Annotated in this window: 53 protein-coding genes, 1 tRNA gene and 2 pseudogenes (2 of these 56 running past the window's edge); 47 read left to right on the plus strand and 9 right to left on the minus strand. The window is 63.6% G+C overall.

The features are described 5' to 3' along the window. From O8I58_RS14820 to O8I58_RS14855, 8 genes are all read left to right on the plus strand, one after another. Window positions 1-2747, plus strand: partial view of a TonB-dependent receptor domain-containing protein gene (locus O8I58_RS14820; protein ID WP_298317656.1) — the 3' portion only. 58 nt of this gene lie to the left of the window's left edge; the window shows 2747 of its 2805 coding nt (coding positions 59-2805); the start codon falls outside the window, past its left edge; it ends in the stop codon at window positions 2745-2747. A 64-nt stretch (window positions 2748-2811) separates the two neighbouring features. Next, window positions 2812-4413, plus strand: coding sequence for a serine hydrolase domain-containing protein (locus O8I58_RS14825; RefSeq protein WP_298317658.1), 1602 nt, complete (start codon window positions 2812-2814; stop codon window positions 4411-4413). 41 nt (window positions 4414-4454) lie between these two features. Beyond that, the gene (locus O8I58_RS14830; RefSeq protein ID WP_298317660.1) at window positions 4455-5243 is read left to right on the plus strand and encodes an N-acetylmuramoyl-L-alanine amidase; all 789 of its coding nucleotides are present in this window, start codon (window positions 4455-4457) and stop codon (window positions 5241-5243) included. Between the two features lie 113 nt (window positions 5244-5356). Then, on the plus strand, window positions 5357-5998 hold the full coding sequence (locus O8I58_RS14835) for a M15 family metallopeptidase (protein WP_298323039.1): 642 nt from the start codon (window positions 5357-5359) through the stop codon (window positions 5996-5998). Between the two features lie 82 nt (window positions 5999-6080). After that, entirely contained in the window at window positions 6081-7328 is a 1248-nt protein-coding gene (locus O8I58_RS14840; RefSeq protein ID WP_298317663.1) for a DUF819 family protein, read from the plus strand. A gap of 58 nt (window positions 7329-7386) precedes the next feature. Beyond that, entirely contained in the window at window positions 7387-8340 is a 954-nt protein-coding gene (locus O8I58_RS14845) for a sodium:calcium antiporter (protein ID WP_298317666.1), read from the plus strand. 40 nt (window positions 8341-8380) lie between these two features. Beyond that, a complete protein-coding gene (gene nhaA / locus O8I58_RS14850) occupies window positions 8381-9604 on the plus strand; it encodes a Na+/H+ antiporter NhaA (RefSeq protein WP_298317669.1) in 1224 nt (407 codons plus the stop codon). Next, a complete protein-coding gene (locus O8I58_RS14855) occupies window positions 9597-10460 on the plus strand; it encodes an NAD-dependent epimerase/dehydratase family protein (RefSeq protein WP_298317672.1) in 864 nt (287 codons plus the stop codon). The genes nhaA and O8I58_RS14855 overlap by 8 nt, the downstream gene beginning before the upstream one ends. A 16-nt stretch (window positions 10461-10476) precedes the next feature. On the opposite strand, the gene O8I58_RS14860 is transcribed toward O8I58_RS14855, so the two are convergent. Continuing rightward, complete coding sequence (locus O8I58_RS14860) at window positions 10477-10956, minus strand: Mpo1 family 2-hydroxy fatty acid dioxygenase (RefSeq protein WP_298317675.1); 480 nt, start codon at window positions 10954-10956, stop codon at window positions 10477-10479. 125 nt (window positions 10957-11081) lie between these two features. Continuing rightward, window positions 11082-12008, minus strand: a complete 927-nt coding sequence (locus O8I58_RS14865; protein ID WP_298317677.1) for a phosphoribosylaminoimidazolesuccinocarboxamide synthase — start codon at window positions 12006-12008, stop codon at window positions 11082-11084. A 175-nt stretch (window positions 12009-12183) separates the two neighbouring features. Here O8I58_RS14865 and O8I58_RS14870 point away from each other — a divergent pair, with 175 nt between their 5' ends. The 6 genes from O8I58_RS14870 to O8I58_RS14895 all read left to right on the plus strand — a co-directional run bounded on the left by O8I58_RS14870 (window position 12184) and on the right by O8I58_RS14895 (window position 18114). Then, window positions 12184-12525 carry a J domain-containing protein gene (locus O8I58_RS14870; protein ID WP_298317680.1) on the plus strand — a complete coding sequence of 114 codons (342 nt, stop codon included), beginning with the start codon at window positions 12184-12186 and terminating at the stop codon, window positions 12523-12525. 30 nt (window positions 12526-12555) lie between these two features. Further along, window positions 12556-13227, plus strand: a complete 672-nt coding sequence (gene rpe / locus O8I58_RS14875) for a ribulose-phosphate 3-epimerase (protein ID WP_298317683.1) — start codon at window positions 12556-12558, stop codon at window positions 13225-13227. Beyond that, window positions 13224-13703: a GNAT family N-acetyltransferase gene (locus O8I58_RS14880; protein WP_298317685.1), complete on the plus strand. Its 480-nt coding sequence runs from the start codon at window positions 13224-13226 to the stop codon at window positions 13701-13703. Before rpe ends, O8I58_RS14880 begins: the two co-directional genes overlap by 4 nt. Before the next feature lie 57 nt (window positions 13704-13760). Next, the gene (locus O8I58_RS14885) at window positions 13761-14918 is read left to right on the plus strand and encodes a lactonase family protein (RefSeq protein ID WP_298317688.1); all 1158 of its coding nucleotides are present in this window, start codon (window positions 13761-13763) and stop codon (window positions 14916-14918) included. A gap of 473 nt (window positions 14919-15391) precedes the next feature. Then, the gene (locus tag O8I58_RS14890; protein ID WP_298317691.1) at window positions 15392-16579 is read left to right on the plus strand and encodes an iron-containing alcohol dehydrogenase; all 1188 of its coding nucleotides are present in this window, start codon (window positions 15392-15394) and stop codon (window positions 16577-16579) included. Next, the gene (locus tag O8I58_RS14895) at window positions 16576-18114 is read left to right on the plus strand and encodes a CoA-acylating methylmalonate-semialdehyde dehydrogenase (RefSeq protein WP_298317694.1); all 1539 of its coding nucleotides are present in this window, start codon (window positions 16576-16578) and stop codon (window positions 18112-18114) included. The genes O8I58_RS14890 and O8I58_RS14895 overlap by 4 nt, the downstream gene beginning before the upstream one ends. 192 nt (window positions 18115-18306) lie before the next feature. Here the strand turns inward: O8I58_RS14895 and O8I58_RS14900 are convergent, their stop codons facing one another. Continuing rightward, entirely contained in the window at window positions 18307-19101 is a 795-nt protein-coding gene (locus O8I58_RS14900) for an IclR family transcriptional regulator (RefSeq protein ID WP_298317696.1), read from the minus strand. 240 nt (window positions 19102-19341) lie between these two features. Here O8I58_RS14900 and trpE point away from each other — a divergent pair. The 9 genes and pseudogenes from trpE to O8I58_RS14945 all read left to right on the plus strand — a co-directional run bounded on the left by trpE (window position 19342) and on the right by O8I58_RS14945 (window position 26778). After that, window positions 19342-20818, plus strand: a pseudogene (trpE, locus tag O8I58_RS14905) (anthranilate synthase component I). 14 nt (window positions 20819-20832) lie between these two features. Beyond that, a complete protein-coding gene (locus O8I58_RS14910) occupies window positions 20833-21870 on the plus strand; it encodes a threonine aldolase family protein (RefSeq protein WP_298317699.1) in 1038 nt (345 codons plus the stop codon). 67 nt (window positions 21871-21937) lie between these two features. Then, entirely contained in the window at window positions 21938-22690 is a 753-nt protein-coding gene (locus O8I58_RS14915; RefSeq protein ID WP_298317700.1) for an SIMPL domain-containing protein, read from the plus strand. 10 nt (window positions 22691-22700) lie between these two features. Beyond that, complete coding sequence (locus O8I58_RS14920; RefSeq protein ID WP_298317704.1) at window positions 22701-23279, plus strand: anthranilate synthase component II; 579 nt, start codon at window positions 22701-22703, stop codon at window positions 23277-23279. Between the two features lie 2 nt (window positions 23280-23281). Further along, on the plus strand, window positions 23282-23776 hold the full coding sequence (locus tag O8I58_RS14925; protein ID WP_298317705.1) for a DUF1543 domain-containing protein: 495 nt from the start codon (window positions 23282-23284) through the stop codon (window positions 23774-23776). Window positions 23777-23807: 31 nt separating this feature from the next. Beyond that, window positions 23808-24836 carry an anthranilate phosphoribosyltransferase gene (trpD, locus tag O8I58_RS14930; RefSeq protein WP_298317707.1) on the plus strand — a complete coding sequence of 343 codons (1029 nt, stop codon included), beginning with the start codon at window positions 23808-23810 and terminating at the stop codon, window positions 24834-24836. Then, a complete protein-coding gene (locus tag O8I58_RS14935; RefSeq protein ID WP_298317710.1) occupies window positions 24833-25183 on the plus strand; it encodes an antibiotic biosynthesis monooxygenase family protein in 351 nt (116 codons plus the stop codon). The genes trpD and O8I58_RS14935 overlap by 4 nt, the downstream gene beginning before the upstream one ends. A gap of 81 nt (window positions 25184-25264) precedes the next feature. Beyond that, entirely contained in the window at window positions 25265-26059 is a 795-nt protein-coding gene (gene trpC / locus O8I58_RS14940) for an indole-3-glycerol phosphate synthase TrpC (protein WP_298317711.1), read from the plus strand. Beyond that, window positions 26056-26778, plus strand: coding sequence for a haloacid dehalogenase-like hydrolase (locus O8I58_RS14945; RefSeq protein WP_298317713.1), 723 nt, complete (start codon window positions 26056-26058; stop codon window positions 26776-26778). Before trpC ends, O8I58_RS14945 begins: the two co-directional genes overlap by 4 nt. A 16-nt stretch (window positions 26779-26794) precedes the next feature. Here O8I58_RS14945 and O8I58_RS14950 read toward each other — a convergent pair whose 3' ends face one another. Both O8I58_RS14950 and crp read right to left on the minus strand, forming a co-directional pair. Then, a complete protein-coding gene (locus tag O8I58_RS14950; protein ID WP_298317715.1) occupies window positions 26795-27556 on the minus strand; it encodes a sulfite exporter TauE/SafE family protein in 762 nt (253 codons plus the stop codon). 113 nt (window positions 27557-27669) lie between these two features. Next, a complete protein-coding gene (gene crp, locus O8I58_RS14955) occupies window positions 27670-28326 on the minus strand; it encodes a cAMP-activated global transcriptional regulator CRP (RefSeq protein ID WP_298317717.1) in 657 nt (218 codons plus the stop codon). A gap of 171 nt (window positions 28327-28497) precedes the next feature. On the opposite strand from crp, the gene speD reads away from it, so the two are divergent. Continuing rightward, complete coding sequence (speD, locus tag O8I58_RS14960) at window positions 28498-29289, plus strand: adenosylmethionine decarboxylase (protein WP_298317720.1); 792 nt, start codon at window positions 28498-28500, stop codon at window positions 29287-29289. 177 nt (window positions 29290-29466) lie between these two features. Then, window positions 29467-29781, plus strand: coding sequence for a quaternary ammonium compound efflux SMR transporter SugE (gene sugE / locus O8I58_RS14965; RefSeq protein ID WP_298317723.1), 315 nt, complete (start codon window positions 29467-29469; stop codon window positions 29779-29781). Window positions 29782-29949: 168 nt separating this feature from the next. Here the strand turns inward: sugE and coq7 are convergent, their stop codons facing one another. After that, window positions 29950-30594, minus strand: coding sequence for a 2-polyprenyl-3-methyl-6-methoxy-1,4-benzoquinone monooxygenase (coq7, locus tag O8I58_RS14970; protein WP_298317726.1), 645 nt, complete (start codon window positions 30592-30594; stop codon window positions 29950-29952). Window positions 30595-30837: 243 nt separating this feature from the next. Between coq7 and rplM the strand changes: the two genes are divergently transcribed. The 6 genes from rplM to maiA all read left to right on the plus strand — a co-directional run bounded on the left by rplM (window position 30838) and on the right by maiA (window position 34623). Next, window positions 30838-31266 (plus strand): 50S ribosomal protein L13, encoded by a 429-nt coding sequence (gene rplM, locus O8I58_RS14975; RefSeq protein ID WP_298317729.1) that lies wholly within the window; start codon window positions 30838-30840, stop codon window positions 31264-31266. Window positions 31267-31268: 2 nt separating this feature from the next. Continuing rightward, a complete protein-coding gene (rpsI, locus tag O8I58_RS14980) occupies window positions 31269-31661 on the plus strand; it encodes a 30S ribosomal protein S9 (protein ID WP_093133728.1) in 393 nt (130 codons plus the stop codon). 53 nt (window positions 31662-31714) lie between these two features. Continuing rightward, window positions 31715-31789, plus strand: a tRNA-Gln gene (locus O8I58_RS14985). Window positions 31790-32126: 337 nt separating this feature from the next. Continuing rightward, window positions 32127-32810 (plus strand): 2OG-Fe dioxygenase family protein, encoded by a 684-nt coding sequence (locus O8I58_RS14990; RefSeq protein ID WP_298317736.1) that lies wholly within the window; start codon window positions 32127-32129, stop codon window positions 32808-32810. A gap of 69 nt (window positions 32811-32879) precedes the next feature. After that, the gene (locus O8I58_RS14995) at window positions 32880-33869 is read left to right on the plus strand and encodes a fumarylacetoacetate hydrolase family protein (RefSeq protein ID WP_298317739.1); all 990 of its coding nucleotides are present in this window, start codon (window positions 32880-32882) and stop codon (window positions 33867-33869) included. A 76-nt stretch (window positions 33870-33945) separates the two neighbouring features. Continuing rightward, window positions 33946-34623, plus strand: coding sequence for a maleylacetoacetate isomerase (gene maiA, locus O8I58_RS15000; protein ID WP_298317742.1), 678 nt, complete (start codon window positions 33946-33948; stop codon window positions 34621-34623). 129 nt (window positions 34624-34752) lie between these two features. Here the strand turns inward: maiA and O8I58_RS15005 are convergent, their stop codons facing one another. Then, window positions 34753-35886 (minus strand): PilT/PilU family type 4a pilus ATPase, encoded by a 1134-nt coding sequence (locus O8I58_RS15005; protein WP_298317743.1) that lies wholly within the window; start codon window positions 35884-35886, stop codon window positions 34753-34755. 98 nt (window positions 35887-35984) lie between these two features. On the opposite strand from O8I58_RS15005, the gene O8I58_RS15010 reads away from it, so the two are divergent. From O8I58_RS15010 to O8I58_RS15085, 16 genes are all read left to right on the plus strand, one after another. Continuing rightward, on the plus strand, window positions 35985-36374 hold the full coding sequence (locus O8I58_RS15010) for a DUF4398 domain-containing protein (protein WP_298317746.1): 390 nt from the start codon (window positions 35985-35987) through the stop codon (window positions 36372-36374). Then, window positions 36371-37033 (plus strand): hypothetical protein, encoded by a 663-nt coding sequence (locus O8I58_RS15015; RefSeq protein WP_298317749.1) that lies wholly within the window; start codon window positions 36371-36373, stop codon window positions 37031-37033. Before O8I58_RS15010 ends, O8I58_RS15015 begins: the two co-directional genes overlap by 4 nt. Then, the gene (locus O8I58_RS15020; protein WP_298317752.1) at window positions 36993-37253 is read left to right on the plus strand and encodes an OmpA family protein; all 261 of its coding nucleotides are present in this window, start codon (window positions 36993-36995) and stop codon (window positions 37251-37253) included. The genes O8I58_RS15015 and O8I58_RS15020 overlap by 41 nt, the downstream gene beginning before the upstream one ends. 334 nt (window positions 37254-37587) lie before the next feature. Next, window positions 37588-37806 (plus strand): HP1242/YdcH family protein, encoded by a 219-nt coding sequence (locus tag O8I58_RS15025; protein ID WP_298317754.1) that lies wholly within the window; start codon window positions 37588-37590, stop codon window positions 37804-37806. A gap of 196 nt (window positions 37807-38002) precedes the next feature. Continuing rightward, window positions 38003-39379, plus strand: coding sequence for a pyridoxal-phosphate dependent enzyme (locus O8I58_RS15030; protein WP_298317757.1), 1377 nt, complete (start codon window positions 38003-38005; stop codon window positions 39377-39379). A gap of 89 nt (window positions 39380-39468) precedes the next feature. Then, on the plus strand, window positions 39469-40656 hold the full coding sequence (locus O8I58_RS15035) for a cystathionine gamma-synthase (protein WP_298317760.1): 1188 nt from the start codon (window positions 39469-39471) through the stop codon (window positions 40654-40656). Window positions 40657-40782: 126 nt separating this feature from the next. Then, complete coding sequence (locus O8I58_RS15040; protein ID WP_298317763.1) at window positions 40783-41028, plus strand: hypothetical protein; 246 nt, start codon at window positions 40783-40785, stop codon at window positions 41026-41028. Window positions 41029-41031: 3 nt separating this feature from the next. After that, window positions 41032-44175, plus strand: coding sequence for a glycosyltransferase (locus O8I58_RS15045; RefSeq protein WP_298317765.1), 3144 nt, complete (start codon window positions 41032-41034; stop codon window positions 44173-44175). A gap of 79 nt (window positions 44176-44254) precedes the next feature. Then, complete coding sequence (locus O8I58_RS15050; RefSeq protein WP_298317769.1) at window positions 44255-45049, plus strand: ABC transporter permease; 795 nt, start codon at window positions 44255-44257, stop codon at window positions 45047-45049. Then, the gene (locus tag O8I58_RS15055) at window positions 45046-46305 is read left to right on the plus strand and encodes an ABC transporter ATP-binding protein (RefSeq protein ID WP_298317772.1); all 1260 of its coding nucleotides are present in this window, start codon (window positions 45046-45048) and stop codon (window positions 46303-46305) included. Before O8I58_RS15050 ends, O8I58_RS15055 begins: the two co-directional genes overlap by 4 nt. Beyond that, window positions 46302-47441 carry an FkbM family methyltransferase gene (locus tag O8I58_RS15060; RefSeq protein ID WP_298317775.1) on the plus strand — a complete coding sequence of 380 codons (1140 nt, stop codon included), beginning with the start codon at window positions 46302-46304 and terminating at the stop codon, window positions 47439-47441. Before O8I58_RS15055 ends, O8I58_RS15060 begins: the two co-directional genes overlap by 4 nt. After that, a complete protein-coding gene (locus O8I58_RS15065; RefSeq protein ID WP_298317777.1) occupies window positions 47398-48018 on the plus strand; it encodes a hypothetical protein in 621 nt (206 codons plus the stop codon). The genes O8I58_RS15060 and O8I58_RS15065 overlap by 44 nt, the downstream gene beginning before the upstream one ends. Window position 48019: 1 nt before the next feature. Next, window positions 48020-51475, plus strand: a complete 3456-nt coding sequence (locus O8I58_RS15070; RefSeq protein ID WP_298317779.1) for a glycosyltransferase family 4 protein — start codon at window positions 48020-48022, stop codon at window positions 51473-51475. A gap of 90 nt (window positions 51476-51565) precedes the next feature. Beyond that, window positions 51566-52603, plus strand: coding sequence for a GDP-mannose 4,6-dehydratase (gene gmd / locus O8I58_RS15075; RefSeq protein ID WP_298317781.1), 1038 nt, complete (start codon window positions 51566-51568; stop codon window positions 52601-52603). Beyond that, entirely contained in the window at window positions 52603-53499 is an 897-nt protein-coding gene (locus tag O8I58_RS15080) for a GDP-mannose 4,6-dehydratase (protein WP_298317784.1), read from the plus strand. Before gmd ends, O8I58_RS15080 begins: the two co-directional genes overlap by 1 nt. A 111-nt stretch (window positions 53500-53610) precedes the next feature. After that, entirely contained in the window at window positions 53611-54120 is a 510-nt protein-coding gene (locus tag O8I58_RS15085; protein ID WP_298317787.1) for a hypothetical protein, read from the plus strand. A 359-nt stretch (window positions 54121-54479) separates the two neighbouring features. On the opposite strand, the pseudogene O8I58_RS15090 reads toward O8I58_RS15085, so the two are convergent. Together O8I58_RS15090 and O8I58_RS15095 are read right to left on the minus strand one after the other, a co-directional pair. Then, a pseudogene (locus O8I58_RS15090) lies at window positions 54480-55540 on the minus strand (IS3 family transposase); the annotation flags it as partial. 84 nt (window positions 55541-55624) lie between these two features. Next, window positions 55625-57482 carry the 3' portion of a hypothetical protein gene (locus O8I58_RS15095; protein ID WP_298317789.1) on the minus strand. 443 nt of this gene lie beyond the right edge of the window, so 1858 of the gene's 2301 nt are visible here — the last part of the coding sequence; the start codon falls outside the window, past its right edge — the gene reads right to left on this strand; its stop codon occupies window positions 55625-55627.

Raw genomic sequence — 57482 nt, forward strand, 5'->3', positions numbered from 1 at the left:
CCCTGTGCGCACCTGGCCTGGCGCTGGCGCAGTCGACTTCAACCGACGACCAGGACAACGCGACCTCCACTGCCACGGCCAAGGCCCGCCAGCTGGACAAGGTCACGGTGACCGGCTCGCGTATCGCGCGTTCGCAAAGCGAAGGCCCCGCGCCGGTGACCGTGATCAGCGCCGCGGACATGGAACGCCAGGGCTTCACCACGGTGCAGGACGCCTTGACCACGCTCACCCAGAACACCGGCGACACCCAGAACGAAAGCGACCAGACCGGTTCCACCGCCGATGGTCAGTTCCTCAACCTGCGCGGCATGGGCCCGGGCTATACGCTGGTGCTGCTCAACGGCAAGCGCATGGCCGATTACCCGCAGGCGTACGGCGGTACTTCGCAGGCGGTGAGCCTGGGCAGCATCCCGGCCGCGGCGGTGGAGCGCATCGAGATCCTGTCCGGTGGCGCTTCGGCGATCTATGGCTCCGATGCGGTTGCCGGCGTGGTCAACGTCATCACCAAGACCAACTTCAGCGGCGACACCATCCACGTGCGCGGCGGCACGACCACCCAGGGTGGTGGCGACACCGGCCTGCTGGAATGGTCCGGCGGCAAGACCGGCGACCGCTGGAGCCTGACCTACGCCTTCGAGCAGCTCAACCGCGAAGCGGTCATGGCCAGCCAGCGCAGCATCCAGGATTCGTACTACGACAACCCCAAGTACAAGGACAACCAGGCCAACGCCACCGGCCAGTCCGGCGTGTACCTGTACAGCGCCACCTCCGGCTACCTGTGGCCCAGTGAGAGCGGCGCGCTGTCCAGCTCGACCGCGGCGCTGGAATCGGCGTGCTCGCAGGTCAACTCGGATTTCACGACGTTCAACTCCAGCGGCAGCGGCGCGGCGGCCAACCGCTGCGGTTCGTACAACTATCCGGCCTGGGCTTCGATCCAGAACGGCTACGACAAGCATTCGGCCTACCTGTACGGCACCTTCGACTTCACCCCCAACACGCAGGGTTATGCGCAGGTGCTGGTCAACCAGTCCAAGGACACCAGCTACAACAAGAACCAGTACTACTGGAGTTCGTCGACCTATGTGGACGACCCGAGCCTGGGCCTGGTATCGGCCTCGCGCATCGTGACCCCGGACGAGATCGGTGGCCTGGTGCCGACCACCTACGAAGAGAATTCGTACAACTTCGCCTTCGGCGTGCGCGGCAGGATTTTTGACCGCTTCGACTGGGACGCCAGCGCGAACTATTCGCGCGACGACATCACGGTCAAGCGCCGGCGCTTCGTGACCGACGCGGCACGCGATTATTTCCTGGGCGAGCTGCAGGGCTACGATGCGGCCGGCTACGAGATCCGCAGCGTCAACGTCGACCGGCTGTTCAGCCCGATCAGCGCGGCGGACTACGAGTCCATCACCACCATCATGACCAACCACGGCACGTCCGAAAACGCGCAGGGCCAGTTCTCGCTGACCGGCACGCTGTTCGACCTGCCGGCCGGCCCGGTGGGGCTGGCCTTCGTCGCCGAAGCCGCGCGCCAGTCCTATTCCCTGGATCCGGACGTGCGCAGCCGGCCGGACTACACCGGCACCGATTCGATCTACAACTACACCGCCACCACGGCCGGCGGCGCGCGCAACAAGTACGCCATGGGCCTGGAGCTGAGCATCCCGGTGTTCAGCACGCTGACCGCGCACCTGGCTGGCCGCTACGACGACTACGTGGACAGCAGCGACGTGGGCGGCGCCTTCACCTGGCAGAGCGGGCTGGAATACCGGCCGTTCAAGCGCCTGTTGCTGCGTGCCACCCACGCCACCACCTTCCGCGCGCCGGACCTGACCTATCTGTACTCGGGCCAGTCGAGCAACTACGCCTACGTGGTGGATGCCTACAAGTGCCGCAGCGCCGGGATCGACCCCAAGTCGGCCGCCTGCACCGGAAATGACAGCTATTACTACCAGGTCTACAACACCTACGAAGGCAACCAGAGCCTGACCGAGGAAACCGGAAAATCCGACTCGCTCGGCGCGGTCTGGGACATCACCCCGGACATGTCGCTGAGCGTGGATTACTACCGCATCAAGCTGTACGGCGAAGTGCAGCAGATCGACAGCACCTACCTGATGGACCAGGAAGCGGCCTGTCGCCTGGGCAGCAATGCCAACGGCGTGGCGGTGGATGGAAATTCGGCGTCGTGCACCTTCTACAAGAGCCTGGTGACGCGTGATGCCGATGGCAACATCACCGCATTCACGTCCTATCCGATCAACCAGTCCATGAGTCGCACCGAAGGCCTGGATACCTCGTGGCGCTACCGCATCCGCACCGACAACTGGGGTGTGCTCAACCTCAAGGCCGGCTACACCAAGGTCATGAAGATGGAGAGCCAGCTGTATCCCGGCGATGAGGTGGTTGACGAACTGGCCACCGATTCGGGTTACTACAACTTCCGCAGCCGGGTGAACTGGCAGGCCGACTGGAGCGGCGGTGACTGGAACGCCACGCTCTACGGCTACCGCTGGGGCTCGCTGCCCAATTACGCGGAGACCGCGCGCATCGCCCCGTACATCGTGTGGAACGCCAGCCTGTCCAAGAAGATCACTCCGCAGGCGACCATCGGCCTGAGCGTGACCAACCTGTTCGACAAGATGCCGCCCACGGATGTCAGCTACACCGCGTATCCGTTCTACAACCATTCCTATAGCGCGATCGGCCGACAGGTGTATGCCGATTTCACCTACAACTTCTAAGCGGCACGGCACCGGGCGGCGGATCGCCCGGTGCCACTGACGCGCCAACCCACGGTTGTCCCGCATGCCTGCATCACATCGCCGCAGATGGTCTGCCTCCGCCGCACGGGCCTGGCCGCTGCTATGCCTGACCCTGCTGGCGGCAACCGCTGCGGCGACGCCGGAATCGCAGCCGCAGCAGGTGTTCGACACGCTGTTCGACCAGACCATGGCCCGCTACCAGCTGCCAGGCCTGGCGGTGGGCGTGGTCCACGATGGCAAGGTCGTGTACCTGCGCACCGCCGGTGAACTGGAAGCCGGCAGCGGCAAACCGGTCACGCCGGATTCGCTGTTCAAGATCGCTTCCAACAGCAAGGCCATGACCACCGGCGTGCTGGCGCGGCTGGTGGACCAGGGCAAGCTGCGGTGGGACGACCCGGTCACCAGGTATCTCCCCGATTTCCGCATGTACGACCCGTGGGTCACCCAGCACATCCAGGTGCGCGACCTGCTGATCCACAACAGCGGGCTGGGGCTGGGCGCGGGCGACCTGATGCTGTGGCCGGAGCCGAACGACTTCACCCGCGCCGACATCATCGCCGGGCTGGCGCATTTGAAGCCCACCCACAGCTTCCGCTCGCATTACGCCTACGACAACCTGATGTACGTGGTCGCCGGAGAAGTGGCGGCCAGGGCCGGCGGCAAGCCTTACGACCAGCTGGTGCGCGAGCAGGTGTTCGGGCCACTGGGCATGGACCGCTGCCAGGTCGGTGCATTCGATCGCGATGCGGTCGGCAACGTCGCCCAGCCGCACATGCGGCAGGACGGACGCAACGTGGTGGTGCGCCAGGACCCGGCGCAGGTGCCCGACAATCCCTCGATGTCTGCGGGTGGCATCCGCTGCAGCGTGCGCGACATGACCCGCTGGATCAGCATGTGGCTGGACACCGACAACCCGCATCCGTGGGTCTCGGCGCAGCAGCGCGCCGCGCTGTGGACGCTGCATACGCCGATGCCGATTTCCAGCCAGATGCGCGCGTGGGACGGCACGCATCTCTACGGCTATGGCTATGCCTGGCGGCTGTCAGATGTCGACGGCCAGTGGCGCGTGGCCCACACCGGCACCCTGATGGGCATGTATTCGTCGGTGACGTTGTTGCCTGACCTGAATACCGGCTTCGTGGTGCTGATCAACGGTGAAGGCGAGGCCGCACGCACCACGCTTACCGAGGCGCTGACCAAGCTCTACACCGCGCCGGGCAAGTCGCTGGACGTGGATCACTACGCCACGCTGCTGGAGGATGCCAGGGCGCATTCGAAAGCCAGCGCGCCCGATCCGGTGCCGGACACCTCGGCACGCAAGGCGGTCACGGCTGCCGCGTTCAAGCGCTGGCAGGGCATCTACACCGATGCGTGGTTCGGCCAGGTCAGCCTGTGTCCGGCAGGGCCGGGCGTCGTGTTCCGTGCAGCCAAGTCGCCGCGCATGCACGGCGTGGTGATGCAGGTCGGCCAGCACCTGCTGGTGGACTGGGACGATGCCAGCGTCGATGCCGAACCCTGGCTCACTTTCGCCAGCAAGGGCGACGACGTCAGCCTGACCCTGGCGGCGATCGATCCCGATGCTGATTTCAGCTACGACTACCGCGACCTGCAGTTCCACCGCACCGCGGCCTGCCCGGCCCCGTGATGCGACGCGTGCGTTTTTCCTTTCCAGACCAAGGCCATGCCATGACCTCCAACCCCTCCTTTCGCCGCCATCGCGGCCTGGCCCTGCTGGGTAGCGCGCTACTGGCGCTGATGCTGAGCTCCTGTGCCAGCCTGCCGGCCAAGAATCCATTGGCGCAGTGGGTCAAATCGCCCAACCAGAACAACCGCGGGCCGGTCCTGGTGGTGATCCACTACACCGACCAGGACTCGGTGCAGCAGAGCCTGGACACGCTGCGCAGCGCCAACAGCAAGGGCAAGGTCAGCGCGCATTACCTGATCGGCGCCGATGGCAAGCGCTACCAGCTGGTCAGCGACGACCGGCGCGCCTGGCATGCCGGTGCCGGCCACTGGGGCGCCATCAGCGACGTGAATTCGGCCTCGATCGGGATCGAGCTGGACAACAACGGTCATGCGCCGTTTGCCCAGGCGCAGATCGACAGCCTGATCCTGCTGCTGGACGACCTGTGCAAGCGCCACCACATCCCGCGCACCGCGATCATCGGCCATGAAGACCTGGCGCCGGGGCGCAAGATCGACCCGGGTCCGCTGTTCCCTTGGAAACAGTTGGCCGATGCCGGTTTCGGGCGTTGGCCGCGTGCCGATGCGCCACCGGCGCCGGCGGATTTCGACCCGTGGCTGGCACTGTCCGAGCTGGGCTACCCGCTGACCAACCGTGGCGACACGGTGCAATCCTTCCGCCACCACTTCCGTGGCATGGAGGGCAAGGTGCTGGATGCCGAGGACCTGCGCATCCTCCATGACCTGACCCTGCCGCCAGCGGACACCGGCGCGCAGGAAGACGGCATGTGATGCAGGCCAGCGGCCCGTCGATGCGCGTGACAGCGACTGGCCGGCGCCGTGGCCTGGCAAGCGCTGCGCTGGTGCTGTTGTCGGCGGCCAGCGGCGCCGTCGCATCGGAGCCGATGCGGGTTTCGCCGGCCACCACCGCCGCGCAGGCGGACCTGGTGGACATCGCCACGCTCGCCCCGGACGTGCAGCTGGAGATCCGCTATGCCGGTGAGCACAATTTCACTGGCGCTCCGGTTGAAGGCTATGGCGCGGCCAAGTGCCTGTTGCTGGCGCCGGTAGCCCGCGCGCTGGCGCAGGTGCAGGCCGACCTGCGCACGCGCGGATTGGGCCTGAAGCTGTTCGACTGCTACCGGCCGGTGCGCGCAGTGCAGGCCTTCGTGCGCTGGGCCGGGGATCTGTCCGACCAGCGCATGAAGGCCGAGTTCTATCCGGCGCTGGACAAGGCGCGGATCATTCCCGACGGCTATGTGGCTGAAGTGTCCGGCCACAGCCGTGGCGCCACGGTTGACCTGACCCTGGTGCGCTGCACGCATGATCACTGCGAAGCGCTGGACATGGGCACGCCGTTCGATTTCTTCGATCCGCGTGCGCATACCGATGCCGCGGACATCACCGCCGCGCAGCGCGATCACCGCAGGCTGCTGCTGGAAGCGATGCGCCGGCGTGGCTTCGCCAACTATCCCAAGGAGTGGTGGCACTACACCTTCCAGCCCGAGCCGACGCCGCACACGCTGTACGACGTGCCGGTGCGCTGACGGCTGACCATCGGGTCATCTCCTTCCCACCGTCGCGCCGAAGTGCTTGCGCACGCATCCGCGGCCCGTACCATCGAGCGCCATGCCTGAGTCCTCCCACGCCCTGATCCAGAACGACATCGTCCTGTTTGGATTGATCGCCGCCACACTCGCCTTCGTGTTCTGGACCGCCTCGCGTCCCAGTGGCGGATGGCAGAAGTTCTACGCCGTCGTGCCGCCGCTGCTGCTGTGCTACTTCATCCCCGGCATCTTCAATTCGATCGGCTTGATCGATGGCGCCAACAGCCAGCTCTACAACCCGGTCGCCAGTCGCGTGCTGCTGCCCGCGGCGCTGGTGCTGCTGACCCTGACCATCGACCTCAAGGCGGTGCTCGGCCTGGGCTGGAAGCTGCTGGCCATGTATTTCGGCTCGTCGCTGAGCATCATGCTGGGCGCCTTCTTCGCGTTCTGGCTGATGGGCCAGCTGCATCCGGCCACCGTTGCCGGCGACACCTGGGGCGGCATGGCCGCGCTGGCGGGCAGCTGGATCGGCGGCGGCGCCAACATGGTCGCGATGAAGGAGATCTTCCAGGTCAACGAAACCACCTTCGGCCAGTTCGTGGTGCTGGACGTGGGCGTGGGCTATGTGTGGATGGCGGTGCTGATCTTCCTGGCCGGTCGCGCCAAGCAGATCGACGCGCGCTCCGGCGCCGACACGCGCGCGCTGGAAGACCTGCAGCAGCGCCTGGCCGATTACAGCGCGCAGCACGCGCGCATCCCGACCCTGGCCGATTACATGCTGATCATCGGCGTGGCGTTCGGCGTGGTCGGCCTGGCCCATGCGGTGTCGCCGCCGCTGGCGGCGTGGTTCGCGCCGTATCCGTGGGCGCATTCGGCCAGCCTGGATTCGCCGTACGTGTGGGTGGTGCTGCTGTCCACGGTGATCGGCCTGGGGTTGAGCTTCACCGGCGCGCGCAAGCTCGACGGTGCCGGTGCCTCGAAGATCGGCACGCTGTTGCTGTACGTGCTGATCGCCTGCATCGGCATGCAGATGGACATCGCCGCGCTGCTGGACCGGCCGTGGCTGTTCGCGCTGGGGATCATCTGGATCCTGGTCCACATCGTGCTGCTGTGGGGGTTGGGCAAGCTGCTGAAAGTGCCGTTCTTCTATTTCGCCATCGGTTCGCAGAGCAACATCGGCGGGCCGGCCTCGGCACCGGTGGTGGCGGCGGTGTTCCATCCGGCGCTGGCGCCGGTGGGCGCGTTGCTGGGCACCCTGGGCTATGCGACCGGCACGGTGCTGGCCTACCTGGTCGGGATCGGCCTGCGCGCGATGGCCGGCGCGGGTTGAAGCCGGCAGGCAGGCGTTTGCGCCTAGAATCGCGACATAGCCGACGTGGGGACGTGTGATGGTCGAAGCCTGGGGTCTGTTCGTGCTGGGCCTGGTGCTGCTGGCGCTGGGCGGCGACACGCTGGTCAAGGGCGTGTCGGGCCTGGCCCAGAAGGCCGGGCTGTCGCCGTTCACTGCCGGCCTGCTGCTGATGGCGTTCGGCACCTCGCTGCCGGAGTTGTTCATCAATGCCGCGGCGCTGATCAAGGGCGAGCCGGCGCTGGCCCTGGGCAATGCGGTCGGCAGCAATCTGGTGAACCTGGGCCTGACCCTGCCGCTGGCCGCGCTGTGCGCGCCGCTGCTGGTGCGCATGCGGCTGCTGTCGCCGCTGTTGCTCGTGCTGGTCGTGGCCACTGCGCTGGTGATGGTGTTCGGGCTGGATGGCCGGATCAACCGGCTTGAAGGCACGATCCTGCTGGTGGGCTTCGTCGTGGTGTTGGTGCGCATGGTGGTGCTGGGGCGCAGTGAGGCGCCGGCAGTCCGTACCAGCGTGGAAACCTTTGCTTCCACCCGCACCGTGCTGTGGCTCAACCTGGTCCGGCTGGTGATCGGCGTGGTGCTGCTGGGCTACGGCGCGCGCGATGTGGTCCAGGCGATGCAGGGCATCGCCCCGTCGCTGGGCCTGACCCCGCTGATGGCCGGCCTGCTGCCGCTGGCCATCGGCAGTGCCCTGCCGGAAATCGCCGCGGCCATCGTCGCCGCCCGGCGCGGCCAGGGCGACATGGTCCTGGGCCATGTGATCGGCTCCAGCGTGTGCAACCTGCTGCTGGTGATTGGTGGCATGGCGGTGATCGCGCCGCTGGCGCTGCCGGCCTCGTTCGTGCGGCTGGAACTGCCGGCCGCCATCGCCCTGGCCGTGGTGCTGGTGCCGATGTTGCGCGGCGACGCGCGCGTCAGCCGCGGCGAGGCGGCGGTGCTGTTGCTGGCCTTCGTCGGCTGGGTCGCACTGGAGCTGGCCTCGCTGTCATCGTGAGGGCGTCGGGCAGCAAAGGCGTGCCTGTCATACTCGTTGCATGAATTCTGTACTCACGCCCATCGCCAGACCGCTGTCGCGCGCCGTGCAGCTGCTGGGTGAATTCTTCCGCCTGCAGGCGGCTTCCGGCATCGTGTTGATGATCGCCGCGGCGCTGGCGATGGTGGTGGCCAATTCGCCCTGGCATGACGCCTACGAACATTTCCGCCATCTGCCGATCGGCTTCAACGTCGGCGGGTTCTCGCTGCAGATGGGTGCCGAACATTGGATCAACGATGCGTTGATGGCGGTGTTCTTCCTGTTGGTGGCGCTGGAGATCAAGCGCGAAGTCGCCTGCGGGCAGCTGTCCAGCGTGTCGCAGATGTTGCTGCCGGTGCTGTGTGCCATGGGTGGCGTGGCGGTGCCGGCGCTGCTGTTCTTCGGCGTCAACCAGGGCGATGCCACCGCGTTGCGCGGCTGGGCCGTCCCGACCGCCACCGACATCGCCTTCGCCCTGGGCATCCTGGCGCTGCTGGGTTCGCGCGTGCCGCTGGGCATGAAGCTGCTGCTGTCCACGATCGCGGTGGTGGACGACCTGGTGGCCATCGTCATCATCGCCATCTTCTACACCCACGATCTGCAGGCCGGGATGTTGGCCTGGGCCGCGGCCGGCATCGGCCTGATGCTGCTGCTCAACTGGCGCGGGGTGACGGCCTTGGCGCCGTACCTGCTGATCGGCGCGGTGGTCTGGTACTGCGTGTTGAAGTCCGGCGTGCATGCCACGCTGGCCGGCGTGGTCACCGGCCTGCTGATCCCGCTGCGCGGCAAGGACGCTGACGCGCCGTCGCCGCTGGAAACGCTGGAGCATGCCCTGCATCCGTGGGTGGCCTATGCGGTGCTGCCGCTGTTCGCCTTTGCCAACGCGGGCCTGGCACTGGCCGGCCTGAAAGTCGGCGACGTGCTGGCGCCGGTGCCGCTGGGCGTGGTGCTCGGACTGGTCCTGGGCAAGCCGGTCGGCATCGTGGCGGTCGCCGTACTCGCGCGCGCGACCGGCATCGCGCGTTATCCCGACGGCATGGACTTCAAGGCGCTGCTGGGCCTGGGCATGCTGTGTGGGGTGGGCTTCACCATGAGCCTGTTCATCGCCAACCTGGCCTTCGGCAACACGCCGGGGCATTTCGGCGAATCCACGATCCTGGGAATCCTGTGCGGCTCGGTGATCTCGGCGCTGATCGGCTGGGCGTGGCTGCGCCTGACCCTGCGTGACGTCGCTGCCGATGCCTGATGCCTTGTTGTTCGGTGGGACCGGACAGATCGGCCGGCCGTTGATCGCCGGCCTGCTGCATGCGGGCTGGCGCATGTGGGCCGTGTCGCGCCAACCGCAGGTCGTGCAGGCCGGGGTGTGCTGGCTGCGCGGGGACCTGGATCACCTGGAGGGTGCGCCGGCGGCCGTGGATGCGATCTTCAGCGCCGGGCCGCTGGATGGGTTCGCGCGCTGGTATGCGCGGGGCGTGGTGCGGGCGCCGCGCGTGGTCGCCTTCGGTTCGACCAGCCTGGCGACCAAGCAGGATTCGATCGACGCAGACGAACGCGACCTGGCCGCGCGGCTTGCTGCGGCCGAGCAGGGCGTGTTCGCACAGGCGGCAGCGACCGGCGCGCAGGCCACGCTGCTGCGGCCAACCCTGGTCTACGGCGCCGGCCGCGATGCCTCGCTGACCCAGATCGCCGCGCTGGCGCGGCGTTTCGGCTGGTTTCCACTGCCCAATGGCGTCAACGGCCTGCGCCAGCCGGTGCACGTGCAGGACCTGGCCGAAGCGGCCCTGGCGGTGCTTGATCGCCCGGCAACCTTCGGCCAGGCCTACGCCTTGCCCGGCGGCGAAACGCTGGCCTATCGCGTAATGGTCGCGCGGACGCTGGCGGCGATGTCACCGCCGGCGCGGCTGTTGGAACTGCCGGCGCCGGTCTTCAGGAGCGTGGTCGGCCTCGCGCAGCGGTTCGGCGTCGCCCGTTCGCTCAACGCCGCCACCCTGGCACGGATGCGGCAGGACCTGGTGTTCGACAGCTCGCCGGCCAGGGCCGACTTCGGCTACGCACCGCGCGCCTTTGCGCCGACCGCTGCGATGCTGGGGACGACGCGTTGAACAGCGGGTGCGGCAATCAGTAGCGCCAGCCCATCCTGCGATAGAACTTGGCCAGCACCCAGATCGGGCCGATCAGCAGGTAGACGATGTCGGTGAGGAAGCTGGGTTTGCGGCCTTCGATCTTGTGGCCGACGAACTGCGCGATCCACGCCGCCACGAACACCGCCACCGCGCCCCACAACAGTACCTCGGTGCCGGCGCGCAGGGTCACCAGCCGGCACACGCAGCCCATGGTGAAGAACACCACGAACATGCCATAGCCGATCCGGCGCGAGAGCCGGTTGTAGAAGGTCCACGCGGCGAACATCGCCAGCGCCGCCCACACGCCGCTGCGGAACCAGCTGGCATGGATCGGAATGCACCACAGCAGCGCGATCACCGACCACAGGATGGCAGGCACGGCGACCACATGGATGGCCTGGTTGACGGGGTCGCGATGGTCACGCGAATAACTGGCGAACCAGTCGTCGATCGGCCGGGTGGCAGGCGCGTTCATCAATCCCTCCCGAGGATGTGTTCGCTGCAAAGCGCGGGGGACTTCGTGGTGTCGTGGGAGCTGCGTCAGCGGCGATGGGCGTGATTGCGATGGCCTATCGCCGCTGAAGTGGCTCCCACGAGCGGTCAGTCGACGGTGATGTCGGCCAGCTTCTGCAGGGCTTCGGCGTAGCGGGCGCGGGTGCGCTCGATCACTTCGGCCGGCAGCACCGGGCCGGGCGCGGTCTTGCCCCAGTCGGTGGTTTCCAGGTGGTCGCGCACGATCTGCTTGTCGTAGCTGGGCGGACTGGTGCCCACCTGGTACTCGGCCGCCGGCCAGTAGCGCGAGGAATCCGGCGTCAGCATCTCGTCCATGATGTACAGGCGGCCGTCGGCATCGGTGCCGAACTCGAACTTGGTGTCGGCCAGCAGGATGCCGCGCTGGGCTGCGTACTCGGCGGCGAAGGCGTAGATGCGCAGGGTCGCATCGCGCACGCGCTCGGCCAGGTCCGCGCCGACGGCACGCACCATCGCGTCGAAGTCGATGTTCTCGTCGTGGTCGCCGACGGCGGCCTTGGTCGAGGGGGTGAAGATCGGCTCGGGCAGTTTCTGTGCCTGCTGCAGGCCATCGGGCAGTTCGATGCCGCTGACCTTGCCGGTGCGCTGGTAGTCCTTCCAGCCGCTGCCGATCAGGTAGCCGCGGGCGATGGCTTCCACCGGCACCGGTTTGAGTCTCTTGGTGACCACCGCGCGCCTGGCGTACAAGGCCGGGTCCACGCCATCGGGCAGGACGCTTGCCACATCAATGCCGGTCAGGTGGTTGGGCATCAGGTGCGCGGTCTTCTCGAACCAGAAGTTCGAGATCTGGCAGAGCATTTCGCCCTTGCCGGGAATCGGATCGGGCAGGACCACGTCGAACGCGCTCAGGCGGTCGGTAGCGACGATCAGCAGGTATTCACCGGGTGGCGCGTTGGCGGGCAGGCGCTCGCGCGGGATGTCGAAGACGTCGCGGACTTTGCCGCGGTGGCGCAGGTTCAGACCGGGAAGATCAGCTTGCAACAGCGTGGTGGGCACAGGCACTCCTGACGTGACGCGTCCTTCGCGAATGACCCCGCACGCATGGCACACCGGCACGCCGGTCTGGCGGCGGCGGGTCGCGTAGTGTACGCGCCTGCGGGCGCTCGGGGGCGGGCCGGCAAAGCTGCCGTAAAATGGGCGCCTGAAACCCCACGGCAGGCAGGCGCAATCGATGAACCGCTGGTACGGAAAGTTGCTGGGCGGCATCGCCGGGGCGCTGCTGTTCCGCCCCAACCCGGTGTTCGGGGTGCTGGTCGGGATCCTGCTGGGCCATGCCTTCGACCGGGACTGGTTCAAGCTGGCTAAGGACAACCCGTACCGGGCTTTCGACCTGACCAGCGACGCCAGCGATGCCGAAGTCGACCGGGCCTACCGCCGGCTGATTTCCCAGTACCACCCGGACCGCATGGCTGGGGCCGCGCCGGAGCTGCGCGCCCGGGCCGAAAGCCGCGCGCGCGAACTCAACGCCGCCTACGACCGCATCAAGACCCTGCGCCGCAAGCGCGCGGCCTGACCTTCCTTCTTCCCCATCTTCGAGCCTGCCATGTCGAACTGCATCATTTCCCCGTCCATCCTGTCGGCCGATTTCGCACGATTGGGTGCCGAAGTGGACGCCGTGCTGGCCGCCGGCGCGGACTGGATCCATTTCGACGTGATGGACAACCACTACGTGCCCAACCTGACCATCGGCCCGATGGTCTGCGAGGCGCTGCGCAAGTACGGCGTGACCGCGCCGATCGACGTGCACCTGATGGTCGAGCCGGTGGACCGGATCATCCCGGATTTCGCCAAGGCCGGCGCCAGCGTGATCAGCTTCCATCCGGAAGCCAGCCGCCACGTACACCGCACCGTGCAGCTGATCAAGTCGCACGGCTGCAAGGCCGGCGTGGTGCTCAACCCGGCCACCCCGGTGGATATCCTGGACTGGGTTTTGGACGAGGTGGACCTGGTCCTGCTGATGTCGGTCAACCCGGGTTTCGGCGGCCAGTCCTTCATTCCTTCGGCGCTGGAAAAATTGCGCGTGGTGCGACAGAAGATCGACGCCTCCGGCCGTGACATCCACCTGGAAATCGACGGCGGGGTGAAGGTCGACAACATCGCCGAAATCGCTGCGGCCGGCGCCGATACCTTCGTGGCCGGTTCGGCCATCTTCAACGCGCCGGATTACAGCGAAGTGATTGCCAAGATGCGCGCCGCCGTGGCGGGTGTGCGTTGAGCGTCGTGATCCGCACGGCCACGCGCGCCGATGTGCCACTGATCCGCGAACTGGTCCAGGCGCTGGCCGACTACGAACGCGAGCCCGATGCGGTCAAGGCGACCGAGGCGGACCTGGCGCGCACGCTGTTCGACGACGGCGCCACCGCGCACAGCGTGATCTGCGAGCAGGACGGCGTGGCCGTTGGCTTTGCCGTGTACTTCTTCAATTATTCGACCTGGCTGGGTCGCAACGGCCTGTATCTGGAAGACCTGTTCGTGCGCCCGGAAGCGCGCGGGCAGGGCGCCGGACTGGCGTTGCTGCGGCACCTGGCCGGCGTCGCGGTGGCCAAGGGCTGCGGCCGTTTCGAATGGTCGGTGCTGGACTGGAACCAGCCGGCCATCGACTTCTATCGCGCCGCCGGCGCCAGGCCGATGGACGAATGGACCGTGTACCGCATGGACGGCCAGGCGCTGGCCGATTTCGCCCGCGGTTGAGTTTCGTGTTTTCCAGGGCAGGCGCGTGCTGCGCCTGCCTGCAACAGGAGTTCCAACATGCTGCCTTTGTTCCGGCTGACCGCGCTGGCCATGACCGCGCTGCCCCTCGCCGCACCCGCAACGAGCTACGACCTGCTGGTGGGTTCGTACACCGAAGGCGAGCGCCCGGGCCTGTACGCGTACCGCTTCGACAGCGACAGCGGCAGGCTCGAGGCCAAACCCCGGCAGCAGCTGCGCCTGGACAACCCGTCCTGGCTGGTGGTCTCGCCCGACCAGCGGCATGTGTATGCGGTCAACGAGAACGGCCCCGGCGCGCGTGATGCGGTCGGTCGCGCCAGTGCGTTGTCGCTGGATGCAAAGCACCAGCTGCGCCTGGACAACCAGGTGTCCACGCTGGGCGATCACCCGACCCACGCCAGCCTGACGCCCGATGGCCGCTACCTGCTGGTCGCCAACTATTCGGTCAACGCCGATCCGGGTGGCACGCTGGCGGTGCTGCCCATCGATGCAGCCGGCAAGTTGCAGCCGGTGACCCAGCTGTCCAGCTTCCAGGCCAGCCAGGTCGACAAGGACAGGCAGCTGTCGTCGCATATCCATTCGGTGACATTCGCGCCCGATGGCAGGACTGCGTATGTCGCCGACCTGGGCGGCGACCGCGTCTATGCGTACCGCTACGCACCGGCCGACAACACCGAGCGTCCGTTGCAGGCCGCTGCTACGCCATTCCTGGTGCTGCCGCCGGGCAGTGGCCCGCGCCACCTGGTGTTCGATGCAACGGGCAGGCACGCATACCTGACCCTGGAAATGACCGGGCAGGTCGCGGTGCTGGATGTGGACGCCGAGGGTGTGTTGAAGCTGCGCACGGTGCTGGACCTGTTTGCGCCCGGCTTCAGCGGTGACAACGGCGCCGGCGCGATCCATCTCTCGGCCGACGACAGGTTCCTGTACGTGGTCAATCGCGGCACCGACAACCACATCGCCGTGTTCGCCGTCGCTGCTGATGGTGGACTGTCGCTGGTCCAGCGCCGCGCTACCGAAGGCCGCCAGCCGCGTGAATTCTCGATCGACCCCAGCGGGCGTTTCCTGCTGGTGGCCGCGCAGGGCGACGACCGCATCGTGGTGATCGCGCGTGACGCGAAAACGGGGACACTGGGCAAGACGCTGCAGACGGTTGAAGTGGCCGCGCCATCTGACCTCAAGTTCCTGAAGCCCTGAAGCCCTGAAGCCCTGATGGCTTGATGCCATCGCCGCCATGGCGGCTCCCAAAAAAAAGAAACCGCGCCGAGTGACCTCGGCGCGGTTCGGGGTGAATGCTGGAGGCTGATCCTGCCTCCCTCCGTCGTCCCTGCTATGGACTACGATCCTGCGCGTCGTTTCTGACCGGGGTATGACAATGGTGGCGGTAGTTCGTCGTTGGCCTGCTGCCAGCTTCACCTGCCTGAGGCCTGCCCGCCGCGGCTGGCCCGCATCGACGCGGTGCGCGGCAGGCGCGCCTGGGTCCCTGAGTACGACACATTGATCGGTCGGCGTGATCCGCCGGCCTCCGCCTGCGGGCGTCCGGGCGGTTGGGCTTTGGTCTAATGGTTGATTTTTATCATATCGATACGATACGTATCGATATTTGATCTATTCGCATATCAAACTCTCGCCGTTCCGGCGTCGCGCCGCACGTCTTGATTGGAGGTTTCATGTCCGCCCAGGTCATCCTGCCCCGCGTCATGCATGTCGGCGCCGACGCCAGCGAAAAGGCTGGTGAGGTGCTCGTCGCGCTGGGCTGTTCGCGCCCGCTGATCGTCACCGACCCGATGATGGTCAAGCTGGGCTACGCCGCCACCGTGCAGGCCGCGCTCACCGCCGCGGGCATCGCCTCGGATGTGTTCGCCGACACGGTGCCTGAGCCGACCGAAAGTTCGATCGTGGCCGGCGTGGAGAAAGTCCGCCAAGGCGACTACGACGCGATCATCGCGCTGGGCGGCGGCAGCCCCATCGACAGCGCCAAGGCCATCGCCATCCTGGGCAGGCACGGTGGCGTGATCCGCGATTACAAGTTCCCGCGCCAGGTCAACGAACCAGGCCTGCCGATCATCGCCATCCCCACCACCGCCGGCACTGGTTCGGAATGCACCAAGTTCACGATCATCACCGACGAGGCCAATGACGAAAAACTGCTGTGCATCGGCCTGGGCTTCATGCCGATCGCCGCGCTGGTGGATTTCAACCTGACCGTGAGCGTGCCGCCGCGCACGACCGCCGACACCGGCATCGACGCGATGACCCATGCGATGGAGGCCTACGTCAGCCGCAAGGCCAGTGCCTACAGCGACAGCCAGGCCATCGCCGCGATGCGGCTGATCGGGCCGAACCTGCGCGCGGTCTACCGTGATGGCGGCGACCGCAAGGCACGCGAGGCGATGATGCTGGGTTCGACGCTGGCCGGGATCGCGTTTTCCAATGCGTCGGTGGCGCTGGTGCATGGCATGAGCCGGCCAATCGGCGCGTTCTTCCACGTACCGCACGGCCTGTCAAATGCGATGCTGCTGCCCAGCGTGACCGCCTGGTCGATCCCCTCTGCGGTCGAACGTTACGCCGACTGCGCGCGTTTCCTGGGCGCGGCCGATCCCAGGGACGACGACGCCACTGCGAACGCCAAGCTCATCGATTTCCTCTATGACATCAACGCCGAGCTGCAGGTGCCGACGCTGGAGGAGTTCGGTGCGATACACGACCGCTTCTTCGAACTGCTGCCGACCATGGCCGAACAGGCGCTGGCCTCCGGTTCGCCCGGCAATAACCCGCGCGTGCCCAGCGCGGACGAGATCATCGACATCTACAAGACCCTCTGGGTCGAACCCCAACAAGAGGCGTTGCGCGCATGAACACGGTTCTGAAAGAACAGGCCCAACCGGCCGCCAATACTTCGATTACTGGCCACCTGATCAACGGCAGGGAATCGCTGGAGGCCGCGCGCCTGCAGGACGTCTACAACCCGTCCACCGGCGAAGTGGGCAGCCAGGTTGCGCTGGCTTCGAAAGCCACGGTCGAGGAAGCCATCGCCGCCGCGCAGGCCGCGTTCCCGGCCTGGCGCGACACGCCGCCAGCCAAGCGCGCGCGGATCATGTTCAAGTTCAAGCAGCTGCTGGAAGACAACGCGCAACAGATCTGCGAGCTGATCGGCCGCGAGCACGGCAAGATTTCCCACGACGCCGCCGGCGAACTGCAGCGCGGCATCGAGAACGTGGAGTACGCCTGCGCCGCGCCGGAGCTGCTCAAGGGCGAGCACACGCGCAATGTCGGCCCGGGCATTGATTCGTGGAGCGAGTTCCAGCCGCTGGGCGTCGTGGCCGGCATCACGCCGTTCAATTTCCCGGTGATGGTGCCGCTGTGGATGTATCCGATGGCGCTGGTGTGCGGTAACACCTTCGTGCTCAAGCCGTCCGAACGCGATCCCGGCCCGACGCTGTTCATCGCAAAACTGCTGCACGAAGCCGGCCTGCCGCCGGGCGTGCTCAACGTGGTCAACGGCGACAAGGAAGCGGTGGATGCGCTGCTTACCGACAAGCGGGTGCAGGCGGTGAGCTTCGTCGGTTCCACCCCGATCGCCGAATACATCTATGCCACCGCCACGGCCAACGGCAAGCGCTGCCAGGCGCTGGGCGGGGCGAAGAACCACGCCATCGTCATGCCCGACGCGGACCTGGACAACGCGGTCAGCTCGCTGCTGGGCGCCGCGTTCGGCTCATCCGGCGAGCGCTGCATGGCGCTGTCGGTGGCGGTAGCGGTGGGCGATGACATCGCCGATGCGTTGATCACCAAAATGACCGAGGCGATGCAGGGCCTGAAGGTCGGCGCCTTCAGCGACGCGAAGAATGACTTCGGCCCGCTGATCACCGCCGCGCATCGCGACAAGGTGGTCGGCTTCGTCGACAGCGCCGAGGCGCAGGGCGCGACGGTCGTGGTCGACGGCCGTGCGCCCACCGTGGCGGGCTACGAACACGGCTTCTATGTTGGTGGCACCCTGATCGACGGCGTCACCGCGGATATGGACAGCTACAAGCAGGAGATCTTCGGCCCGGTGCTGCAGGTGGTGCGGGTCAGGACCATGGATGAAGCGATGCAGCTGATCAACGACCACGAATACGGTAACGGCACCTGCATCTATACCCGCGATGGTGAGGCTGCGCGCTGGTTCAGCGATCATGTGCAGGTCGGCATGGTCGGCATCAACGTGCCGCTGCCGGTCCCGGTGGCCTTCCACAGCTTCGGTGGGTGGAAGCGCTCGCTGTTCGGCGACCTGTCGGCTTACGGCCCCGACGGCGTGCGTTTCTATACGCGTCGCAAGACCATCACCCAGCGCTGGCCTTCGGCAGGCGTGCGCGAAGGCGCGGTGTTCTCGATGCCGACGATGAACTGACCCGCCCTCCCGGGTTGGTGGTGTGGCGGCGACCGGCGACGGTCGCCGTTTTTCTTGGGCACTTGCCTTGCAGGCAAGGCTTCACCTGTAGAGCGGAGCTTGCTCCGCTGCCTTTCGTCACGGTCCCTGTGAAGGCCCCCAGCGGAGCAAGCTCCGCTCTACAAAAAAGCGGGCCTGTACGTGTTCGGGGGCTCAGGCGATCTCTTCCTCGCCCTCCGGCGCTTCGATCAACACGGCCAGATCCTGCGCGGCGCGGCGCATCGCCGGCTCGCAGGCGCGCAGCTCATCGATGGATTTGCGCAGCGTCGGCGCATGCACGTAGAGGTAGGCGAAGCTGCGGCCCTGCGCGTCCTTGATCGGCACGGACACGGCGACCATGCCGGGAATGAACTCCTCGTCGTCGATCCCCAGTTCGGTGCTGGCGATCTCCTGCAGGGCAAGTTCCAACGCACCCGGATCGGTCAGGGTGCGGTGAGTCATGCGCTGCAGCGGCAGGCTTTCGATGATGCGCGTGCGCCGCGGCCTGGGGATGCTGCTCAGGTAGAGCTTGCCGCTGGCCGTGCACCACACGGGCGAATGGGTGCCGCTGGGCAGGTGGATCTGCAGCGGCCAGTGACTCTGCACGCGGTCGTAATAGACCATGTCCAGGCCGTCGGGGATCGAGATGCCGCAGGTCTCGTCGACTTCGGCCGACAGCCGGCGCAGGATCGCCTGGCGCAGCGCCTTGTGGCGGCTGGTGTACAGCACGCCGCGCGCGATGGTGACCATGCGTTCGCCGGGCACCACCAGCCCGCGCATGTTGACCTGCACATAGCCTTCGGCCTGCAGCTGCTGCAGCAGGCGATGGATGCTGGGCTTGGGGATGTCGAGCAGGAAGGCCAGGTCGGCCGGCGAGGGCGGGCGCTGGGCCTCGGACACCGCCTCGATGATCTCCAGCACCCGTGCAATCGACGATCCCTTGGTGCGGCCGTTGTCTTCTTTGCTCATGGGAGTCCTGCACGGAAACGAAAGCCGGGATGGCGCGCGGCGGCGCCCTTCCGAGGCGGTCTGCATTGTTCCACAGCCGCCGGTCGGGGGCCGTTGCACGATTGCCGCATTGCGGTAAAGTACCGCCCGTGCCCGCCCTGACGACCAAGCTTTCCTCCCTTTCCGCTCGCCGCGCGTGGCGATGGTGGCCTGTTGCCGTCGTCCGTCCCGCCGCCACCGAGTTCGTGAAGGAAAGCCGTCTTGATTACCGCCGAGCAGTTCCAGCGCCACGCCGCTGAAGGTCACACCCCGCATCCCTGTTGTCCGTGAAGTGCTGTCCGACCTGGACACGCCGCTTTCGGTTTACCTGAAGCTCGCCGACGGCCCGTATACCTATCTGTTCGAATCGGTCGAAGGCGGCGAACGCTTTGGCCGCTACTCGATCATTGGTCTGCCGGCGCGCCGCATCTACAGCGTGCGCGGCCATACGCTGGAAACGAGCGAGTACGGGCAGGTGCTGGAAACCCGTCACGTGGATGATCCGCTGGCTGAAGTCGAGCGCCTGCGCGCCAGCTATTCGGTGCCGCGCTTCGATGGCCTGCCGGGCTTCACCGGCGGATTGGTGGGCTGGTTCGGATTCGAGTGCATCGGTTACATCGAGCCGCGTCTGGCGGCGGGTGACAAACCCGACGAGCTGGGCACGCCCGACATCCTGCTGATGCTCTCCGAAGAGCTGGCGGTGTTCGATAACCTCAAGGGTCGCCTGTACCTGATCGTGCATGCCGATCCGCGCCAGCCACAGGCTTGGGCGAAGGCCAATCGCCGCCTGGATGAGCTGGCCCACCGCCTGCGTCAGGGCGGGGCGGGCTATCCGCACAGTCAAGTGTCCGATGCCATCGACGAAAGTGATTTCCGTTCGTCCTTCACCCGCGAGGAGTATCACGCGGTGGTCCGCAAGGCGCAGGAATACGTGCGTGCCGGCGACATTTTCCAGGTGGTGCCCTCGCAACGCCTGCGTGTGCCGTTCCGCGCGCGCCCCATCGATGTGTATCGCGCGCTGCGTGCACTCAATCCGTCGCCTTACATGTATTTCGTCGATGTCGGTGGTACGCAGGTGGTGGGTTCGTCGCCGGAAATCCTGGCGCGCCTGCGCGATGGCGTGGTCACCGTGCGGCCCATCGCCGGCACGCGTCCGCGCGGCGCCACGCCCGAAGAAGATCTGGCGCTGGAAGCCGAACTGCTGGCCGACCCCAAGGAGCGCGCCGAGCACGTGATGCTCATCGACCTGGGTCGCAACGATGTTGGCAGGGTGGCCGAGCCGGGCACGGTGGAAGTGGGCGAGCAGTTCGTGATCGAGCGCTACAGCCACGTCATGCACATCGTCAGCGAGGTCACCGGCAAGCTCAAGGCCGGGCTCAGCTACGCAGACGTGATGCGCGCCACTTTCCCGGCAGGCACGGTCAGCGGCGCGCCGAAGATCCGCGCGCTGGAAATCATCCGCGAGCTGGAGCCGGTGCGCCGCAACGTGTATTCCGGTGCGGTGGGCTACATCGGCTGGCACGGCGATGCCGACACGGCCATCGCCATCCGCACCGCCGTGATTCAGGACGGTTATCTGTACGTGCAGGCCGGAGGCGGTGTGGTCTACGACTCTGACCCGGATGCCGAATGGCAAGAAACGATGAACAAGGGCCGCGCCCTGTTCCGCGCCGTGGCCCAGGCGGCCAAGGGCCTGTGATGGACGGCAATGCGATGCAGCTCAAAGCCTCGTTCCGCAACGACTACAGCGAGGGCGCGCACCCGCGCCTGCTGCAGGCCCTGGTCCAGGCCAGTGCCGAGCAGAACGCCGGTTATGGCCTGGACCGACACAGTGCGCGCGCCGCTGGGTTGATCGTGGCGCGCTGCGGCCAGCCGCAGGCGCAGGTGCATTTCCTGGTCGGCGGCACCCAGACCAACCTGTTGGCGATCTCCGCGTTCCTGCGCCCGCATGAAGCGGTGATCGCGGTCGAAAGCGGGCATGTCGCCACCCACGAAACCGGCGCCATCGAGGCGACCGGCCACAAGGTGCTCGTCACCCCGCACGTGGACGGCAAGCTCACCCCGGACGGCGTGCGCACGCTGCTGGCCGCAAACACCAGCGAGCACATGGTCAAGCCGCGGCTGGTGTATGTGTCCAATACCACCGAGCTGGGCACGATCTACAGCAAGGCCGAATTGCAGGCCTTGCGTGCGTTGTGCGATGCGCACGGCCTGTTGTTCTTCCTGGACGGTGCGCGCATCGGCAGCGCACTCACCGCGGCCGGCAACGACCTGACCCTGGCCGATATCGCCGCGCTGACCCATGCCTTCTACATCGGCGGCACCAAGAACGGCGCACTGCTGGGCGAGGCGCTGGTGGTGGTCGATCCTGCGTTGCAGGCCGACCTGCGCTATCTGATCAAACAGCGCGGCGCGATGCTGGCCAAGGGCATGGTCGTCGGCGCGCAGTTCGAGGCATTATTCGAGGACGACCTGTTCTTCGAGCTCGGCGCGCACGCCAACGCCATGGCGCAACGGCTGCAGGCTGGACTGAAAGCGGCCGGCACCGCGCTGTTGATCGAATCGCCGAGCAACCAGGTCTTCCCCGTGTTGACGCACGCACAGATCGACGGACTGGTGCAGGTCACCGCCTTTGAGCGCTGGGGGCCGTACAGCGAGACGCACGCCGTCATCCGCTTCGTCACCTCTTGGGCCACGCGTCCGGAAGCGGTGGATGCGCTGCTGACCGCAATCAAGAATCTCGTCCGCTGATCATGCGCGGATTGCCTTCCCATCCCATTCGACCAGCATCGCTGGTCTTTCGACAAGGAGTGTTGAAATGAAATGTGCCTGGATCTTGTTGGCCTGTCTGTGCCCGAGCCTTGCGTTCGCCCAGATCAGCAGCCTGCCTTCGCAGCCGCACCTGTTGGTCAAGGGCGAGGCGCATCGCGAGGTAATGCCGGATCGCTTCGGTGTGCTGGTGACGCTGCAGCGCGTCGATCCGTCGCCGGAGCTGGCGCGCTCGCAGGTGCAGGCAGATGCGGCGACCGTGCTGGCGGCGTTCCGCGGACATCACGCGCTGTCCGACTCGATCGATGCGGCCACGCTGACGATTCAGCCGAAGACGGAATACATCGATGGGCGCGCAGTATTCAAGGGCAGCGAGGTGACGCGTCGGTTAGCCGCGACCTTCAAGACGCTGGCGGACACGCGCGCCTTTCTGGCGGGGTTGAAGACCAGTGCGTCCCTGCAGTTATCCGGCATCACGCCCAGCTACAGCGACGAGGCTGGCCTTCGAAAGACCTTGAAGGGCGAGGCGGCTCGGCAGTCGCGCGAGGCAGCCGAGGGCTTGGCCAAGGCGTACGGCGCGAAGCTTGCGGGTCTTTACACCATTTCCGATGTCGCGCCAGCTTTCAGTTATGGCATCCAGGCGGGCACGTGGCCCGATGCGCGGAGTTCCGTGCCGCCTGCGCCACCTGCACCGCCCGCGCCGGCGTCTGACATTGCGGCGCGCGTCGATGGCGAGTCGCTGGAAGCCGGCAGCATCACCCTTTCCGAAAACGTCTATGCGGTCTTCCTGATCGCGCAATGAGTGCACCGCCATGCTGCTGATGATCGACAACTACGACAGCTTCACCTACAACCTCGTGCAGTACCTGCAGTCGCTGGGGGCCGAGGTCGAGGTGGTGCGCAATGACACATTGACGGTGGACGAGATCGCGAAGAAGGCGCCGCAGCGCATCGTGATCTCACCCGGTCCGCGCACGCCGAACGAAGCAGGCGTGTCGCTGGAAGTGATCGAACGCCTGGGTGCGACCACGCCGATCCTGGGCGTGTGCCTGGGCCACCAGAGCATCGGCCAGGTGTACGGCGGCGATGTGATCCGCGCCGGTCGCATCATGCATGGAAAGGTCTCGCCGATCCGCCATGAAGGCCGCGGCGTGTTCGCCGGCCTGCCGGATCGCTATGAGGCCACGCGCTATCACTCGCTGGTGGTGGACAAGACTACGCTGCCGTCCACGCTGGAAGTCACGGCCTGGACCGAGAACGACGATGGCTCGATGGAAGAAATCATGGGCCTGCGGCACCGTGAGTTCCCGGTGGAAGGCGTGCAGTTCCATCCCGAGTCCATCCTCACCCAGCACGGCCATGCGCTGCTGAAGAATTTCCTGGAGCGTTGAGCATGCTGTTCGTCGTCCTGCTCGGCGGCAAGCACGCCGCGGCCAAGATCGAGGTGCACGACGTGGTGTTCGCCACCGGCACCCGGCTGCAGGACACCTATCCGCAGCTGGAGCGGCAGTGGTTCGGCGCGCGCAAGGGCCTGCACGTCGATGCATGGATGGCCGTCGATGGCGTGGACGGCTACCGGGTGCGGCTGTCGGAGGCGCAGCCGACGGCGGGCGAGCCGCGACTGTTCTTCATCAACCTGGGCGGCTATGTCACTGGCGCCTTCGGCGAGGACCATCGCTATCTGCTGGTGGTTGCGCAGGATGCGGCCGAAGCCAAACGCAAAGGCAAGGCCTGGGCCGGTGCGGGCTGGGACAAGCCCCATACCGACAACCTCTACGACGTCGATGACTGCATTCCAGTCGACAGCGTCGATGGCCGTTTCATCCAGCTGGTGCCCGGCACGCATGCCGGCATCGAGACTTTCTGCGATTACCTCGTCCTGCCATGAGCACGACGGGCACCACACAGGCGCATCGTCCATGACCATCACCGCGCAGGAAGCCCTGCAACGCACCATCGAACACCGTGAGATCTTCCACGACGAAATGGTGGACCTGATGCGCCAGGTCATGCGCGGCGAAGTCTCGCCGATGATGACCGCCGCCATCCTCACCGGCCTGCGGGTGAAGAAGGAAACCGTCGGCGAAATCGCCGGCGCGGCCACGGTGATGCGCGAGTTCTCGCGCACGGTGGACGTGGCCGACCGCAGTCACATGGTCGATATCGTCGGCACCGGCGGCGATGGCTCGCACACCTTCAACATCTCGACCTGCGCGATGTTCGTGGCCGCGGCCGGCGGCGCGAAAGTGGCCAAGCACGGCAACCGCAGCGTGTCGTCCAAGTCCGGCAGTGCCGATGCGATCGAGGCGCTGGGCGCGAAGATCGAGCTGCAACCGGAGCAGGTCGCAGCGGCCATCGACAATACCGGCATCGGCTTCATGTACGCGCCGATCCATCATCCGGCGATGAAAGTCGTGGCGCCGGTGCGTCGCGAGATGGGCGTGCGCACGATCTTCAACATCCTCGGGCCGCTGACCAATCCGGCCGGCTCGCCGAACATCCTGATGGGCGTGTTCCATCCGGACCTGGTTGGCATCCAGGCGCGCGTGCTGCAGGAACTCGGCGCCGAGCGCGCGCTGGTGGTCTGGGGGCGCGACGGCATGGACGAACTGTCGCTGGGCGCCGGCACGCTGGTCGGCGAACTGCGCGACGGCCAGGTGCGCGAGTACGAACTGCACCCGGAAGATTTCGGCATCGCCATGTCGGCCAGCCGCAACCTGAAGGTGGATAGCCCGGAGGAATCCATCGCCATCCTGCATGCAGTCCTGGCCGGCGAGCCGGGCCCGGCATTGGATATCGTGGTGTTCAACGCCGGTGCGGCGCTGTACGTGGCCGGTGTCAGCGACTCCATCGCGGCGGGCATCGCGCGTGCGCGCGCAGTGATCGCCGATGGCAGTGCCGCGGCGAAATTGCGCCAGTACGTGGATTTCACCAGCGCAATGGCATGAACACGGGCGATGCCGCTTTCGCTGCACTCCCGGCGCCGCCGTATTGGGCGGTGGCGTTTTCTTCGCGCCGTGCCGATGGCGACGCGGCGGCTTACGACGAAGCCGCCACGCGCATGGTCGAACTGGCGCGGAAGCAGCCGGGGTTCCTGGGCGTGGAATCCGCGCGTGGCGCCGATGGCTTTGGCATCACCGTCTCGTACTGGACCAGCGAAGCCGCGATCGCCGCCTGGAGGGCGCATGCCGAACACGCCGCCGTGCGCGCCACGGGTCGCACCGTCTGGTACACCCACTTCGAACTGCGCGTGGCCAGGGTGGAGCGCGCTTACGGTGGCGGCCAGGCGCACTGACCGGCCAGTCACGGCCCGGGCAGTGACGACAATGCGACAATATCGACTTCAGCCGCGGCTCCGCGGTGTGCACGGAACACCATGAGCGACATCCTCGACACCATCCTGGCGCGCAAGCGCGAGGAAATCGCCGCCCGCAGTGCCGTCGTGCCGCTGGCTGACCTGATCGCGCGCGTGGGCGATGCCTCGCCGGTGCGCGGTTTCGCCGATGCGCTGCGCCGGACCATCGCCAACGGCGATGCCGGCGTGATTGCCGAAGTGAAGAAGGCCAGCCCGTCCAAGGGCGTGATCCGGCCCGATTTCCATCCGGCCGACATCGCGGTGAGCTATGAGTTCGGCGGTGCGTCGTGCCTGTCGGTGCTGACCGACGTGGATTTCTTCCAGGGCGCCGATGCCTACCTGCAACAGGCGCGCGAGGCCTGCACGTTGCCGGTGCTGCGCAAGGATTTCACCATCGACCCCTACCAGGTGTACGAGGCGCGCGTGCTGGGCGCCGACTGCATCCTGCTGATCGTGGCGGCGCTGGACGACCAGCAGCTGGTCTCACTGGCCGACCTGGCCATGCAGCTGGGCATGGACGTGCTGGTGGAAGTGCACGACATCGATGAACTCGAACGCGCGCTGCAGGTGCCGGCGCCGCTGCTGGGCATCAACAACCGCAACCTGCGCACCTTCGAGGTGTCACTGCAGAACACGCTGGAGATGAAGAGCGCGGTGCCGCGTGATCGGATCCTGGTCACCGAGAGCGGCATCGTCACCACCGACGACGTGGCCACGATGCGCGGGCAGGGCGTGCATGGCTTCCTGGTCGGCGAAACCTTCATGCGCGCTGCTGAACCCGGTGAAGCGTTGCGCCAGCTGTTCTTCGCCGCATGAGCGTGCCAGGCCCGTACCCGGTGCCGGCGGACGACGCGCCGGTGGTGGTGTTCGACTTCGACCACACCTTGTACGACGGTGATTCGGGTAGCCATCTGTTTGCCTGGCTGATCAAGCGCAGCTGGCTGCGCATCGTCGTGGCATTGCTGCTGACACCGCTGCTGGGGCCGCTGGTAGCGATGCTGCCAACCCGTCGGCGCGGGATTTCCGGTTACGTGTGGATTGCCACCTTCGGCCTGCATCGCCGGCGCGACCTGGATGCGCTGATCGACCAGTACGTTGCCGCCAACAAGCAAGACATGCGTGGGCGCCTGCTGCCGCAGGCACTGGAAGTATTCACCGCGCACCGGGTCGCCGGGGATCGCGTGGTGGTCGCCACCGGCGCGCCGCCGGAGCTGGCCCGCGAGATCCTGTCCTTCGTCGCCCACCAGGACGTACCGGTAATCGGCACATTGGTCGGGCCGAAGTTCGGTGCCGTTGCCGCGCGCCGCCACTGCCATCACGAAGAGAAGATGCGGATGCTGCGCGAGCAGGGCTACGGCGACATCGCCGCGGCCTACAGCGACAGCGCGGCTGACCTGCCACTGCTGCTGGCCGCCAGGCGGCCGGTGGTGGTGAATCCGAAAGCGACCAAGGTGGACCTGTTCCGCAGGCTGCTGCCGTCCGGCACGCCGATCCTCAACTGGGGCTGTGCCAGTCGCGGCGGCGACCCGGCCTGAGCCGGGTCTGCAGGCTTCAGGCGTTGAAGAGCACGAGCTGGTAGGCGCTGACCACCAGCGCCAGCACGCCGACGCTGCCCAGGATGATCCGCTCGGGCAGTCGCTTCACCAGCAGAGCCGCCACCGGTGCGGCCAGCACGCCGCCGATCACCAGTCCAGCCACGATCCGGGCGTATTCCATGCGAACGGTGAAGACGAAGGTCAGCGAAATGGCCAGGGTCACGGCAAATTCGGCCAGGCTGACCGTGCCGATCGTCGCCCGCGCCTTGCTGCCCGAGGCCAGCAGGGTGGCGGTCGACAGCGATCCCCAGCCGCCCCCGCCGATGGCATCCAGCAGCCCGGCGAAGAAACCTACTGCCGGCACCTGGCGCTGGTGCGAAGCCGTACTGACAACCTCAGGTGGACGATGGCGCCCGACCCGGCGCAGGATCAGGGCCGCCAGTACCAGCAGGTAGATGCAGGTCACCGGCCGGAACAGGTTGCCCGGCACGCGGGTCAGGGCATAGGCGCCGATCACCCCGCCGATCACGCCCGGGACCGCCAGGCGCAGCAGCAGGATGCGGTCCACGTTGCCCATCAGGGCGTGACTGCCACCGGACGCACCGGTGGTGAAGACCTTGGCGGTATGCACCGCTGCACTGATGGATGCAGGCGGTAGCCCCATCGCCAACAGCACCGAAGTGGAGACCAGTCCGAACGCCATGCCCAGGGCGCCGTCCACTAGCTGCGCGGCCAGCCCGATCAGGATGAACCAGTAGAAATCGTTGCCCAGTTCCATTGGAACGGTCTGCCTGCAAGGCGGTGCCGCTCCGGCGGCTAGCCCTGGCGCCCAAGCGGTGATCGAACGTGTGGCCCACCCCTGATGGGCCGGTCGTTACGGCGCGGCTGGGGTCAGCGCGTGCCGTACAGCACGACGGTCTTGCCGCGTGCGTGGAGCAGGCCATCGGCCTGTAGTTTCTTCAGGACGCGCCCGGCCATCTCGCGCGAGCAGCCGACCAGCCGGGCCAGTTCCTGGCGGGACACGCGCATCTGGGTGCCTTGCGGATGGCTCATGGCCTCCGGCTCGTGGGCCAGGTCGTGCAACGTGCGGATAATGCGGTCGGTCACATCCAGGAACGCCAGGCGGCTGGCCTTGCGGCTGGTGTCCAGCAGGCGGCGCGAGAGCTGGGTGCCGATGGCGAACAGCAGTTTGGCCGCGTCCGATGCCAGCTGGCCGCCGAACAGCTGGTGCAGGCGCTCATAACTGATTTCAGCCAGTTCGCACTGGGTGCGCGTGCGCAGGACGACCTCGCGCCGGTCCGATTCAATGAATAATCCCATCTCGCCGACGAATTCGCCGGGACCGAAATAGCCCAGGACCAGCTCGCGATCCTCTTCCTCTTCAGCCAGGATACTGACCGAGCCGCTGACCACGTAATACAACGTCCCGGCGGGATCTCCGGGGCGGAACACGTCTGCGCGGGCGGGGTAGCGGCGGCGGTGGCTGTTGGACAGGAACGACTCGATGGTCGTCTGGTCCGGGGTCAGCGCATTGGCAGGGGAACGCATCAAGCTCGGGGGAAGGCCTGCTTTCATGGCAGCTCGTGTAGCGAACGGATTGTTCCGAGCTTAGTCTGAATGGGGCGCTTGCGGCAATGTGCGTCGCACTGTCATTTCGCCGTCAGGCTATTTGCCGCATAATTGCGGACTTCACCCGTTTCTTTGCGAAGGTCCATCGCCGTGGTCAAACCACTGCCGCGCCTGAGGCTGCAGGGCTTCAACAACCTCACCAAGGCGCTGAGCTTCAACATCTACGACGTCTGCTATGCAGTCTCCGAAGATGAGCGCCAGCGTTATATCGAGTACATCGATGAGGAATACAACGCCGATCGCCTGACCCAGATCCTCACGGATGTGGCGGAGATCATCGGTGCCAACATCCTCAACGTGGCCCGCCAGGACTACGACCCGCAGGGCGCGTCGGTGACCATCCTCATTTCCGAGGAGCCGGTGATCGACAAATCCGCCGCCAAGGGCGTGATCTCCGATGCGGTGGTCGCGCACATGGACAAGAGCCACATCACGGTTCACACGTATCCGGAAACGCATCCGCAGGCCGGCATCGCGACCTTCCGTGCGGACATCGACGTGGCCACCTGCGGCGTGATCTCGCCGCTGAAGGCGCTGAACTACCTGATCGAGTCCTTCGAGTCGGACATCGTGATCATGGACTACCGCGTCCGTGGCTTCACCCGCGACATCAAGGGCAAGAAGCACTACATCGATCACCGGATCAATTCGATCCAGGACTTCATGGCCAAGAACATCAAGTCGCGCTACGAGATGATCGACGTCAACGTCTATCAGGAAAACATCTTCCACACCAAGATGCACCTGACCGAGTTCGACCTGGACCAGTATCTGTTCGAGGAAAAGGCCCGCAACCTGTCGTTCAAGGAGCGGATGAAGATCGAGAACCTGCTGCGCCGGGAAATCGAAGAGCTTTTCCACGGCCGCAACCTGGCCGAGTGATTGCCGAGGGTCAGGCCTGGTTGCATGGGGCTGGCTTAAGGTAGTGGCATCAACGGCGGGACGACCCGCCCGCGGCAGTCGATGCCGTGCATGAAGATGGCCGACGACGGCCCGGGCTCACGTCCGGGTCGTTTCGTTTTTGAGGCCTGGCGAAATTTCTGAAAAAGGAGACATGCGATGGCATGGGTGTATCTGTTGGTGGCCGGGGTCTTCGAGATCGGCTTTGCGATGGGTCTCAAATACACGGAGGGGTTCACCCGGCTCTGGCCCACCGTTGGCACGATGGCCGCGGCTGGCGCCAGCCTGTGGCTGATGACCCAGGCCATGAAGGGCATTCCAGTCGGCACTGCTTACGCGGTGTGGACCGGGATCGGTGCCACCGGCGTGGCGATCGTGGGGATGCTGCTGTTTGCCGAATCGGCCTCGCCGGCACGGCTGGCGTGCATCGGGCTGATCGTGCTGGGCGTGATTGGCCTGAAACTCGCTTCGTAGTCAGCCCTGCGAGGCGGGACTGCCTCCCGGGATTGGCTGCGCAAATCCCGGGCCCCGGTGTCGGGTTTGCCTATCTCCGCGCCGTTGGCGCGCCCATTGAGCAGAAGGTGCTTTGCTCTGGCGCGGATGCTCCGGGCCGCCGGCGCTTCTGGGGCCGCGCTGCCGTGCTCAGAGGCGGTAGGCGACGGTCTTCATGAAGCGCGATGCCAGCTTCATCGCGCCGGCGATCGGTGGTGGCAACAGGCGCGCGCCAGCCTGTTCGGCGTTGTCGGCATGGCGCGCCTCGTCTTCCTTCATCACCCGGAGCACCGCGCGGCTGCGCAGGTCGGCGGGCGGCAGGATGTCCAGGTGTTCGTCCAGGTGCGCTTCGACCTGGCGCTCGGTTTCGACCACGAAACCCAGGTTCCAGCCGTCGCCGCGCAGTCCGGCCAGCAGGCCGATCGCGTAGCTGCCGCTGTACCAGAGTGGGTTGAACAGGCTGGGGCGGCTGTCCAGCTCGCGCAGGCGCTTGGCGCACCAGGCCAGGTGGTCGGTTTCCTCCTGCGCTGCCTCCTGCAGATGGGCGCGGGTCTCGGGGTCGCGTGCGACCGCGGCCTGGCCTGAATACAGGGCCTGCGCACAGACCTCGCCGACATGATTGATCCGCATCAGCCCGGCGGCGTGGCGGCGCTCGTTCTCGTCCAGTGCGATGTCCGGTGTGTTTGAGGCCGGGTAGGCGCGGTGCGCTGGCGGGTCGCCCAGGGTGGTTTCCAGTGCGTGCTGGGTTTCAGCCAGGAACAGGTCGATGACGGAATGCAGGCGGGTCGCGGTCATGTCGGCAGTGGGGGCCGTGGCGCTGCCAGGGGCAGCCGGTCCGCCATGTTCCCCCGCAGGGGCAGGGATGCCAAGCGATCCTGGCAGCGCTGTTGGAGGGTGAATCCAGGCGCTTGCAAGCGCGGGCCGCGGCCCGTACAATTCCGCCCCTTCACGTTTCACCCTTCACAACGCGTGGCAGAGTTCCGCACGGGGCAAGGTCCTGAGCGCAATGAGCCCGACCAAACAAAAAGAGCTTCTTTCATGAGCACGTTCACCGCAAAGAACGAGACCGTCCAGCGCGACTGGTACATCGTTGACGCCTCGGGCAAGACCCTGGGCCGTCTGTCCACCGAGCTGGCACGCCGTCTGCGTGGCAAGCACAAGCCGGTCTACACCCCGCACGTTGATACCGGCGATTATCTGATCGTTATCAACGCCGAGAAGATTACCGTGACCGGTAAGAAGCTCACCGACAAGAAGTATCACCGTTTCACGGGCTACATCGGCAACCTGAAGACCGAGAGTCTGCAGCAGGCCCTGGACCGTCATCCGGAGCGCGTGATCGAGACCGCCGTGAAGGGCATGCTGCCGAAGGGCCCGCTGGGCCGCGCCATGTACCGCAAGCTGAAGGTCTACGCCGGTACCAACCATCCGCACGCCGCACAGCAGCCGCAGGTCCTGGACATTTAATCATGGCTATCACTCAGAACTACGGCACTGGCCGTCGCAAGTCCTCCACCGCCCGCGTGTTCCTGCGCAAGGGCACCGGCAAGATCACCGTCAACGACCGTCCGCTGGACGAGTTCTTCGGCCGTGAGACCGCGCGCATGATCGTGCGCCAGCCGCTGGAGCTGACCAATAACACCGAGAGCTTCGACATCCTCGTGACCGCTGCTGGCGGTGGCACCACCGGCCAGGCCGGCGCCATCCGCCTGGGCATCGCCCGCGCGCTGGTCGAGTACGACGAAACCCTGAAGTCCGAGCTGCGCAAGGCTGGCTTCATGACCCGCGACGCCCGCGAAGTCGAGCGTAAGAAGGTCGGCCTGCACAAGGCACGTCGCGCAACGCAGTTCTCGAAGCGCTAATACGCTTCTGCTTTTCAACGAGCGGCTGTACAATCGCCGCTCGGTTTTTCCACAGCCCCGTCGCCAAGCGGTAAGGCACCTGACTCTGACTCAGGCATTCGGAGGTTCGAATCCTTCCGGGGCTGCCAATATTCAAAGAAAAGACTCGCTTCGGCGGGTCTTTTTTTTGGCCCGCCGTCTCTGGCGGCGCCCTTCGGGCCATCGCTGTGCGATTTAAAAATTTCTCCCGGAAATTTTTGTGCGCGATTGTTGGCGCGTGCATCGCTGCGCACCGTTGTCCCGGCGAGCGGTTGCTGTCGTGCCTGTCTGTCTGGTGCGCGTGGCACGGGCCAATGGAATCGGAGGTGTAGAATCGAGGCTTGTTCCGCGGCCTGCCTTTCGCCGCCGCTACTTCCGGATACGGCCTTCGCCATGAGTGTTTCCCCGCCTCCTCCCCTCACGCCAGCTGCGGAGGTCGTTGGCCGCATGCGTTCGGAAGGCTATGTCGTGATCGACCGCGATGCGGTGTGTGCCCTGGCCAACTGCAATGCGGGCCAGCTTGCCGCGCTGGCATCGGACTGGAATGACCTGGCCGTCGATACCTATCTGCGTGATGGCGGCCGCTACCGTCGTCGCCGGCACGCTTGCTTCGTGCGCAATGCCGGCGCGTTGAAGCAGGTGCCACGGCGCGCGCACTGGCAGTCCGAGGATTACAACGCCCTGCACGGCGGCATGCACCGCTGGTTCGAGCCGGTGGCCGAGACGACGTTGGCGCATCCGGCGTGGTCGGGCCTGATCGAGGGATTCGGCAAGCTGTTTGCCGAGGTGTGCGGCCAGCCGCGCTGGTTCGTGGAGGCGCACCAGTTCCGCATCGATACGGCCGATGGCATCGGCCGGCCGACGCCGGAGGGTGCGCACCGTGATGGCGTGGATTTCGTGGTGGTGCTGCTGGTCGACCGGGTCGATATCAAGGGCGGCGAAACCCGTGTGTTCGAGGCCGATGGCACCCACGGGCAGCGCTTCACCCTGGGTCAGCCCTGGTCGGCACTGCTGCTGGACGACGCCCGGGTGATCCACGAATCCACCCCGATCCAGCCACTGGATGGCGCCGGCCATCGCGACACGCTGGTACTGACCTACCGCGCGGGGGCGTTCCAGGGCGAGGATTGACGCCGGCCCCCCACCGCGCTGGTTACAATTGAAACGATGGCGCCACACGGCGCGCGCGGAGGCGTTGGAATGAAGCTGGGTTCCCTGAAAGAAGGCGGCCGTGACGGCACGCTGATCGTGGTGTCGCGTGACCTGACCCGCGCCGTGCGCGCCAGCGGCATCGCGCCGACCCTGCAGCGGGCGCTGGATGACTGGTCCAGCCTGGCGCCGCGCCTGGCGGCGCTGTCCGATGCACTCAATGCCGACCAGGCCGATGGCAGCTTCGACCTGGACATCGCCCAATTGGCCTCGCCGTTGCCGCGGGCTTACGAATTCGTCGATGGCAGCGCCTACTTGGCGCACGTCGAGCGTGTGCGACGTGCGCGCGGGGCCGAAGTACCCGCCACCTTCTACACCGATCCGCTGATGTACCAGGCCACCAGTGCAGGCTTCCTGGGTCCGCGCGAGCCGATCCGCGTGGTCAGCGAGGGCTATGGCATCGACCTGGAAGCCGAGGTCGTGGTCGTGACCGACGACGTGCCGATGGCGGTGGATGCGGCGCGGGCCGCGGCGCATATCCAGCTGGTCGGGCTGGTCAATGATGTCAGCCTGCGCAACCTGATCCCGGCCGAGCTGGCCAAGGGCTTTGGCTTCCTGCAGGCCAAGCCGCGCTCGGCGCTGTCGCCGGTGCTGGTCACGCCTGACGAACTGGGCCAGGCCTGGCAGGGCAACAAGTTGCACCTGGCCATGCGTACGCAGATCAACGGCGCCTGGTTCGGCGCGCCGGAAGCCGGCGAGGACATGCAGTTCGATTTCGCCCAGTTGATCGCCCATGCCGCGCGCACCCGGCCGCTGGTGGCCGGGACGCTGGTGGGTTCGGGCACGATCGCCAACCACGACACCGGCAAGGGCGCCTCGTGCCTGGCCGAGCAGCGCACGGTGGAGACCCTGCGCGATGGCCAGGCCGTCACGCCGTTCCTGTCGTTTGGCGACACCGTGCGCATCGAGATGCTGGCGCGCGATGGAAGCACCATCTTCGGTGCCATCGAACAGTGGGTCGAGCGCCAGCCTTTGCCGTAACCGGCAGAGGTTCCACAATGCCGGACTGGGTGCCGCCGTCGCGGTGCCGCTTGCTCGCACCGAGGTTGTCCCGCGCATGGCGGAGCTATTGCAGCTGTACTCCTACTGGCGTTCCAGTGCCGCCTATCGGGTCCGGATCGGGCTCAACCTCAAGCGGTTGCGCTACGCGCTGAAGCCGGTGCACCTGGTGCGCGATGGTGGACAACAGCACCACGACGCTTATGTGCAACTCAATCCGCAGCACCTGCTGCCGACGCTGCTGCATGGCGGGCGGGTGATGCGCCAGTCGCTGGCGATCCTGGAGTACCTGGACGAAAGCTGGCCCGAACATCCACTGTTGCCGGCGACCGGGCGCGATCGGGCGCGCGTGCGCGCGCTGTCGCAGTTGGTGGCGATGGATATCCACCCACTGAACAACCTGCGCGTGCTGCGGTTCTTCGAAGAAGAATGGAGCGTGCCCCCGGTCGAGCGCGATGCCTGGGTCCGGCACTGGATCGCCGAAGGTTTCCAGGCCATGGAGACGCTGCTGGCCGACGACCCGGCCACTGGAACCTACTGCCATGGCGAAGTGCCCGGCATGGCCGACTGCTGCTTGGTGCCGCAGGTCTACAACGCACGCCGGTTCGGCGTGGACATGGCAGCCTATCCGACCATTGCCCGCGTCGAGCAAGCCTGCCTGCAGCTGCCGGCCTTCGCCCGGGCCAGCCCCGAACAGCAGCCGGATGCGCCGCAGGCCGCGGCCACCGGCATTTGAGATCGCCAACATGAAAAACGGCAGGACAGCCGTTTTTCACGGCGTAGCCGCCCGAAGGGTGGCGCACGTGGAGGTACGCCATGAAAAAGCCACCGCATGCGGTGGCTTTTTTGCTTCACCCCATCGCGTTCAGCCGAAGCCGTGGGTGATGTTGGGCGAGGCGTTTTCGTACATGTCCGCGTATGGGTCGTGTTCGCCCGATGAGCCTTCTGACAGGCGGAACTTCAGCGCCAGGCCGTCGCGTGAATCGGCTGCGCGCAGCGCTTCCTCCTGCGCGATCCTGCCTTCCTTGACCATGCGGAACAGGCACTGGTCGAAGGATTCCATGCCGTCTTCGAGCGACTCTTCCATGGCCTGCTTGATCTCGTGGATCTGGCCGCGGCGCAGCAGGTCGCGGATCACGGGGGTGTTGATCAGCACTTCGGCTGCCGGGATGCGGCGGCCGTCCACGCCCTTGACCAGGCGCTGGGACACCACCGCGCGCAGGTTCAGCGCCAGGTTCATCAGCACGTTCTTGTGCGCGGTTTCCGGGAAGAAGTTGAGGATGCGCTCGATGGTCTGGTCGGCGTTGTTGGAGTGCAGCGTGGCCAGGCACAGGTGGCCGGTTTCGGCGAAGGCGATCGCGGCCTCCATCGTGGTGGCATCCAGGATCTCGCCGATCAGGATCACGTCCGGTGCCTCGCGCATGGCGTTCTTCAGCGCGTTTTGGAAGGCGTGGGTGTCCAGGCCGACCTCACGCTGGTTCACGATCGACTGCTTGTGCTTGTGCAGGTACTCGATCGGATCCTCGATGGTGAGGATGTGGCCGGTGGTGCTGGAGTTGCGGAAATCGATCATCGAGGCCAGCGAGGTGGACTTGCCCGAGCCGGTCGAGCCGACCAGCAGCACCAGCCCGCGCGGGGTCATGATGATGTCCTTCAGTACCTGCGGCAGCTGCAGTTCCTCGATGCTGGGGATCCGGCTGCGGATGGCGCGGATGACCATGCCCACTTCGCCGCGCTGCTTGAACACATTCACGCGGAAACGCCCGGCGTCGGCCAGGGCCACGGCGATGTTGAGCTCCAGGTCGCGCTCGAACTGCGGCACCTGGCCTTCGTCCATCAGCGAATAGGCGATCTTCTTGACCATGCCGGGCGGCAGGCCCGTGTTACCCAGCGGGTAGAGCTTGCCTTCGATCTTGATATAGACGGGCGCGCCGGTGGTCAGGAACATGTCCGACGCGTTCTTTTCCGTCATCAGCTTGAGGAAATAGCCGATGTCCATGATGAGCCCCTGCTGGCTGATGCGCCCGCGCACATTGCAAGTACGGCGTGAGCGTGACGACAATGGTCGCGGATTCCCCTTGAACGCCGCGTACTCAGATGATTCGTAGCTTCGCACAATTCCCAGGGCTGCTGTGTGCGGCCTGCCTGGCCTTCGCGGCCATCTCCACTGCCGATGCGCAGGAAGCTGCCGTTGCCGAGCTGGCCTCGGCACAGGCGGCGGTCCAGCGGGCCACCGATGCCGATGCCGACCAGTACGCACCGGACCTGATCCAGGCCGCGCGCGACAAGGTGTCGCAGGCGCAGGCGCTCACCGAAACCCGCAGTGGTCGCAAGCAGGCGCCGCAGGTGGCGCTGCAGGCGCAGGCCGATGCCGACCTGGCGCGCGCGCGCAGCGAGCAGGCCACCGTCCAGGCCAAGCTGGCCCAGGAACAGTCCGAGATCGACCGCCTACGCAAAGCCCTCAACCTGCCGGAGGGCACGCCATGACGCTGCATCGTTCGCTTGCCCTGGCGGTCCTGTTGTCGCTGGCGGGACCCGCGTTCGCGGCCGATGACGCCGTGCTGGCCCAGTTGAATGCCCGCCTGTCGGCGCTGGACAACAATCCGCAGCTGCGCGAGCAAGGCGCCTACGAGCGTCTGCAGGCCATGCAGGCCATCACGCGCTATGCCGACGCCAAGCGCAGCGAGCGCGATAGCGCGCTCTACGTGGCCCAGCGCCGGGTCGAGATCGCCGAGGTTGCGGCGCAGACGGCGGCGGACAACCGCCAGGTCAACACGCTGGACCAGACCCGCAACGCGCTGCTGCTGGAGGCCAGTCGCCGCGAGACCGCCCGGGTCCGCCAGGAGGCCGAGCGCCTGCGCGTGCAGCAGCAGATCCAGGCCGAGGAAGACGAGCGCGTGCGCCAGCAGGCTGAGGCCGAGGCGGCCGCCCAGGCGGACCAGATCCTGACCAGTGCGACCGGTACCCAGCAGGCCAAGCTGTCCGCGGCCCGCCAGAAGGATTGCCTCGCTGGCCCGCCAGGAGGCCGAGCTGGTGTCCGGCGCCAAGCTGCCCAAGTCCAGCTTCACCGCCGATGGCGCCGAGACCTTCGTCTTGCCAGCCAGCATGTTCGATGCGGGCAAGGCCGGCCTGTCGGCCACCGGTAAGTCTGCCGTGCAGGCCCTGGCGGCCTACATGGATGCCACCAAGGGCGCCAAGCTGCGCGTGGATGGCTACGGCGACAAGCAGGTTCCGGGGGCTCGCCGCTCGGCCGCAGTGCGTGCTGCGCTCATCGCCGCTGGTGTGCCCAAGGCCCGGGCCAGCGATGGCGGGGGCAAGGGTGCCGGGACCAAGGGGCAGGCGGCAGTGGTCACTGTTACGCTTTAAATTTTCGTTAAAAATCAGGCATCTATCTGGATTTTGTGCCAAGGATCGCGATCCGGTTGCGATCTGATCAACGGCTTGCCGGATTGCTGTACGAATGCCTTCCTGGACCCTTGTCGGTCCGCTGGGGCAGGAGTAGGGTCATATCCCCAGGCGGGTCGTGAAAGACCGCCTGGATTGACGGAGACGCCGCGCCAATGAAGCCGATGCCCGACCCAATCCAGCAACCGCACAACGTCCGTCCCGGGCGTCGGTTCGGTGATCCGGTGTTCCCCCACGCCACGCCCTGCGCCGTTGTCCGGCCGGGGCGTTTGCATTTCAGCTGAAGGAGACTCCCATGTTTGAAGGGCAACCACAGTCCGAAATCGAGGCAATGATCAAGACCGATCCAGAGTTCAAGCACCTTTACCAGCGCCATCGCAAGCTCGACAAGAAAGTCACTGACGCCGAGCTTGGCGTCCTTCCCATCGGCGAAGCCACCCTCGGACAGATGAAACGGGAAAAGCTCCTGGCCAAGCAGCGCCTGCTGCGCAAGTACGAGGCAGCGCCGCACTGACGTTCGCAGTCGCGGGTGCCGGTACTTTCCTCGTCGGGATACCGGCATCCGCGCAATTGTTTCCCCGCCAGCGGCGGTCCTGATCGGGCCGCCGTTGGCGTATCAGGGCCTTTCACCCCGGGTCATGAGCGCCTGAACAGACCTTGATGGCGGCAATGCCATAATCGCCGACCCCAATGACGAGCGTGCCTCCCGCATGGCGATCCATTCTTCGGTCCTCGACCTCATCGGCAACACTCCCATCGTCAGGGCGCAGCACCTGGACGTTGGTCCGTGCGAGCTGTACCTGAAGCTGGAGAGCGCCAACCCGGGTGGTTCGATCAAGGACCGCATCGGCTTGTCGATGATCACTGCTGCCGAAGCGCGCGGTGACCTCAAGCCCGGCGCCACGTTGGTCGAAGGCACGGCCGGCAACACCGGCCTGGGCCTGGCGCTGGTGGCCCAGCAGAAGGGCTACCGCCTGATCCTGGTGGTGCCGGACAAGATGAGCCGAGAGAAGATCTTCAACCTGAAGGCGATGGGCGCCGAAGTGGTGCTGACCCGCTCGGATGTGGCCAAGGGCCATCCTGAGTACTATCAGGACCTGGCCGCGCGCATCGCCAGCGAGACGCCTGGGGCCTACTTCATCAACCAGTTCGGCAATCCGGACAATCCGGCCGCGCATGAGTTCGGCACCGGCCCGGAAATCCTGGAGCAGATGGGCGGGGAGCTGGACGCGATCGTCTTCGGTTGCGGTAGTTCCGGCACCATGACCGGCCTGTCGCGCGCCTTCGCCAAGGCCTCACCCAACACCGAACTGGTCCTGGCCGACCCGGTCGGCTCGATCCTCACCGAATACATCAACGAAGGCACCCTGAGCGAGAAGTCCGGCAGCTGGTTGGTGGAAGGCATCGGCGAGGATTTCCTGCCGCCGATCTCCGACTTCAGCCGGGTCAAGCGTGCCTATGCGATTGCTGACCGCGAGAGCTTCCTGACCGCACGTGAGCTGCTGGCCAAGGAGGGCATCCTGGGTGGTTCCTCGACCGGCACGTTGCTGGCCGCGGCACTGCGCTACTGCCGCGAGCAGACCACGCCCAAGAAGGTGCTGGTGTTCGTCTGCGACACCGGCAACAAGTACCTGTCCAAGATGTACAACGACTACTGGATGCTGGACAACGGCTTCGTCGATCGCCCGCAGCACGGGGATCTGCGCGACCTGATCCTACGCCCGTACAGCCAGAAGGACACGGTGGTCGTGGCGCCGACCGACCTGCTGACCACCGCCTACCAGCGCATGAAGCTCTACGACGTCTCGCAGCTACCGGTGATGGAAGGCGAGAAGCTGGTCGGCATCATCGATGAGTCCGACGTGCTGCTGCATGTCTATGGCGACGAGGCGCGCTTCGGCGACCCGGTGTCCACCGCGATGGTCAGCAAGCTGGAGCGACTGGATGTGAAGTCGCCGATCGAAGCACTGCTGCCGGTGTTCGACCGTGGCCAGGTGGCGATCGTCACGGACAAATCCACCGACAAGTTCCTGGGCCTGATCACCCGGATCGACCTGCTGAACTACCTGCGTCGGCGCGTGCAGTGACGCGCATTCAGTTTTAAATTCAGAGGCTTGCGCATGTCACCCCGGTGACGGCGCTGCTAGAATCCAGACCGCACTAACGGAAGTCCTTCATGTCCGAACATACTCGCGGGAGCCAGGACGGCGACAGCACCCTGGCTCTGGCGACGCTTGCCATCCATGGCGGGCAGTCCCCCGATCCAAGCACCGGGGCGGTGATGCCGCCCATCTATGCCACCTCGACCTACGCCCAGCGCAGTCCGGGTGAGCACACTGGCTTCGAATACAGCCGCACGCAGAACCCGACCCGGTTCGCGTACGAGCGCTGCGTGGCCGCATTGGAAGGCGGCAGCCGTGGCTACGCATTTGCCTCCGGCATGGCGGCCACTGCGACCGTGCTGGAGCTGCTGGACAGCGGCAGCCACGTCATCGCCATGGACGACCTGTACGGCGGCAGTTACCGGTTGTTCGAGCGCGTGCGCAAGCGCAGTGCGGGGCTGGACTTCGGCTTCGTCGACCTGACCGATCCGGCTGCGTTCGAGGCGGCGATCACGCCGAATACAAAGATGGTCTGGATCGAAACGCCGACCAATCCGATGCTCAAGATCGTGGACATCGCTGCGATCGCCGACATCGCGCACAAGCACGGCCTGCTGGTGGTGGTCGACAACACCTTCGCCTCGCCGATGCTGCAGCGCCCGCTGGGCCTGGGCGCCGACATCGTGGTGCACTCGGCCACCAAGTACCTCAATGGCCACTCGGATATGGTCGGTGGCATCGCAGTCGTCGGTGCCGATACCGAGCTGGCCGAGCAACTCGCGTTCCTGCAGAACTCCGCCGGCGCGGTGCAGGGCCCGTTCGACAGCTTCCTCGCCCTGCGTGGACTGAAGACCCTGCATCTGCGCATGAAGGCGCATTGCGACAACGCACTGGCACTGGCGCAGTGGCTGGAAACCCACGATGCCGTTTCGAAAGTGATCTACCCCGGCCTGGCTTCGCACCCGCAGCACGCGTTGGCTGTGAAGCAGATGACCGGCTTCGGCGGCATCATCTCGTTCGAACTCAAGGGCGGCGCCGAGGCAGCCAAACGGTTCTGCGAAAAGACCCAGCTGTTCACCCTGGCCGAATCCCTCGGCGGCGTGGAAAGCCTCGTCAACGTCCCGGCGCTGATGACCCACGCCTCCATTCCCGTCGAGCGCCGGGCCCGGCTTGGCATCAGCGATGGGCTGGTGCGGTTGAGTGTGGGGGTGGAGGATATGGCGGATCTGATGGCGGACCTGATGCATGCACTTGGGCGTTGAATTCGCTGATCTTTTCTGTCTCGCAGTGTTCTTGCGTCGGGAATCGGAGAGGTCGGTCTCATGAATGCCCCAGGGATTGACGTCAAGCAGCGGCGTGGGAGCGTTCGTGCATGGCTGGCTGCGGGCATGCGTTACGTGTTGCTGCGTCCGCGACTGAAGGCGGGGATATTGCGCCTGTTGTCGATTAATCCCGGCATGCTCATGACGATCAAGCGCTTTGGCGTACGTATCGGGTTGGCTCATGTCATGGGTCATGGGCACCTGGCAATCAGTGGCCGGAGGAGTGACCTCGCTGGACAGGGACGGCTTTCCGCACGAGGTGCGAATATTTATGACGAGCTGCGCAAGGCCATGATCGCGAAGGAGGGCTGAGGCGTGCGTATCGTGATCGATTTGCAGGGCGCGCAGACAGCCAGTAGATATCGTGGCATTGGGCGCTATTCGCAGGCACTGGCAGAAGCGATGTTGCGTCAACCACGTGGACATGAGTTCTGGCTTGTCAGCAATGGCGACATGGAAGAGGTCGCATTCGGTGCGCTGGCAGATCTGTTGCCTCCGGAGAGAGCCGTAAGGTTTCATTCGGTGCAGCCGGTGCATTGGCGGGATCCGGGTAATGCATGGCGCCGAGCGGCTTCCGAACACATGCGCGAGGCTTTCCTGCAGGGACTGCGACCTGATGTGGTCCATGTATCGAGTCTTGTGGAAGGTGGGCTGGATGAGGCGGTGACGTCCATCGGCGTGCGAACGCCTGCGCCGTTTACCGCAGCCACCCTGTACGACCTTATCCCTCTGCATGACCCAAGCTATATCGCCAGCGATTGGGCGCAGCCTTGGTATCACGACAAGATGTCGTCCCTTCGACGCGCCGATCTGTTGCTTGCGATCTCCGAGCATGTCAGACGTGATGTCGTGGATGTCCTGTCCGTGGCTCCAGATCGTGTCGTGAACATCTCGTCTGCGGCATCGGACATCTTCCGGCCGGTGCCGATGACGGAGGATCTGCGTCGTCAGTTCAAGCGTGACTACGGCATTCAGGGGGATTACCTGATGTACAGCGGCGCGATGGATCCGCGCAAGAATCTGGAGCGTCTGCTGGCCGCCTATGCAATGCTTCCTGGGAAGACCCGCAGCCAGTACCAGATCGTTATCAGTGGCCGTCTCTCCGACATTGAGTTGGGACGGCTCAAGCTGATTGCGCGTCGGCACCGTATCGAGCCTGATCGCATGGTTACTGTCGGGCAGGTCAGTGATCAGGCCTTGGTCGAGCTGTATTCCGGCGCCGCGCTTTTTGTGTTCCCGTCCCTGCAGGAAGGCTTCGGGCTGCCTGTGCTGGAGGCGATGTCATGCGGCACAGCCGTGATCGGTTCTGCCTTGACCAGCATTCCCGAGGTGATCGGGCGTGAGGATGCATTGTTTGATCCCATGGATGTAGCTTCCATTGCCGCGGCCATCCAGAGCGTGCTTGGCGATCCATTGTTTGCACGAGAGCTGCGCGAGCATGGTTTGCGGCAAGCGCGAAAATTTTCATGGGCATCGAGCGCATCGCGAGCACTTGATGCGTTTGAAAGTAGACAAAAGACAGTCCAGGAGATCATCGGATGGCGGGCGGGAATCGCTGAGCAGGAGGCAAGCCGAGCTGCGCTCATCAGCGAACTCGCGGCGGTGCGGAAAGTCGACGATGTAGTGCCGGAAGAGGATCTCATGGCCGCAGCTGCCGCGATTTCCACCAATGAAGATGTTGTGCGCGAAGTACATCGAAACGGCGAGATACCATCCGCAGGTGCGTCTTGGCGGATCGAAGGTCCGTTTGACAGTAGCTATAGCTTGGCGTTGGTAAATCGCGAGCTGGCGCGCGCGCTTGATGGGTTAGGGGTGTTCGTGGCCCTTCACTCGACCGACGGGGCGGGGGACTTTTCACCTGATTCGGGTTTCCTCCAGCGTGAGCCGGTGCTTGCGCGGTTGCATGCCAATGCGACTGCATTGACACCATCCGCTGCTGCTGTGAGTAGTCGTCTGCTGTATCCGCCGCGCGTTTCGGATATGACATCGAGGCTCAATTTTCTTCACGCCTATGCCTGGGAGGAGTCTGAGCTCCCAACGCCGTGGGTCGACGACTTCAATGAATTCCTGCAGGGTGTTTCGACGCTATCGATGCATGTCAAGAAGGTGCTCGTTGATAGCGGTGTTGGCCTGCCGCTGTCGGTCTGCGGGGCCGGTGTCGATCATTGGGATCGAATCCCGGACGACGGTGAGTTTCCGCTCCAGGCAAGAAGCTTTCGCTTCCTCCACGTTTCTTCGTGCATGCCGCGGAAAGGAGTCGATGTCTTGTTGCAGGCGTACGGCGACGCTTTCAACGATGCAGACGATGTGTCGCTGGTCATCAAGACTTTTAAGAATCCGATGAATGACATCTGGCGCCAGGTGGAGCAGGTGCGCGGGATACGTGCGGATTTTCCGCATGTCGTTGTCATCGAGTGTGATCTTCCCGCTGCGCAGCTCAAGCATCTCTATAGGCAGTGTCATGCCCTTGTTGCGCCAAGTCGTGCGGAAGGCTTCGGCCTGCCAATGGCTGAGGCAATGATCTCAGGGTTGCCGGTCATCACTACCGCGTGGGGAGGGCAGTGCGATTTCTGCACGGAAGACACGGCATGGTTGGTCGATTATGTATTTGCACCGGCGAAGACGGTGTTTGATTTGTCGGACTCGGTCTGGGCTGAGCCGTCCAGCGAACATCTCGCTGGGATTCTTCGCGAGGTTTACACGCTGCCAGTTGGGAAACGCCTCGAGAAAACGGCTCGCGGGCGGGAGCTGCTGCGCACCGGATTCCGCTGGGTCGACGTGGCGGGCCGTTTTATTGAATTCTCGCGCGCCGTTTCAGAGCTCCCGCTGGCGACCGTGGGCGTACCGATTATCTCTTGGATCGGAAGGTTCGCCGGAGAGGATGGGCGCGGTGCGGGAATTGCCGACCTGGTCGACACGTTTCCTGACAGGGCGGTCGTGCTGGCGCCAGAGACGGGGAATGTTCCGCGCCTTCCGGCAGAGGTAAGGCGTTGCTGGCGCGTCCTCGATGCCAGTGCAGTTGCGAAGATGTCATCCATGATGGATGAGCTGCGAGCTGCGGTGGTGGCGATCCATGTGGATGGAGAAATTGCTGTATCAGAGCAGCTTCCGGACCTGGTCTCCGGGCAGTTGCAGCATGGGCGCGTTGTCATCGCGATACTGGATGAATATTCGGGTGCTGGGAACTGGTCGTCGTCGTTTATCCGCGCGCTTCGGGCCTGCGACCGGGTGCTGGTGCCGGATATTGAGGGGCTCAATATGTTGCGGCGGCACGGCGTCGTATCCAATGCTGCGATTCTTCCGTGGCACGTCCGCGATGCGGCGCTTGATGCCAGTGGGGCGCGTGCGGCGAGTAGGCGGCTCCGGAAGATGGTGAAGGCCCTAGTTTGGGAGAAGTTGGCCCATAAGAGGGGTTTGCAGTCGGCGATTTACAGCCGTGCGCAGGGTCTGCAGTCTTGATTCGCGCGGGCATTAATTTTTCCGGGCCGGATTTTTTCTTTTTCGGCCAGGTATTCATCCCTACAGGAATGTCATTCCAATGAAAGATATGCTGCAGCCTTTGTGGGCCTACAGGTATTTTATTTTTTCCTCGATCAGGAATGACCTGAGAAGTCGTTTTATCCAGAGTAAGCTTGGGGCCTTGTGGATGATTATTCATCCACTCATGCAGGTGTTGATCTTTGCCACGATATTGTCTGAAGTGCTTTCGGCGAAGCTTCCTGGGATCAACAATAAATATGCGTACGCGCTATATTTGATGGCTGGAACGTTATGTTGGAGCATGTTTGCCGAGACCGTGCAGCGTGGGCTGACGCTCTTCATAGAGAGTGGTAATTTGATGAAGAAGATGGCATTCCCTCGCATATGCCTTCCCTTCATCGCTGGTGGGACGATGCTGGTCAATAATCTCTTGTTGCTGGCTGCAATACTTTTGGTCTTCGCGGTGCTTGGACATGTTCCGGGTGGGGAAGTGTTGTGGTTGCCTGTTCTTATGGCGCTGACCTTGTTTTTTGCGCTTTCCATCGGGGTGCTGCTAGGTGTGATGAACGTATTCATGCGTGACATCGGGCAGGTTGTCCCCGTGATCCTGCAGGCACTGTTCTGGCTGACCCCCATTGTTTACAACCTGGGCATCCTGCCTGAGCGCGCGCAATATTGGTTCAAGTTCAATCTTTTGTATCCTCTGGTCTCTAGCTATCAGAATGTGTTGCTGTACAACCATCCTCCGCTATGGGGTGACTTGGGTTGGTTGATTGCCGCGACCGTGGGGCTGGGCCTTCTTGCACTCGTTATGTTCCGACGTGCCAGTCCTGAAATGGTGGATGCGTTATGAGTGGCATTGTGCAGGTGAAGGGTGTCGGTAAGGCATATCGCAAGTGGGGTAGTGAATGGCTGCGCGTGGCTTCGTGGTTTGGCCTTCCAGTTTCGCCTTTGGAAGAGCATTGGGTGTTGAGGGATATTGATTTCTCCATTGATGCTGGTGAAAGTGTAGCGATCATCGGTCAGAACGGTGCCGGGAAAAGCACCCTGCTCAAACTCATTACGGGGACCACTCAACCCACGGTGGGGGCCGTGGTGTTGAGTGGTAAAGTGGCAGCGATCTTGGAGTTGGGGATGGGCTTCAATCCAGACCTCAGTGGGCGTGATAATGTGCGCCATGTCGCTGGCCTGATGGGCCATGGGCAAGAAGAACTGATGTCTAAAATGCCGGAGATCGAAGCATTCGCTGAAATTGGCGAATATTTCGATCAGCCGATGCGAACCTATTCAAGTGGTATGCAGATGCGCGTGGCATTTGCTGTGGTCACTGCATGGCGACCGGATGTGCTGATTGTTGACGAAGCGCTGAGCGTGGGTGACAGCTACTTCCAGCACAAGAGTTTCGAGCGTATCCGCCAGTTCAAGCGAGAGGGGACGACATTGTTGTTCGTCAGCCACGGCATGGACGATGTGAGAACACTGTGCGATCGTGCCATCTTGCTGGTGGATGGCAGGGTGCGGAAAGACGGCCTGCCGGACGAGGTTGCTGACTACTACAACGCGCTGGTTGCGGCCAAGGAAAACGCAGAACTCAGCGTCGAACAAAGGCGTGAGCGCGATGGTTGGCTCTATACGAGAAGCGGCACTGGTGAGGCCCGGCTACGCAGCCTGCGATTGCTAGACGCGGATTCTGGCGAAGACGTTAAGCTGGCCAAGGTTGGGCAGAAACTGAAGTTGGTAGCGGAGGTCCAGGTCGAACAAGATGTTCCCGCGCTAGTGCTTGGGTACATGTTGCGGGATCGTCTTGGTCATGTGGTGTGGGGTACGAACACCTGGCACACAGGGCAGAGGTTGGAGAAAGTAGAGGCTGGCACCATTCTAGAATTTGTGCTGTCCTTTGAATGTTCTCTGGGGCCGGGTTCGTATTCATTCTCGCCAGCGCTGGTGAGTTCGGATACGCATTTTGAGAAAAATTACGAATGGACGGACAATGCTTTGGTATTCGATGTCATGAATGCGGACAGGGCGCTATTCATTGGTAGCAATTTTCTTGATTCGGGTTTCGAAATCAATATTAAGATTGATGGCTCTGTGAGGAGTGTGTTGTGAATTTTGTTTCCTACGCACAGAATTACGAAGATGTAATGCTCTGGCGTGCGTTGCGCGAATTTGGAAAGGGATTTTACATCGATGTTGGTGCACAGGATCCGCAGGAGTTCTCCGTTACCAAGGCTTTCTACGAGCGCGGATGGCGCGGAATCAACATTGAGCCGTCCCGCCGCTGGCTGGGGAAGTTGGAGGTTCAGCGTCCCCATGACCTAAATTTGGGAGTGGCGGCGTCAAGCGAGAAGGGGACACTTCGTTTCTACGATGTTAAGGATACTGGGTTGTCCACAGCTAATCCGGAATATGCGCAGCGGCATGTGGATGCAGGGTTTGCGGTGGACGAGGTGGATGTTCCGTGCGAAACGCTTGACGACATCTGCGCGGCGCATGACGTCGGCGACGTCCATTTCCTCAAGATCGATTGTGAGGGGGGGGAGGAGGATGTCCTGCGCGGATTCTCCCTGGAAAAGGTACGGCCATGGGTGATTTTGGTCGAAGCCACGGAGCCCTTGAGTGAGAAGCCAGCCTACGAGCCGTGGGAGAAATTACTTACCGGCCGGAGCTATCATTTTATCTATGATGACGGATTGAACCGGTTCTATATCGCGGATGAAAGAAGTGATTTGGACGTCGCCTTCTCGCATCCGCCGAATGTGTTCGACGAGTTTATACGGGTTTCCGAGTACGAGCTTGATGCCGTGCGGAACGAAGGGCAGGCTGCTGTATTCGAACGCGATCAGTGGCGAGATACCGCCAAGTTCCTGCAGGCGGAGAACGAGCGTCGTGAGGCGGCGCTGGTCGAGCATCGTCGTTTGCTTGAGCAGGGCAGCAGCAGCGAGTCATCCGAGCGCAACGGTTTTTTGGAGACGATTGCGTTTTTGCGGGCGGAGAATGAGCGTCGTGAGGCAGCGCTGGTCGAGCATCGTCGTTTGCTGGAGCAGGGCAGCAGCAGCGAGTCGTCCGAACGTAACGGTTTTTTGGAGACGATTGGGTTTTTGCGGGCGGAGAACGAACGTCGTGAGGCGGCATTGGTCGAGCATCGTCGTTTGCTTGAGCAGGGCAGCAGCAGCGAGTCATCCGAGCGCAACGGGTTTTTTGGAGACGATTGCGTTTTTGCGGGCCGAGAACGAGCGTCGTGAGGCGGCGCTGGTCGAGCATCGTCGTTTGCTTGAGCAGGGCAGCAGCAGCGAGTCATCCGAGCGCAACGGTTTTTTGGAGACGATTGCGTTTTTGCGGGCGGAGAATGAGCGTCGTGAGGCGGCGCTGGTTGAGCACCGACAGCTGTTGGGCGCGTCGCATGCGGAGGTTTGGCGCTTGGGAGGGCTGATTCAGGCGGTCCATGCCAGCACTTCTTGGCGCGTCAGTTGGCCGCTTCGAGCTAGCAAACGCTTCCTGCATGCGGGTACGAAGGCGCTGGCCGGACTCGGCTATCGAGTGTTGAGGTGGTCGGCGCGCATGCTGCGCCCCTCTTTGCGTTGGATTGCCCAGTTGCGTTGGTTGCGTCGCATCGTTGTGGCGGTTATAGGCGAGGATTCTGCCTTGATTGTCCGTGCACGTTCGTTCCTGTTTGGGGCGTCTCAGGCAATAGATCTGCCAGGAGGCATGTCTGAGCCAGATGGGCCGGACGTGTTGGAGTCACTGGATAGGCAGGGGGCGCGAATCTACCAGCATATTCATGCGGTCCAGACGAATAAAGGCAAAGGAAAGCGGCACTGAGATGAAAGGGGATAAGTTGCATATCGTGCTGGATTTGCAGGCATGTCAATCGCCGGAGAGTGGCAGGCGAGGCATCGGTCGTTATTCGTTGGCGTTGGCCAAGTCCATGGCGGCTCAGTCGCGTGGTCACCGGATTTCGCTGTTGCTCAATGCGGCGATGGGGGAGTCCATCGAAGGACTGCGCGTGCAGTTCGAGGGACTTGTGCCTGAATGCGATATCGTTGTCTGGCAGGGAATTGATCACAGTTCATTCCTGCACGAGGGAAACACGTTTCGTTGGTATGCCTCTGAGACTGCGAGGCGCGATGCACTTCTCGGATTGAATCCCGACGTAGTCCATGTGGCCAGTCTGTTTGAGGGGGTCGCGGATAACGTTGTGGGAAGCCTGTCCAAGGATGATCCGTGGATTACGGCAGTCACTTTGTACGATTTGATTCCATTGGCGCATCAGCGGACATATTTGGCAGACAAAAGGATTCATCAATGGTACATGGAGAAAATCGAGCATCTGAAGCTGGCGAACCAGTTATTAGGTATCTCGCAGTTTTCATGTGAGGAGGCGCAGCAGCTTCTGTCCATTGATGGCGAGCGACTTGTCGATATTTCCGGGGCGGCGGATGATATTTTCACCCGTCTTCCCGATGCAGAGTCGTTTCGCGCGGAACTCGCGGCGCGTTACGGGATACGCAAGCCCTTCATCATGTATGCGGGCGGGTTCGATTCACGCAAGAATATCGGCTCGCTGATCCTCGCTTATGCGAGGCTGCCTGTCGGGCTGCGGGAAAATCACCAATTGGTGATCGTCGGTGGTGCGCCGGAGCCGGAGAAAAATGCACTAAAGAGAACGATGGTAGAATGTGGATTGGGCCACGATGATGTCGTTTTCTCCGGGTTTGTTCCGGATGTCGATCTTGTCAAGCTCTACAATCTATGCGCGCTCTATGTGTTCGCTTCCTTGCAGGAGGGCTTTGGCCTGCCGGCGTTGGAAGCCATGTCTAGCGGCGCCGTGGTCATCGGGTCGAACACATCGAGTTTGCCGGAGGTCATCGGCATGAAAGAAGCGCTGGTCGATCCTGGCGATGTGGATTCGATCCGCGCAGGAATGCAGATGGGCCTGACGGATGAAGGATTTCGTCGGCGATTTATCGAGCATGCCGCCGTGCAGGCGGGGAGATTCTCCTGGGCGGAGTCAGCCCGGAAGGCGCTTGAGGCGATGGAACTCGCACATGTCCGCGACGCAGGTACGGGAAACGCCTTGGCTCTAGGTAGGGAGCATGGCAAGCGTACGGCATTGTTGCCTGCGCCTGGATCAAAGTTGCCTGAGAGTCTGCCTGGCGCCATCGTGTTTGCCGATAAGAACTGCGGTGGAGTGTCGGCGCGTCATCCACTCTCCAGGTTCGCGGCGGAGCAGCGGGCAGGCTTCGACCGTGTTGTGCTTGAGGTGACGAACGATGCGTACTGCGCAAAGATCCTGCAGATCGCGGCCACCGGATCTGCAGATGTCATTGTGAGCAGTTCGGGCATTGGTCGGGCATTGTCTGCGTTGGCTGAAATGGACCGTGGCTTGCTATTGGATATGGTGTATCGATGGTCGGGCTATTCAGGCCTGCGTCGCGCCATCGATGCCGATTTCGATGTAGATATGCTGTCTGAACTTGTTCCAGTAGACGCATTGGATTTGCTCGGGAAGTGTCAGGTGGTCAAGCGGCATGCGGTTGATGCCGCTGTCGTAATGCCCTGGCGTGATCGAGTGGATGCTGCAATGGCTGATCTACGGCGACACCCCTCGTTGGCCACGGCTGGTGTGCAGGATTTGGCGAGCCTCTCGGCTTCGCTTGCGGCAAATCAGCCGCGAGCAGATGCACGGTCGCGCTGGTTCGTGGATATCTCAAATCTCGCCGTGCACGACGCTGGTACGGGGATTCAGCGCGTGGTTCGCCATGTGCTGGATGAGTTAATGGACAAGCCCCCTGTGGATCGCAGGGTTGAGCCGGTTTATATGGATAGCAACGGGGTATTCCATTGCGCGCGGGAATATTGCGGGAAGCGTTATTTTGGGGGGGATATCTTGTCCGGCGACGATGTCGTCGATATGCGTCAGGGCGATGTTTTCCTGGGGCTGGATTTGGCCGCCCATTTAATTCCTGCACACATTGAAAATTTCAGGAGTATGCGTGCCCGCGGGGTGAAGCAATATTTTGTTGTTTATGATTTGCTTCCCCTGCTGCGGCAGGACTGCTTCGAACCGCATTTATTGCCGCTGTTCAGATCCTGGTATGAGGCAGTCGCTGATGTCTGCGATGGTGTTCTGTGTATTTCGCGGGCGGTCGCTGATGAATTCGAGTCCTGGCTTAACCAGTCGCGGCCAGCACGTCAGCGACCGATTTCGATTGGCTGGTTCCATCTCGGTGCCGACTTGGCTGTTGTGTCACGAGCGGACGGAAAGGCGAATCCACACACTCATGATCTGCAGGCATTGGGTGAGCAACCAACCTTTCTGATGGTTGGCACCATTGAACCGCGCAAGGGGCATGCGCAAGTGCTGTCTGCGTTCGAGCGCTTGTGGGCGCAAGGAATGGACGTGAATCTGCTTATCATCGGCAAGCCCGGCTGGCTGGTTGAGTCGCTCATTGAACGGATGCGTCGGCACCCGATGCGCGGCAAGCGTTTGTTCTGGTTCGAGAAGGCTGGTGATGACTTGCTGTTGGCTGCCTATCAGTGTGCATCGGCCTTGGTAAATGCCTCGGAAGGCGAGGGTTTTGGATTGCCGTTGATCGAGGCGGCGCACCATGGGGTGCCCCTGATCGTGCGCGATTTGCCCGTATTTCGTGAAATCGTCGGCGAGCATGCGGTTTACTTCGCTGGCTATGATGCAGAGAGTCTTGCTTCAGCGGTTGAACACTGGATCGAACTCGATATCGAGGGGCGCGCGCCGCCATCCGGCGAAATGTCCTGGCTAACCTGGAGTGCGGCTACCGCACAACTGGTCGATGTTGTGGAGAATAATCGTTGGGTGCACCAATGGATGCCCGGCGAGATACGCAGGTTCGGTGCGTTCGATTACCGTTTCAATACTCAGCTGGGTGTGGGTGAACTGCAGCGCGGTCGTATGGAAACCACGGGGAAAGCAGGCTTCTTTCTTTATGGGCCGTACGTGCCTTTGCCAGCAGGAGCGCATCTTGTGAAGTTGCACGGCAAGGGCAAAGGCGACGGCTGGATGGACGTATGCAGTTCACACGGGCAGCAGGTCCATGCACGAGCAGACCTGCATGTGGTGGCCGAGGACGGAGAGTCATCGCAATCTTTACTAGCCCAGCTTGAATTCGTGTTGGAAAGGCCTGTTACCAATCTCGAAATCCGGATCGTGGTTGACGAGGGTGCGGAGCTTTCCCTGGACAGCGTGGTTCTGGTGCCTTCGCCCGGAAATCAGGCGGAGAAATTTCAGGGCTTTAGCTGAGATATTTTGCAGGTGATTCAGTAATATTCTGATGTAGTTCATAGACATGCTTCGCGTTCGCCTCGAAGCTGCAACCGTAAGGGAATCAAGATGACAAAGATCGCGTTGGTGACAGGCATTTCCGGTCAGGATGGGGCGTACTTGGCTCAGCTTCTGCTGGAGAAGGGATATACGGTGTATGGCACCTATCGCCGGACCAGTTCGGTGAATTTCTGGCGCATCGAAGAGTTGGGTGTCTATGGGCATCCAGACCTGCACCTGGTCGAATATGATCTGACCGACTTAGGCACCACGATCTCGATGATCCAGAAGATCCAGCCGGACGAGATCTACAACCTCGCGGCCCAGAGTTTCGTCGGCGTCAGCTTCGAACAGCCGACCACCACAGCCCACATTACGGGCATCGGTGCGCTCCATCTGCTCGAGGCGATTCGCCTGATCAATCCGAAGATCCGCTTCTACCAGGCGTCCACTTCCGAAATGTTTGGCAAGGTTCAGGCGATCCCACAGCTGGAAACCACGCCCTTCTATCCGCGCAGCCCTTACGGCGTCGCAAAGCTCTACGCGCACTGGATGACGGTGAACTACCGTGAGAGCTACGGCATCTTCGGTTCGAGCGGCATCCTCTTCAACCACGAGAGTCCGCTGCGTGGGCGCGAGTTCGTGACCCGCAAGATCACCGACAGCGTGGCCAAGATCAAACAGGGCAAACTGGACGTGCTGGAGCTTGGCAACCTCGATGCCAAGCGCGATTGGGGTTTCGCCAAGGAGTACGTGGAAGGCATGTGGCGCATCCTGCAGGCCGACGAGCCGGATACCTTCGTGCTGGGGACCAACCGCACGGAAACCGTGCGTGATTTTGCCGCACTGGCGTTCAAGGCCGCTGGCATTGCGGTGGAGTTCAAGGGCAGGGACATCGACGAAGTCGCTGTCGACACTGCTACTGGCAAGACAGTGCTGCGCATCAACCCCAAGTTCCATCGCCCTGCGGAAGTGGATCTGCTTATCGGAAATCCTGCTAAGGCCAAGGAAAAGCTGGGCTGGGAAGCGCAGACCACGCTGGAGGAATTGTGCGTGATGATGGTCGAGGCTGACTTGCGTCGCAACGAGAACGGCGCGTCGTTCTGATGTCTGCGACGATGGGCAGGCGCGCACTGGTCACCGGTATCCACGGGTTTACCGGTCGCTACATGGTGGCTGAATTGGAACGGCATGGCTACGAGGTGTCGGGAATAGGAAGCGCGCCGGGCACCGAACACGGCTATCACCAGGTCGATCTCAGCAACGTCCAGGCGCTGCGGGAGGTGCTGGCGGAGTTGCGGCCTCAGGTCGTAATTCATCTGGCGGCATTGGCATTCGTTGGTCACGGCAATGCGGATGATTTCTATAAGGTCAACTTGATTGGCACGCGCAATCTGCTCGAGGCCACGGCCTCATCCGTGGAGACGCCCGAATGTGTGTTGCTGGCCAGTAGCGCGAATGTCTATGGCAATACGTCAGAAGGTGCGCTGGATGAGGGTACCCTGCCTGCGCCGGCCAACGACTACGCGGTGAGCAAGCTGGCGATGGAATACATGGCCAGCCTGTGGCGGGACAAGTTGCCGCTGGTCATCACACGTCCCTTCAATTACACCGGGGTTGGCCAGGCGGGTAACTTCCTGATCCCGAAGATCGTCGATCATTTCCGTCGCAGAGCGGAGGTGATCGAACTCGGTAACCTGGACGTGTGGCGTGATTTCAGCGACGTGCGCACGGTGGTACATCTGTACCGGCACTTGGTCGAGCGGCTGCAAGCGATTGGTGGCACCTTCAACATCAGTTCCGGCGTCACGTATTCGCTGCGTGAAGTCGTTGCGATGTGCGAGGAGCTGACCGGCCATCGCATCGAATTGAGGGTAAATCCAGCGTTTGTGCGTGCCAATGAGGTGAGGACGCTGAGCGGCGACAATTCGCGCGCACGTGGCCTGTTGGGCGAATGGGATGCAGTGCCGCTGCGGGAAACTTTACGGTGGATGCTGGCTTGAATTTGATCTCACATAGTGGCCTGCCATATTGCCCGCGAAGTGCGGATTCGGCGGGACTGGTTCGAGTCTTACGGCCCCGCAATGTGCGGGGTTTACTCATCGGAGATATAAATGAAAAATCTGGGCTGTGTTTTTACTATGGCTGCACTGGTGCTGGTGGCGGGTTGCGGGAAAAATGAAGAAGTGCCGCTGGGTCGCGCTGCTGAAGGTGTCGCTGCCGAGTCGGGCAACGTGCTTGGTGCACTGGATTCGCTTGGTAAAGATCTAGCTAGCGACACGTTTAATAGCCAGAGCGGAGCTTTGGCCGATGGGAGATTGAGTAACAGCGGGAAGGATGGCTACCTGTTGTTTGGCCCTTATGTGGCCTTCAAGGCAGGCACCTACACTGTCACCTTCGTGGGCGAAGTGGGTGAACTTCCGGTAGGCGCGAAGGTTCGCTTGGATGTGGATTCGAATAAGGGCAGGCGCGTTTATGGAGGGGTGGACGCAACTGCCGTGGGCGCGCTCCCCCAGTTAGAATTCACCTTGTCGAATGATGTCAGCGATTTGGAAGTCCGCGTGCTTACCCAGGGTGGCGCGACGGTGAGCCTTTCTTCGTACTCGGTCGCCAAGAAAAGTTGATCTGTGGACCGATCGGCCTTTCGTAGACATCTGGTTGCCATAATTGATGGCAATGACCGAGGTATTCATGAGCAACAACAAGCAATACACGGATGAGTTCCGATCGGAAGGCGGGAGGCAAGTGATCGCGCGCGGTTTCGCGGTGGTGGATGTCGCCGATCGGATCGGGATTCCTAAGCACACGTTGTATGGTCGGGTGCAGGCGACCAGGAAGACGGCACACGTCCCCAACGTGCGGGCCGTGCCGAGTGACTCGGCCGAGATCCGCCGGCTCGAGGCCGAGCTGCGGTGTGGGTAATCCCCCCACTTTTAGCGGACTCCAAAAATGGAGTTAAGCGGCCAGTGCCAGTTTCTGCATGGGGGGTGATGCCACCAAGCGCCATGTTCGGGCGCTCGTGGTTGTAAGTCCATAGCCAGCGGGTGGCCTTGTCCTGCACCTTGTTCGATCGAGTCGAACAGGGTGCGGGCGAGCCAGGCGTAGCGCACGGTTCGGTTGTAGCGTTCGACATAGGCGTTCTGCTGCGGCTGCCGGGCTGGATGTGCTCGATGCCGATGCCGGCCTGTTCGGCCCGGGTCAACAGCGCGCCACTGAGGTATTCAGGGCCGTTGTCGCAACGAATTGACTTGGGCTTGCCACGCCATTCGATGATCTGCTCGAGCGACCGGATCACCCGGGCGGCTGGCAACGACAGATCGACCTCGATGCCCAATCCTTCGCGGTTGAAGTCATCCAGCACGTTGAACAGTCGGAAGCTGCGGCCGTCACTGAGTTGGTCGTGCATGAAGTCCATCGACCAGACCTGGTTGATCGTTTCCGGCACCATCAGCGGCTCAGGCTTCTCGCGGACCAGCTGCTTCTTCGGCTTGATCCGCAGGTTCAGCTCCAACTCCCGGTAGATGCGATAGACCCGCTTGTGGTTCCAGCCAAAGCCCTTCACGTTGCGCAGGTGCAGGAAGCACAGGCCAAAACCCCAGTCGCGATACGTCGTCGTCAATCGGACCAGCCAGTCGGCGATCCGGACGTTCTCCTCGCTCGCCTTGACCTGGTAGCGGAAGCAGGTCTCGCTCAGCTCGAAGGTCTGGCAGGCGTGCCGGATGCTCGTGCGCCCGCCTTGGACTGCCCATCGGGCCATCTCCCGGCGTTGAGATGGCCTCACCATTTTTTTGACATCGCCTCCTTCAGCAGATCGGCGCTGAGCTGGGCATCGGCGTACATCTTCTTCAGCCGCCGGTTCTCGTCCTGCAGCTCCTTGAGCTGGGACATCAGCGACGCATCCATGCCACCGAACTTGCTGCGCCACTTGTAGAACGTCGCCGAGCTGATGCCGTGCTCGCGGCACAGCTCCGGCACGAGCGTGCCGGCCTCGGCCTGCTTGAGCACGGCAACGATCTGGCTGTCGGTAAAGCGGGACTTCTTCATGGAACCTCCTCGGGAAAGCGTACGAGAAAATTCCACTTCTGACGTCAGCTAATTGGCGGGGGGTTATCAATCACCGTGGGCGCGTTATTTGAGGATGTGTGACTGCTGTGAGTTCACGCGCTCAAGCTTGTAGCTAGTGATGGTGAGCTTGCTGCTTTGTCTCGCGAATACGCGAATCTCCGCATCGGTAACATCTTCATCAAGGTTTAGCTCAAGCGAGAGGAGCTCCCCCTCGGCTTGTTCAGGGAGATCGATCTTCGTATGCACGAATTTCCCTGCGCTGGAGCTGATGTCGGTATAAGCGCCCCCCCCATGAGTGATTTCGCCATACATTTTTAGGCGATAGAGACCCGCGCTGAGTGAAACATAAGGGCCGAAAAGCAGGTAGCCCGCTTTGGCTGTCGTCGTTATGCCGGTCTGTGTTTGCAATCCGACTTGGCTATTCGGGATTTTTTCTTGCGAGAAATCGCTCTTCAAACACTCCGGTGGGAGGCAGACGAAGTGCCGGGTCACGCTAGCCCGCTCATTTGCTGGCGTAGCATCAACCCATTTCTTTGAGAGCGTAACGGTAGTGAAGTATGGGTGGCGGTGGATTTGCAGGCCTGGATGGTTCGAAAGCTGATCTATGACTGGTTGGAGATCCATTTCGTATGGTCGCGCCGCAGGCCATTGGTGCGCCCCAACAAGAAGGTCGAAATAGGGCAACATCACGATATCCGCCTCGCCGGATTCCAGGAGTGCCACCACTCGATCGTCAAGTTGGCCGTCGATGGACTTGCTTCGGGCATCGCGCATTACGGCAGGCCACTGTTTTCGTGCAGCGGCTAGGTTCTTGTCGCCGCCAATGTTGAAAGTGTTGAACCCAGCGGAGGGGGCCAGATAGGTCGCAAGGAAGTCGTTTCCCCAAGGGAGGATCGCGAGCAGTGCGCCCGCCGGCGCATCGGCGCGAAGCGGTGTCACTAGTTTGGCATCGATCTCTTCGAACGCCTGTCGGTAGCCCGCGGCTTCTCGGTAGTGGGGGCCGAGTCTGGGCAGTGAGAACGCAAGCATCGTGAGCGCGATGAGTGTGGCATCCCGATGCCCCCGCCTCCTAGACTGCGCCGCCCCGTGCATGATAATCAACCAAAGTCCAAGCGCTCCGAGTCCAGCCCAGCGATAACTCGCACGCATGTTGCGAAGCCCGGGTACATGCTGTGATATCCAGCCTGTGCCAGTCGCGATCCCCGAAGATTCTGCCGGCATCGCAGCGAGATTAGGCTGCTGCCCTGGGTCGCGCGCAATATGTAGGTTCAATGATGGGCCAAGCGCCAGATAAAAGCCGAGCAAGGCTATCAGCGCCGCGCACCAGATCATCGCGGGCCGTCGGCGGGCGGTCGCCATGATCCAGCAAGCCCCCACCAGTGCTGGAAGGAAAAACGTAGTGGACCATACCGACGCGTCGCCGAATTGCCGCTCGGGGGGCCGTGCAACGCTGTAATGGATCGTGTCAGCCAGCCAGGAGATTCCGCGGGTAGGAATGAGCGCGTACGTAGGGTCCAGCCCAAAAGCACGGAAGAAATCCAGCGGCTCTGCATTGAAGTCGCCCCTGCCCACGAAGTGCGCATAAGACATGTACGCAAGGCCGAAGCAAAGCGCGTAGAGGGAAAAGTTCAGGCCCTGGCGAGCCAGCTTGCGATGGCGGAGCCGTACTGTCTCGGCGACAAGCATCATGCCCGACCCGATGGCGAACATCACGAAGGTGTAGCCGTCCATGAAGACTGCCACCAAGCACGCTGCCAGTAGGGAGAGCGCGCGTACGCAGATGACTCCAAGTGAGGTACTTTCAGTGCGCAGGAGCTGCAGTAGGGTCCAGTGGTAGGCCGGAAGAAGCGCAAAGCCGATCGAAAGCATGCTGTAGCGGGAGTGCCACCATACAATTGGCAAGCAAATCCAGGCCGTGGCG

Origin of the sequence: Pseudoxanthomonas sp., assembly GCF_027498035.1 — a bacterium.
In the GTDB taxonomy this organism is placed as follows: Bacteria; Pseudomonadota; Gammaproteobacteria; order Xanthomonadales; family Xanthomonadaceae; genus Pseudoxanthomonas_A.

Coding starts and splice junctions, on each gene's coding strand:
- O8I58_RS14825 (WP_298317658.1), top strand. CDS start 2,812: ATGCCTGCATCACATCGCCGCAGATGGTCTGCCTCCGCCGCACGGGCC.
- O8I58_RS14830 (WP_298317660.1), top strand. CDS start 4,455: ATGACCTCCAACCCCTCCTTTCGCCGCCATCGCGGCCTGGCCCTGCTG.
- O8I58_RS14835 (WP_298323039.1), top strand. CDS start 5,357: ATGCGGGTTTCGCCGGCCACCACCGCCGCGCAGGCGGACCTGGTGGAC.
- O8I58_RS14840 (WP_298317663.1), top strand. CDS start 6,081: ATGCCTGAGTCCTCCCACGCCCTGATCCAGAACGACATCGTCCTGTTT.
- O8I58_RS14845 (WP_298317666.1), top strand. CDS start 7,387: ATGGTCGAAGCCTGGGGTCTGTTCGTGCTGGGCCTGGTGCTGCTGGCG.
- nhaA (WP_298317669.1), top strand. CDS start 8,381: ATGAATTCTGTACTCACGCCCATCGCCAGACCGCTGTCGCGCGCCGTG.
- O8I58_RS14855 (WP_298317672.1), top strand. CDS start 9,597: ATGCCTGATGCCTTGTTGTTCGGTGGGACCGGACAGATCGGCCGGCCG.
- O8I58_RS14860 (WP_298317675.1), bottom strand. CDS start 10,956: ATGAACGCGCCTGCCACCCGGCCGATCGACGACTGGTTCGCCAGTTAT.
- O8I58_RS14870 (WP_298317680.1), top strand. CDS start 12,184: ATGAACCGCTGGTACGGAAAGTTGCTGGGCGGCATCGCCGGGGCGCTG.
- rpe (WP_298317683.1), top strand. CDS start 12,556: ATGTCGAACTGCATCATTTCCCCGTCCATCCTGTCGGCCGATTTCGCA.
- O8I58_RS14885 (WP_298317688.1), top strand. CDS start 13,761: ATGCTGCCTTTGTTCCGGCTGACCGCGCTGGCCATGACCGCGCTGCCC.
- O8I58_RS14890 (WP_298317691.1), top strand. CDS start 15,392: ATGTCCGCCCAGGTCATCCTGCCCCGCGTCATGCATGTCGGCGCCGAC.
- O8I58_RS14895 (WP_298317694.1), top strand. CDS start 16,576: ATGAACACGGTTCTGAAAGAACAGGCCCAACCGGCCGCCAATACTTCG.
- O8I58_RS14900 (WP_298317696.1), bottom strand. CDS start 19,101: ATGAGCAAAGAAGACAACGGCCGCACCAAGGGATCGTCGATTGCACGG.
- O8I58_RS14910 (WP_298317699.1), top strand. CDS start 20,833: ATGCAGCTCAAAGCCTCGTTCCGCAACGACTACAGCGAGGGCGCGCAC.
- O8I58_RS14915 (WP_298317700.1), top strand. CDS start 21,938: ATGAAATGTGCCTGGATCTTGTTGGCCTGTCTGTGCCCGAGCCTTGCG.
- O8I58_RS14920 (WP_298317704.1), top strand. CDS start 22,701: ATGCTGCTGATGATCGACAACTACGACAGCTTCACCTACAACCTCGTG.
- O8I58_RS14925 (WP_298317705.1), top strand. CDS start 23,282: ATGCTGTTCGTCGTCCTGCTCGGCGGCAAGCACGCCGCGGCCAAGATC.
- trpD (WP_298317707.1), top strand. CDS start 23,808: ATGACCATCACCGCGCAGGAAGCCCTGCAACGCACCATCGAACACCGT.
- O8I58_RS14935 (WP_298317710.1), top strand. CDS start 24,833: ATGAACACGGGCGATGCCGCTTTCGCTGCACTCCCGGCGCCGCCGTAT.
- trpC (WP_298317711.1), top strand. CDS start 25,265: ATGAGCGACATCCTCGACACCATCCTGGCGCGCAAGCGCGAGGAAATC.
- O8I58_RS14945 (WP_298317713.1), top strand. CDS start 26,056: ATGAGCGTGCCAGGCCCGTACCCGGTGCCGGCGGACGACGCGCCGGTG.
- O8I58_RS14950 (WP_298317715.1), bottom strand. CDS start 27,556: ATGGAACTGGGCAACGATTTCTACTGGTTCATCCTGATCGGGCTGGCC.
- crp (WP_298317717.1), bottom strand. CDS start 28,326: ATGCGTTCCCCTGCCAATGCGCTGACCCCGGACCAGACGACCATCGAG.
- sugE (WP_298317723.1), top strand. CDS start 29,467: ATGGCATGGGTGTATCTGTTGGTGGCCGGGGTCTTCGAGATCGGCTTT.
- coq7 (WP_298317726.1), bottom strand. CDS start 30,594: ATGACCGCGACCCGCCTGCATTCCGTCATCGACCTGTTCCTGGCTGAA.
- rplM (WP_298317729.1), top strand. CDS start 30,838: ATGAGCACGTTCACCGCAAAGAACGAGACCGTCCAGCGCGACTGGTAC.
- rpsI (WP_093133728.1), top strand. CDS start 31,269: ATGGCTATCACTCAGAACTACGGCACTGGCCGTCGCAAGTCCTCCACC.
- O8I58_RS14990 (WP_298317736.1), top strand. CDS start 32,127: ATGCGTTCGGAAGGCTATGTCGTGATCGACCGCGATGCGGTGTGTGCC.
- O8I58_RS14995 (WP_298317739.1), top strand. CDS start 32,880: ATGAAGCTGGGTTCCCTGAAAGAAGGCGGCCGTGACGGCACGCTGATC.
- maiA (WP_298317742.1), top strand. CDS start 33,946: ATGGCGGAGCTATTGCAGCTGTACTCCTACTGGCGTTCCAGTGCCGCC.
- O8I58_RS15005 (WP_298317743.1), bottom strand. CDS start 35,886: ATGGACATCGGCTATTTCCTCAAGCTGATGACGGAAAAGAACGCGTCG.
- O8I58_RS15010 (WP_298317746.1), top strand. CDS start 35,985: ATGATTCGTAGCTTCGCACAATTCCCAGGGCTGCTGTGTGCGGCCTGC.
- O8I58_RS15015 (WP_298317749.1), top strand. CDS start 36,371: ATGACGCTGCATCGTTCGCTTGCCCTGGCGGTCCTGTTGTCGCTGGCG.
- O8I58_RS15020 (WP_298317752.1), top strand. CDS start 36,993: ATGTTCGATGCGGGCAAGGCCGGCCTGTCGGCCACCGGTAAGTCTGCC.
- O8I58_RS15025 (WP_298317754.1), top strand. CDS start 37,588: ATGTTTGAAGGGCAACCACAGTCCGAAATCGAGGCAATGATCAAGACC.
- O8I58_RS15030 (WP_298317757.1), top strand. CDS start 38,003: ATGGCGATCCATTCTTCGGTCCTCGACCTCATCGGCAACACTCCCATC.
- O8I58_RS15035 (WP_298317760.1), top strand. CDS start 39,469: ATGTCCGAACATACTCGCGGGAGCCAGGACGGCGACAGCACCCTGGCT.
- O8I58_RS15040 (WP_298317763.1), top strand. CDS start 40,783: ATGCGTTACGTGTTGCTGCGTCCGCGACTGAAGGCGGGGATATTGCGC.
- O8I58_RS15050 (WP_298317769.1), top strand. CDS start 44,255: ATGAAAGATATGCTGCAGCCTTTGTGGGCCTACAGGTATTTTATTTTT.
- O8I58_RS15055 (WP_298317772.1), top strand. CDS start 45,046: ATGAGTGGCATTGTGCAGGTGAAGGGTGTCGGTAAGGCATATCGCAAG.
- O8I58_RS15070 (WP_298317779.1), top strand. CDS start 48,020: ATGAAAGGGGATAAGTTGCATATCGTGCTGGATTTGCAGGCATGTCAA.
- gmd (WP_298317781.1), top strand. CDS start 51,566: ATGACAAAGATCGCGTTGGTGACAGGCATTTCCGGTCAGGATGGGGCG.
- O8I58_RS15080 (WP_298317784.1), top strand. CDS start 52,603: ATGTCTGCGACGATGGGCAGGCGCGCACTGGTCACCGGTATCCACGGG.
- O8I58_RS15085 (WP_298317787.1), top strand. CDS start 53,611: ATGAAAAATCTGGGCTGTGTTTTTACTATGGCTGCACTGGTGCTGGTG.